The 57,671-nt window shown below is 41.4% G+C and carries 55 protein-coding genes and 1 CRISPR repeat array (1 of these 56 running past the window's edge); of the genes, 8 read left to right on the forward strand and 47 right to left on the reverse strand.

Annotated features, from left to right (window positions below; genetic code table 11):
- Window positions 1-1,250 precede the first annotated feature (1,250 nt).
- Window positions 1,251-2,336, forward strand: coding sequence for a M24 family metallopeptidase (locus AC4HAO_RS07720; RefSeq protein ID WP_491092632.1), 1,086 nt, complete (start codon window positions 1,251-1,253; stop codon window positions 2,334-2,336).
- Window positions 2,337-2,441: 105 nt separating this feature from the next.
- On the opposite strand, the gene AC4HAO_RS07725 is transcribed toward AC4HAO_RS07720, so the two are convergent.
- Window positions 2,442-3,983 (reverse strand): ClC family H(+)/Cl(-) exchange transporter, encoded by a 1,542-nt coding sequence (locus AC4HAO_RS07725; RefSeq protein ID WP_491135028.1) that lies wholly within the window; start codon window positions 3,981-3,983, stop codon window positions 2,442-2,444.
- Window positions 3,984-4,474: 491 nt separating this feature from the next.
- On the opposite strand from AC4HAO_RS07725, the gene AC4HAO_RS07730 reads away from it, so the two are divergent.
- Both AC4HAO_RS07730 and gloA read left to right on the forward strand, forming a co-directional pair.
- Window positions 4,475-5,152: an NAD(P)H-dependent oxidoreductase gene (locus AC4HAO_RS07730; protein WP_491135029.1), complete on the forward strand. Its 678-nt coding sequence runs from the start codon at window positions 4,475-4,477 to the stop codon at window positions 5,150-5,152.
- 93 nt (window positions 5,153-5,245) lie between these two features.
- A complete protein-coding gene (gene gloA / locus AC4HAO_RS07735) occupies window positions 5,246-5,638 on the forward strand; it encodes a lactoylglutathione lyase (protein WP_491135030.1) in 393 nt (130 codons plus the stop codon).
- 304 nt (window positions 5,639-5,942) lie between these two features.
- Here the strand turns inward: gloA and AC4HAO_RS07740 are convergent, their stop codons facing one another.
- The 3 genes from AC4HAO_RS07740 to AC4HAO_RS07750 form a co-directional block, all read right to left on the reverse strand.
- The gene (locus AC4HAO_RS07740; protein ID WP_491135031.1) at window positions 5,943-6,860 is read right to left on the reverse strand and encodes a hypothetical protein; all 918 of its coding nucleotides are present in this window, start codon (window positions 6,858-6,860) and stop codon (window positions 5,943-5,945) included.
- 99 nt (window positions 6,861-6,959) lie between these two features.
- Window positions 6,960-8,432, reverse strand: a complete 1,473-nt coding sequence (locus AC4HAO_RS07745; protein WP_491135032.1) for a glycoside hydrolase family 1 protein — start codon at window positions 8,430-8,432, stop codon at window positions 6,960-6,962.
- 370 nt (window positions 8,433-8,802) lie between these two features.
- Window positions 8,803-10,662: a glucose PTS transporter subunit IIA gene (locus tag AC4HAO_RS07750; protein ID WP_491092637.1), complete on the reverse strand. Its 1,860-nt coding sequence runs from the start codon at window positions 10,660-10,662 to the stop codon at window positions 8,803-8,805.
- Between the two features lie 170 nt (window positions 10,663-10,832).
- On the opposite strand from AC4HAO_RS07750, the gene AC4HAO_RS07755 reads away from it, so the two are divergent.
- Window positions 10,833-11,585 carry a MurR/RpiR family transcriptional regulator gene (locus AC4HAO_RS07755; protein WP_491092638.1) on the forward strand — a complete coding sequence of 251 codons (753 nt, stop codon included), beginning with the start codon at window positions 10,833-10,835 and terminating at the stop codon, window positions 11,583-11,585.
- Between the two features lie 102 nt (window positions 11,586-11,687).
- Here AC4HAO_RS07755 and AC4HAO_RS07760 read toward each other — a convergent pair whose 3' ends face one another.
- The 13 genes from AC4HAO_RS07760 to ybeY all read right to left on the reverse strand — a co-directional run bounded on the left by AC4HAO_RS07760 (window position 11,688) and on the right by ybeY (window position 22,336).
- On the reverse strand, window positions 11,688-12,434 hold the full coding sequence (locus AC4HAO_RS07760) for a hypothetical protein (RefSeq protein WP_491092639.1): 747 nt from the start codon (window positions 12,432-12,434) through the stop codon (window positions 11,688-11,690).
- Between the two features lie 27 nt (window positions 12,435-12,461).
- Window positions 12,462-12,929 (reverse strand): SsrA-binding protein SmpB, encoded by a 468-nt coding sequence (gene smpB / locus AC4HAO_RS07765; RefSeq protein ID WP_491092640.1) that lies wholly within the window; start codon window positions 12,927-12,929, stop codon window positions 12,462-12,464.
- Window positions 12,930-12,991: 62 nt separating this feature from the next.
- A complete protein-coding gene (gene rnr, locus AC4HAO_RS07770) occupies window positions 12,992-15,406 on the reverse strand; it encodes a ribonuclease R (RefSeq protein WP_491092641.1) in 2,415 nt (804 codons plus the stop codon).
- 82 nt (window positions 15,407-15,488) lie between these two features.
- Entirely contained in the window at window positions 15,489-15,725 is a 237-nt protein-coding gene (gene secG, locus AC4HAO_RS07775) for a preprotein translocase subunit SecG (RefSeq protein ID WP_447451651.1), read from the reverse strand.
- Window positions 15,726-15,770: 45 nt separating this feature from the next.
- A complete protein-coding gene (gene rpmG / locus AC4HAO_RS07780; RefSeq protein ID WP_447451652.1) occupies window positions 15,771-15,917 on the reverse strand; it encodes a 50S ribosomal protein L33 in 147 nt (48 codons plus the stop codon).
- Window positions 15,917-17,107: a multidrug efflux MFS transporter gene (locus AC4HAO_RS07785; protein ID WP_491092698.1), complete on the reverse strand. Its 1,191-nt coding sequence runs from the start codon at window positions 17,105-17,107 to the stop codon at window positions 15,917-15,919. Before AC4HAO_RS07785 ends, rpmG begins: the two co-directional genes overlap by 1 nt.
- Before the next feature lie 136 nt (window positions 17,108-17,243).
- Window positions 17,244-17,831, reverse strand: coding sequence for a dephospho-CoA kinase (gene coaE / locus AC4HAO_RS07790; RefSeq protein WP_491092642.1), 588 nt, complete (start codon window positions 17,829-17,831; stop codon window positions 17,244-17,246).
- On the reverse strand, window positions 17,828-18,649 hold the full coding sequence (gene mutM, locus AC4HAO_RS07795) for a DNA-formamidopyrimidine glycosylase (protein ID WP_491135033.1): 822 nt from the start codon (window positions 18,647-18,649) through the stop codon (window positions 17,828-17,830). Before mutM ends, coaE begins: the two co-directional genes overlap by 4 nt.
- Before the next feature lie 167 nt (window positions 18,650-18,816).
- Window positions 18,817-19,341, reverse strand: coding sequence for a DinB family protein (locus AC4HAO_RS07800; protein WP_491135034.1), 525 nt, complete (start codon window positions 19,339-19,341; stop codon window positions 18,817-18,819).
- 63 nt (window positions 19,342-19,404) lie between these two features.
- Window positions 19,405-20,190 (reverse strand): alpha/beta fold hydrolase, encoded by a 786-nt coding sequence (locus tag AC4HAO_RS07805; RefSeq protein ID WP_491135035.1) that lies wholly within the window; start codon window positions 20,188-20,190, stop codon window positions 19,405-19,407.
- Between the two features lie 194 nt (window positions 20,191-20,384).
- Entirely contained in the window at window positions 20,385-21,281 is an 897-nt protein-coding gene (gene era / locus AC4HAO_RS07810) for a GTPase Era (RefSeq protein ID WP_491135036.1), read from the reverse strand.
- A gap of 172 nt (window positions 21,282-21,453) precedes the next feature.
- The gene (gene dagK, locus AC4HAO_RS07815) at window positions 21,454-21,858 is read right to left on the reverse strand and encodes a diacylglycerol kinase (protein ID WP_491092648.1); all 405 of its coding nucleotides are present in this window, start codon (window positions 21,856-21,858) and stop codon (window positions 21,454-21,456) included.
- Window positions 21,839-22,336: an rRNA maturation RNase YbeY gene (gene ybeY, locus AC4HAO_RS07820; RefSeq protein WP_491135037.1), complete on the reverse strand. Its 498-nt coding sequence runs from the start codon at window positions 22,334-22,336 to the stop codon at window positions 21,839-21,841. Before ybeY ends, dagK begins: the two co-directional genes overlap by 20 nt.
- 160 nt (window positions 22,337-22,496) lie before the next feature.
- Here ybeY and AC4HAO_RS07825 point away from each other — a divergent pair, with 160 nt between their 5' ends.
- Window positions 22,497-23,264 (forward strand): formate/nitrite transporter family protein, encoded by a 768-nt coding sequence (locus AC4HAO_RS07825; protein ID WP_447451660.1) that lies wholly within the window; start codon window positions 22,497-22,499, stop codon window positions 23,262-23,264.
- A 96-nt stretch (window positions 23,265-23,360) separates the two neighbouring features.
- Here AC4HAO_RS07825 and AC4HAO_RS07830 read toward each other — a convergent pair whose 3' ends face one another.
- The 30 genes from AC4HAO_RS07830 to AC4HAO_RS07975 all read right to left on the reverse strand — a co-directional run bounded on the left by AC4HAO_RS07830 (window position 23,361) and on the right by AC4HAO_RS07975 (window position 54,131).
- The gene (locus tag AC4HAO_RS07830; protein WP_491135038.1) at window positions 23,361-24,320 is read right to left on the reverse strand and encodes a PhoH family protein; all 960 of its coding nucleotides are present in this window, start codon (window positions 24,318-24,320) and stop codon (window positions 23,361-23,363) included.
- A 126-nt stretch (window positions 24,321-24,446) separates the two neighbouring features.
- Window positions 24,447-25,733 carry a type III-A CRISPR-associated CARF protein Csm6 gene (csm6, locus tag AC4HAO_RS07835; RefSeq protein ID WP_491135039.1) on the reverse strand — a complete coding sequence of 429 codons (1,287 nt, stop codon included), beginning with the start codon at window positions 25,731-25,733 and terminating at the stop codon, window positions 24,447-24,449.
- An 11-nt stretch (window positions 25,734-25,744) separates the two neighbouring features.
- Complete coding sequence (csm6, locus tag AC4HAO_RS07840) at window positions 25,745-26,899, reverse strand: type III-A CRISPR-associated CARF protein Csm6 (RefSeq protein ID WP_491135040.1); 1,155 nt, start codon at window positions 26,897-26,899, stop codon at window positions 25,745-25,747.
- A complete protein-coding gene (gene csm5 / locus AC4HAO_RS07845; RefSeq protein ID WP_491135041.1) occupies window positions 26,900-27,940 on the reverse strand; it encodes a type III-A CRISPR-associated RAMP protein Csm5 in 1,041 nt (346 codons plus the stop codon).
- A gap of 2 nt (window positions 27,941-27,942) precedes the next feature.
- Window positions 27,943-28,845, reverse strand: coding sequence for a type III-A CRISPR-associated RAMP protein Csm4 (gene csm4 / locus AC4HAO_RS07850; protein WP_491135042.1), 903 nt, complete (start codon window positions 28,843-28,845; stop codon window positions 27,943-27,945).
- Between the two features lies 1 nt (window position 28,846).
- Complete coding sequence (csm3, locus tag AC4HAO_RS07855) at window positions 28,847-29,512, reverse strand: type III-A CRISPR-associated RAMP protein Csm3 (RefSeq protein WP_491135043.1); 666 nt, start codon at window positions 29,510-29,512, stop codon at window positions 28,847-28,849.
- Window positions 29,512-29,916 carry a type III-A CRISPR-associated protein Csm2 gene (gene csm2 / locus AC4HAO_RS07860; RefSeq protein WP_491135044.1) on the reverse strand — a complete coding sequence of 135 codons (405 nt, stop codon included), beginning with the start codon at window positions 29,914-29,916 and terminating at the stop codon, window positions 29,512-29,514. The genes csm3 and csm2 overlap by 1 nt, the downstream gene beginning before the upstream one ends.
- Before the next feature lies 1 nt (window position 29,917).
- Complete coding sequence (gene cas10, locus AC4HAO_RS07865; protein ID WP_491135046.1) at window positions 29,918-32,212, reverse strand: type III-A CRISPR-associated protein Cas10/Csm1; 2,295 nt, start codon at window positions 32,210-32,212, stop codon at window positions 29,918-29,920.
- The gene (gene cas6, locus AC4HAO_RS07870; protein ID WP_491135047.1) at window positions 32,193-32,927 is read right to left on the reverse strand and encodes a CRISPR-associated endoribonuclease Cas6; all 735 of its coding nucleotides are present in this window, start codon (window positions 32,925-32,927) and stop codon (window positions 32,193-32,195) included. Before cas6 ends, cas10 begins: the two co-directional genes overlap by 20 nt.
- 499 nt (window positions 32,928-33,426) lie before the next feature.
- Window positions 33,427-34,109: a CRISPR direct-repeat array (repeat unit 36 nt; unit sequence GTTTCCGTCCCCTCTCGAGGAACAGGGTTTTCTAAC).
- Window positions 34,110-34,207: 98 nt separating this feature from the next.
- Window positions 34,208-34,537 carry a CRISPR-associated endonuclease Cas2 gene (cas2, locus tag AC4HAO_RS07875; protein ID WP_491135048.1) on the reverse strand — a complete coding sequence of 110 codons (330 nt, stop codon included), beginning with the start codon at window positions 34,535-34,537 and terminating at the stop codon, window positions 34,208-34,210.
- Between the two features lie 2 nt (window positions 34,538-34,539).
- Window positions 34,540-35,541 (reverse strand): CRISPR-associated endonuclease Cas1, encoded by a 1,002-nt coding sequence (gene cas1 / locus AC4HAO_RS07880; protein ID WP_165329382.1) that lies wholly within the window; start codon window positions 35,539-35,541, stop codon window positions 34,540-34,542.
- Window positions 35,542-35,745: 204 nt separating this feature from the next.
- Window positions 35,746-35,961: a YozE family protein gene (locus AC4HAO_RS07885; protein ID WP_491135068.1), complete on the reverse strand. Its 216-nt coding sequence runs from the start codon at window positions 35,959-35,961 to the stop codon at window positions 35,746-35,748.
- Complete coding sequence (gene msrA / locus AC4HAO_RS07890; protein ID WP_491135049.1) at window positions 35,958-36,467, reverse strand: peptide-methionine (S)-S-oxide reductase MsrA; 510 nt, start codon at window positions 36,465-36,467, stop codon at window positions 35,958-35,960. Before msrA ends, AC4HAO_RS07885 begins: the two co-directional genes overlap by 4 nt.
- Window positions 36,468-36,572: 105 nt before the next feature.
- Window positions 36,573-37,304, reverse strand: a complete 732-nt coding sequence (locus AC4HAO_RS07895; protein WP_491135069.1) for a tyrosine-protein kinase — start codon at window positions 37,302-37,304, stop codon at window positions 36,573-36,575.
- An 8-nt stretch (window positions 37,305-37,312) separates the two neighbouring features.
- Window positions 37,313-37,996 (reverse strand): Wzz/FepE/Etk N-terminal domain-containing protein, encoded by a 684-nt coding sequence (locus AC4HAO_RS07900; protein ID WP_491092667.1) that lies wholly within the window; start codon window positions 37,994-37,996, stop codon window positions 37,313-37,315.
- Window positions 37,997-38,006: 10 nt separating this feature from the next.
- The gene (gene cps4B, locus AC4HAO_RS07905; protein ID WP_491135050.1) at window positions 38,007-38,738 is read right to left on the reverse strand and encodes a capsular polysaccharide biosynthesis protein Cps4B; all 732 of its coding nucleotides are present in this window, start codon (window positions 38,736-38,738) and stop codon (window positions 38,007-38,009) included.
- Between the two features lies 1 nt (window position 38,739).
- Complete coding sequence (gene cpsA, locus AC4HAO_RS07910) at window positions 38,740-40,200, reverse strand: LCP family glycopolymer transferase CpsA (protein ID WP_491135051.1); 1,461 nt, start codon at window positions 40,198-40,200, stop codon at window positions 38,740-38,742.
- A 192-nt stretch (window positions 40,201-40,392) separates the two neighbouring features.
- Window positions 40,393-40,866, reverse strand: a complete 474-nt coding sequence (locus AC4HAO_RS07915; RefSeq protein ID WP_491135052.1) for a hypothetical protein — start codon at window positions 40,864-40,866, stop codon at window positions 40,393-40,395.
- Between the two features lie 289 nt (window positions 40,867-41,155).
- On the reverse strand, window positions 41,156-41,866 hold the full coding sequence (locus AC4HAO_RS07920) for an ABC transporter ATP-binding protein (protein WP_491092672.1): 711 nt from the start codon (window positions 41,864-41,866) through the stop codon (window positions 41,156-41,158).
- Entirely contained in the window at window positions 41,866-42,630 is a 765-nt protein-coding gene (locus AC4HAO_RS07925; protein WP_447451670.1) for an ABC transporter ATP-binding protein, read from the reverse strand. Before AC4HAO_RS07925 ends, AC4HAO_RS07920 begins: the two co-directional genes overlap by 1 nt.
- Window positions 42,630-43,583 (reverse strand): branched-chain amino acid ABC transporter permease, encoded by a 954-nt coding sequence (locus AC4HAO_RS07930; protein ID WP_491135053.1) that lies wholly within the window; start codon window positions 43,581-43,583, stop codon window positions 42,630-42,632. The genes AC4HAO_RS07925 and AC4HAO_RS07930 overlap by 1 nt, the downstream gene beginning before the upstream one ends.
- A 3-nt stretch (window positions 43,584-43,586) precedes the next feature.
- Window positions 43,587-44,471: a branched-chain amino acid ABC transporter permease gene (locus AC4HAO_RS07935; protein WP_447451672.1), complete on the reverse strand. Its 885-nt coding sequence runs from the start codon at window positions 44,469-44,471 to the stop codon at window positions 43,587-43,589.
- A gap of 55 nt (window positions 44,472-44,526) precedes the next feature.
- Window positions 44,527-45,714, reverse strand: coding sequence for an ABC transporter substrate-binding protein (locus AC4HAO_RS07940; RefSeq protein ID WP_447451673.1), 1,188 nt, complete (start codon window positions 45,712-45,714; stop codon window positions 44,527-44,529).
- A 451-nt stretch (window positions 45,715-46,165) separates the two neighbouring features.
- Window positions 46,166-46,474: a DUF2129 domain-containing protein gene (locus AC4HAO_RS07945; protein ID WP_447451674.1), complete on the reverse strand. Its 309-nt coding sequence runs from the start codon at window positions 46,472-46,474 to the stop codon at window positions 46,166-46,168.
- Window positions 46,475-46,478: 4 nt separating this feature from the next.
- Window positions 46,479-46,922, reverse strand: a complete 444-nt coding sequence (locus tag AC4HAO_RS07950; protein WP_491135054.1) for a YlbF/YmcA family competence regulator — start codon at window positions 46,920-46,922, stop codon at window positions 46,479-46,481.
- 459 nt (window positions 46,923-47,381) lie between these two features.
- Complete coding sequence (locus tag AC4HAO_RS07955; RefSeq protein WP_447451676.1) at window positions 47,382-47,972, reverse strand: ATP-dependent Clp protease proteolytic subunit; 591 nt, start codon at window positions 47,970-47,972, stop codon at window positions 47,382-47,384.
- Between the two features lie 330 nt (window positions 47,973-48,302).
- Window positions 48,303-48,932, reverse strand: coding sequence for a uracil phosphoribosyltransferase (gene upp / locus AC4HAO_RS07960; protein WP_447451677.1), 630 nt, complete (start codon window positions 48,930-48,932; stop codon window positions 48,303-48,305).
- Between the two features lie 965 nt (window positions 48,933-49,897).
- Complete coding sequence (locus AC4HAO_RS07965) at window positions 49,898-51,073, reverse strand: MalY/PatB family protein (RefSeq protein ID WP_491092677.1); 1,176 nt, start codon at window positions 51,071-51,073, stop codon at window positions 49,898-49,900.
- Window positions 51,074-51,091: 18 nt separating this feature from the next.
- A complete protein-coding gene (locus AC4HAO_RS07970; RefSeq protein ID WP_491135055.1) occupies window positions 51,092-52,186 on the reverse strand; it encodes a cystathionine gamma-synthase in 1,095 nt (364 codons plus the stop codon).
- Between the two features lie 313 nt (window positions 52,187-52,499).
- Window positions 52,500-54,131, reverse strand: a complete 1,632-nt coding sequence (locus tag AC4HAO_RS07975; RefSeq protein WP_491092678.1) for a putative polysaccharide biosynthesis protein — start codon at window positions 54,129-54,131, stop codon at window positions 52,500-52,502.
- Window positions 54,132-54,220: 89 nt separating this feature from the next.
- Here AC4HAO_RS07975 and AC4HAO_RS07980 point away from each other — a divergent pair, with 89 nt between their 5' ends.
- The 3 genes from AC4HAO_RS07980 to AC4HAO_RS07990 form a co-directional block, all read left to right on the forward strand.
- The gene (locus AC4HAO_RS07980; RefSeq protein ID WP_491135056.1) at window positions 54,221-55,666 is read left to right on the forward strand and encodes a UDP-N-acetylmuramoyl-L-alanyl-D-glutamate--L-lysine ligase; all 1,446 of its coding nucleotides are present in this window, start codon (window positions 54,221-54,223) and stop codon (window positions 55,664-55,666) included.
- Window positions 55,667-56,316: 650 nt separating this feature from the next.
- Window positions 56,317-57,102 carry an ABC transporter ATP-binding protein gene (locus AC4HAO_RS07985; protein ID WP_491092680.1) on the forward strand — a complete coding sequence of 262 codons (786 nt, stop codon included), beginning with the start codon at window positions 56,317-56,319 and terminating at the stop codon, window positions 57,100-57,102.
- A gap of 437 nt (window positions 57,103-57,539) precedes the next feature.
- Window positions 57,540-57,671: the 5' portion of an ABC transporter substrate-binding protein gene (locus AC4HAO_RS07990; RefSeq protein ID WP_491092681.1), read on the forward strand. It continues 798 nt past the right edge of the window; 132 of the gene's 930 nt are visible here — the first part of the coding sequence; the start codon lies at window positions 57,540-57,542; the stop codon falls past the right edge of the window.

The raw sequence follows: 57,671 nt of genomic DNA on the forward strand, positions 1-57,671 counted from the left end.
AAGATACTAAGCCGTTAAGCGACTCAAAGAAATTTAGGGAGCCTGACGAAGAATCGCTGAAGATTCTAGGAAAGCGAGTCTAATTTCACAGAGTCGTAGGCGAGTTCAATTACCAAGATACTAAGCCGTTAAGCGACTCAAAGAAATTTAGAGAGCCTGACGAAGAATCGCTGAAGATTCTAGGAAAGCGAGTCTAATTTTACAGAGTCGTAGGCGAGTTCAATTACCAAGATACTAAGCCGTTAAGCGACTCAAAGAAATTTAGGGAGCCTGACGAAGAATCGCTGAAGATTCTAGGAAAGCGAGTCTAATTTCACAGAGTCGTAGGCGAGTTCAATTTACAAGATACTAAGCCGTTAAGCACTCCAAAGGAATTTAGGAAATGGAGTGACGATTCATTAAGAATCGAGCGACATTTATCTAATTCCACAGGAGTGTAGGCGAGTTCAATTTACAAGATACTAAGGGCGCCCGTGGACACAGCTAAAATAGAAGATTTGACGCAGAGTCCAAAAGACTCTAGGAGAAGCTATCTTTTTAGCCAAGTCTACAGCCCGTGTTCAATTATTAAGATACTAAGGGTCGGTTCGCTTGGCGAAAATTTCCGACAGGAAAATAGGGGAGCGACGCCGTGTGCTTGACACACAAGGAGTCCCTTCTTTTTCCCGAGGAAATTAGACCCGGGTTCAATTGACAAAGTATCGCTAAGACCTTAGGTCTTGCTCTACTACACAAACTACCATGGTAGTTTGCTATGCCAATTACTAACTTCGAACCTTCGGTACGATCGACCGTAGGTTCGAAGGGTCGCAATTCTCAAGATACGGCAGAGGCTTGTTATCTAAGCGCTTCGCACTTGATACCAAACGCCAATCACTAGAGTGAATTGGCTACCTCTCCCACTAACTTCGTTTGGTTAGTAAAATCGACTAACCAAACGTCGTGTCCCTAAGGGCGTCAAAAGCGACTGGAATTTTAGGAGGTCAACATCATTTGCTTACAAACAAGGCGACCCCCATCTAAATTCTGGGCTTTTGGGCCATATCCGACTACTTTTCCCTCTTTGTTTTCGAAAAGTAGTGTAACATTTTCATTTTTTGAAAACGCTTCAATATAGTTCTATTCTAACACAAAATTTTGACTCAGCGTCAGAGAAATTGTCACCTGTGATAAAATTTTTGAAAGGCTTGCATTTTAGTAGATTTTTTGAAAGAATAAAGACAGTTATTATCATGAAAAGAGGTTTTGCCATGTCAAAATTGACTCACATCCGTAACTATCTGGTTCAGAACCAGTCCCGATTGGCTATTATTTCCGATCCTGTTACAGTCAAGTATCTCACTGGGTTTGAGTGTGATCCCCATGAACGCCAGCTATTTCTCTTCATTTACAGCGATCAGGAGCCTATTTTATTCCTACCAGAATTAGAAGTAGCTAGGGCTCGTCAAACTGTTAAGTTTGAGGTAATAGGTTATAACGATGCTGAAAATCCTTGGCAGAAAATCCGTCTCAGCCTGCCTAGAATTGATTCGAATATCATTTATATTGAATTTGATCACCTTAACGTCACTAAATTCAATGGTCTACAATCAGTCTTTCTAGGACGTTTTGACAATATCACACCCTTGATTCAGGAAATGCGTCTGATCAAATCACCAGAAGAGCTCAATAAACTTCTGGTGGCTGGTGTCTACGCTGACTATGCTGTCAAGGTTGGATTTGATAATATTCGTGCTGGTCGAACCGAGATGGATTTGGTAGCCCAAATCGAGTATGAACTCAAAAAAAAGGGCATCCGTCAGATGAGTTTTGATACTCTTGTCCTAACCGGAAATAATGCCGCCAACCCTCATGGTATCTCTGGTACTAACCGTATTCAAAATGATGCGCTCCTACTCTTTGACTTAGGAGTCGTTTGTGAAGGATATACCTCCGATATCTCGCGGACGGTGGCTATCGGCCGCCCCGATCAATTCAAGGAAGATATTTATAAGATCTGTCTAGAAGCTCAACTGACTGCTCAAGAGGTGATCAAGCCAGGCGTCACCGCTGGCGAAGTAGACGCTGCTGCTCGCAGGGTGATTGAAAAAGCCGGTTACGGTGATTATTTTAACCATCGTCTCGGACATGGCCTTGGAATAGAGGTGCACGAATACCCATCTATTATGGCAGGAAGCGACTTAGTTCTCCAAGAAGGCATGTGCTTCTCGGTTGAACCAGGTATTTACATCCCAGGTCGAGTCGGTGTCCGTATTGAAGATTGCGGCAGTGTGGGCAAGGATGGCTTCCAACCCTTTACTCAAACACCTAAAAAACTGCAATATTTTGATTTATAAAGAGTTTGGGACAGGCACAGTGATAGAGAAGCTATTACTACGCCTGTCCCACTTTTTTTAATTCCCCTCAAGGCTTGCTTAGAACACCACCTCTGTAATTTTTTTCTAGTCCAGCAAGAGGTGCCTGATTTGATCAATCTTGTCTTCAGGTAGAACAATGTTAATCGCGTTTCCCAAAATAAGTTTGGTACTGCCCGAAACAATATGGCTCTTACCATTTTCACGCTGACTGGTGATCAGAACATCCTTAGGCAGCTCCAGTTGATAAACCGCTTTGCCGGCTATCTTCGACGAAACCGGCAGCTCTATCCATGTCAGAGGACTATCGTCAGCGTCAGGCTGCTTCCCTTCAAAAAGTTTTTCCAGCATGGCTTCATAGACCGGAGCCCCACCCAGCATATCCATAACAATATAGGCTACTAAGGTCACTGTCCCCAAAGCCATCAGATGGCGCAAATCTCCAACCATCTCACAGACCAAAATCATGGCTGTCAAAGGAGCCTTGGATATAGCACCAAAATAGGCACTCATTCCTAGAATGATAATAAGAGGGAATTCACTGGGAGTGATCCAGTCCAATTCAAGAAAAATACGGCCAAAGAAGGCTCCTAGACAGGCTCCCAGGGTTAAAATGGGCAAAAAGATTCCGCCCGGCAAGCCAGAGCCATAACTCATCATGCTGTAGAAAAAGCGCAGAACAAAGAGGACAAGAAAGATAAGAATTGGTGCCTGCATGGTTGAAAGGGAACGAACCAAGGCATTTCCCCCGCCTAGCAGCCAAGGGGCAAAATACCCCAGAGGCAGAATCAGAACGAAGGCGACAAGGCTGTAATAGTGGGACTTGAGGTGCAACCATTTTCCTAAAGCAGCATAGTAGTCAGCCATTTTCAAAATGACCTTTTCATAATGATAGGCCAGAAATCCTAGGAAGAATCCTAACAGGATAAAGAGTCCATAAGAGGATAAACGGGGTAAAGGAAGTTGACTAGGCATGGCCAGCACCGGTGTTTGACCAAAGACTCGCAGGGAGATTAAATTGGCTGTTAGACTGGCTGAAAGAGCGGTGATCCACACCCGACTAGAAAAGTGGTGGTAAACTTCTTCCACTACGAATAGGAGTCCCGCAATCGGCGCATTAAAAGCAGCTGAGACTCCCGCTGCGGCACCGCTAGCGATCAGGGTACGTTCCTCCAGCTTACTAAGGTTAAGGTAGCGAGCAATCCCCTTACCGCTGACAGCTCCCACCTGAATGCTTGGGCCTTCGCGCCCCAGCATTAAACCGCTGGAAATCCCCAGTACTCCTGCCAAAAACTTCTTCCAAAGAACTGACCACCATTGTTGACTCATCAAGCCTTTAAGCTCGGCTTCAACTTGCGGAATTCCCGACCCTTTAATATCTGGTTCAGTGACTATAAGGCGGCCAATTATATAGCTATAGATGAGATAAATAGACAGTATAACTATTAAAATCCAAGGCAGCTGATGCGACAAACGATAAGCCCTTTGAAACTGACCAAACAAAAGGCCAATAAGATACCGAAAAGCGCTGACCATAAAGCCGGAAAAAAGGCCGACTAGTAGGCCTCGAAAAACAGAAATTAAAATGGAACTGGATAAGTAACCAAATTCTTTCCGCTGATTTTGCATATGATCCTCTCTTTCACTAATCTAACCTGTTGTTTAAGAAGCACAGGTCTTTTCCTTACGATCTCGAATCTATCTTGTACTGGTAAGTAACGACATTGGGACAGCAACTACTCTAGCTGAGAATCCAAATGATTTTATTTCCTGTGTCTACTGCCAGTATTACCAGAAAAAGCAAGACTTACTATTTTTATCTTACCATATTATTCTTAAATATTAGCGCAGATTTTAAGAAAATGATATGATGAAGATGCTAAATTGAACTCGGCTGAAACGCATCAGGACAGAAGAGCTACCTGTTTGAGCTTTTGTTTTTAACAAAATAGGATTGTTTCTGGAATAATAAGTGTTTTGGAAATCAGAATTTTCAACCGAATGCCAAGATTTGATTTCTTTGCAGTTCTCAGTGTCAGCTGCTGTGACGTTTATCCGCCGGTTTTCTACTTTAGTTTGCCGTTGACAGGCTGAATATCTTTATAAAGATGGAGGTCAATATGACAAAAGAAAATATCAAGGAGCAAATTCGTCAGGCCTTTGATCACCGTGTCGCTGTTCGCATCTATAATGAAGACGAAATTTCCCATGAAGATATGGAAACTATTCTTGATACAGCTTGGCTTAGTCCTTCTTCTGTTGGCTTGGAAGGATGGCGTTTTGTTGTCTTAGATAGAACCCACATTGCTGATCTAGCTCCTAAACTCAAGGAAGTCGCTTGGGGAGCAGCTCCCCAGCTTGATACCGCCAGTCATTTTGTTTTGCTCCTAGCTGAAAAAAATGCTCGCTATGATAGTCAAATCATGAAGCAAAGTCTTATCCGCCGTGGATTTACTGAAAAAACAGACTTGGAGTCAAGGTTGGAACGCTACCGCTCTTTCCAAGAGCAAGATATGAAGATAGCTGACAATCCGCGTGCTCTCTTTGATTGGACAGCCAAACAAACCTATATTGCCTTGGGAAATATGATGACTGCTGCATCACTAATGGGAATTGATTCCTGTCCCATCGAGGGATTTAACTACGATGACGTCAATACTATTCTAGCGCAAGAAGACATTATTGATCCTAGCAAAGAAGGGATTGCCAGCATGGTTTCCTTTGGCTACCGCCTCAAAGATCCCAAGCATCCGCGTTCACGTAAGCCTCGTCAAGAGGTCATTACTTGGCTGGACTAGTATTTATAATTAATTATTACAGAAAGGAAATAAATGGACAGCTACAAACTTACCAGCTGCTGTAAGTTTGATTTGTTCTTGGTGTTATGACTTATGAAATTTATGCATACCTGCGTTCGCGTCAAAGATTTGGAGACCTCGCTTGCTTTTTATCAAGAAGCTCTAGGATTTAGGGAAGTCCGTCGCAATGATTTCCCTGAGTATGAATTTACGCTTGTTTATATGGCTTTGGATGATGATCCAGACTATGAGTTAGAGCTCACCTACAACTACGGTCATGGTGACTATGACCTTGGTGATGGCTACGGTCATATTGCTGTTGGTGTCGAGGATTTAGATGCTACTCATCAAGCTCATGAGAAGGCTGGCTATACCATCACCGACATCAAGGGACTCCCAAATAAACCTAAGATGTACTACTTCATTACTGACCCTGACGGGTATAAGATTGAAGTCATCGATTTACAAAAGTTTAATAGCAAATAAAAGTTTAAAACTAGGGTAAATAATCCCCCAGGACTGGATACTAAAATTTCCAGCTATGGGGGATTTTTCTGTCTAGAATTTACCATATAAGTGCAATAAAAAAACTCATAAAATTTCCAGTAAAATAGACTTGATAAACCATTTTAGCTGAAAAAATTTTATGAGCTACCATCATTCTACCGTGGAGGGGCAGGCCCTCTCTTGGCAATGATTATTTAATTTTGACTCTTTATTTAACTCTTAGCCACCGTCACTCCAACAAAATCAAAGACTGCCTTATTCCTTGAGATTCGCAAAAACTGCTCTATGATCCTTTTTGTTGCTTTAAAATACGATTAAGTTCTTGAGAAACTCGGTTGTTCTCATAAGGAACACAGTCCTGAACCCAGTTCCACCAAAAATAGCCTCCGACATAGTGCTCAGTATAAGCTGGCTGGCGGTAATAATGCCGCATCATAGCTGTTTTGCTGGCTGTTGTAGCTGAATCGGCTGTATTGCCGCATTCTCCCATACCTACTTTAGATTGTGGAAATTTGTCTTGAAACTCCTGAAAGACAGACTTCCAGTCTGGCCGATAGCCCTTGTTATCATCTTCATAATAAGAAATAAAACTAAAGTCCAGTCCTTGTTTTAATTTTTGAGGGACATGATGATCGATCCAAGCCATCATATCACGGTCTTTAGGATTTTCATAATAGAAAGTCACTGCTATTTGCTGGTCGGCTTCTTTAACGACTTCGTACGCAGCCTCGACCTTGTTCATAATGAGCTTTGGGCGCTGTTTAATCCAGTCCGTTCCATTAACTTCATTGCCCACTTCCCAAATCGTTGTGTAGTCGGCGAGATAGTCCAGAGATTCTTGAAAGCGCTGGCGGTAAGAAGCAACATCAGGATAAGCCTTCATATCATAGGAGTCAACAGGCTGAGCCATGATATCAGCTACTGGCGCGATCTTTTTGAAGAGGGGAACATAATCCTTGGGATCTTTTTCTTTGGACATCACAATTCGGACGGTCGGCCGCACAGGCATAGCTTCCAGAGCCTTGACAATCTCTTTGGTAGAAACCTCACCTTCCCAAGTATCATCAACGGTCACACCATAAATTTGGGGTTCTTCACTTGCACTTTTGGGGTGCAAAATTAGAACCAGCATACCTAAAACAATTACTAGGCTGAGGAAGAAAGCGATCCATCTTGAAGATTTTTTATGCTTTATGGCCATTTTTGTCCTCCCGCTGCGTGCACAAAGTTTCTTACTTGAAATGATTTCCTCACTGTGAGCAACTCTCAAAGAGAAAGCATATAGTAAGCCGACTGGTACTTAGATTTCAGCTAACTTGGCACCATTAGAGGCAATGATTGCTTTTATCCATTGGTAAGACTTTTTAGGGGTGCGTTTGAGGCTACCACGACCCTTGTCATCCATATCCACATAGATAAAGCCGTAACGTTTCTTCATTTCACCAGTGGATAAGGAAACGAGGTCGATCGGTGCCCACATCGTATAGCCAAGGCAGTCGACACCGTCAATATTAATGGCATCAGCCATATTTTGCAGATGATCGCGCAGATAGTCGATACGGTAGTCATCTTCGACATAGCCGTCTTCATCAGCCTGATCGATAGCTCCCATACCATTTTCTACAATAAAGAGCGGTTTTTGAATACGATCAAAAATCTCATTCATGACATGCCGAAGGCCAAGAGGATCAACAGCCCAGCCCCAAGGTGTTTCCTTAAGATAGGGATTGCTAGATCCGCCTACATTGAACCAATCATCACCTGCCTGAGTCGTGTTCGAACGATAATAACTAAAAGAGATAAAATCCAACTGACCGTCACGCAAAATCGCCTCATCACCGTCTTCAATTTGGATCTCATCAACTCCATGACGCTCCCAAAGGGATTTGCTATATTTAGGATAGTATCCACGCCCCATAATATCGATAAAATACCAATTTTCACGGCGTTCTTGCAGACGGTGAAAGACATCTTCAGGTTTACAAGTGGCAGGATAAAGTTCACTCATGGCATACATGGCGCCAAATTGACTGTCTGGCATCAAATCGTGACCCAATCTAACAGCTTTAGCACTGGCCACAAACATGTGGTGAGCCGCTTGATAGCGATCCTGTCCAGTTGAGTTTCTGGTACCGCAAGGACCAAAACCTCGGACTGCATTAATTTCATTAAAAGTCAGCCAATAGCGACAGCGGTCGCCATAATGCTCAAATAAAGTTTGACAATATTTAAGATAGGCATCAATAACATAGCGAGAGGACCAGCCATCGTATTTCAGTGCTAGGTTCATCGGCATTTCATCATGACAGATTGTAATCAGGGGTTCCATACCATATTTTGCCATCTCATTAATAACATCATTATAAAAGGCAAGCCCTTCTTCATTTGGCTCTGCTTCTTCTCCCGTCGGATAAATACGGCTCCAACAAATTGAAAAACGAAAAACATTAAAGCCCATTCCTGCCATCAATTTAATATCTTCTTTATAATGATGGTAGAAATCAACAGCCTTGTGACTCGGATAATATTCATCATCTAGAAAAATAGGTTCTGCTTCCTGAGGAATAGGATCTGCGTAAAAGAAAGATGAACGTGGTGTAATAATAGAACCATCAGGCATACTCATGGTATGGTGACGGGGTGACTCCAAAGAACCATCCGTTTCAAAATCATGAGAAAGAAGCCCTCGTCCTCCTTCTCCAAAGCCGCCTTCATACTGAAAATCAGCGGTTGCACCTCCCCATAAGAAACCTTGAGGTAATTGATAAGACATAGTCTCCTCCTTATATTGAGATACTAAGGGCGTCCGCGGATCAAGCAAAAATAGGAGGTTCGACGAAGACGCTGGCGTCTAGGAAGAAACTATCTTTTTTGCACAAGCCGCAGCCCGGGTTCAATTACTAAGATACGGCAGAGGCTTGTTATCTAAGTGCTCCGCACTTGATACCAAACGCCAATCACTAGAGTGAATTGGCTACCTCTTCCACTAACTTCGTTTGGTTAGTAAAATCGACTAACCAAACGTCGTGTCGCTAAGGGCCGATTCGCTTGGCGAAAATTTCCGATAGGAAAATAGGGGAGCGACGCTGTGTGCTTGACACACAAGAAGCTCCTTCTTTTTCCCGAGGAAATTAGGCCCGGGTTCAATTCAACCGTTCTCCTTGTTTAACCTTACCTTGGGTTTTGAGGGTGATATCCTTACCATTTGCATTAGCGATAACCAACATCGTTGTTGTATCATAACCCTCTTGAGCAATCGCTTCACGGTCAATTTTAACCACTGGCTGGCCAGCACGGACGGTTTCTCCAGCTTGGGTTAAAACATCGAAGCCCTGCCCTTTTAATTCAACCGTATTGATACCAATGTGGACTAAAATTTCTACACCATCGGGTCGTCTTACCCCGAAGGCATGTCCGGTTGGAAATACTGTAGTTAGTTCACCATTGACTGGAGAAGTGATAAAGTCACTCTCAAGTTGAAAGGCAAGACCGTCCCCCATCATTTTTTGCGCAAAGACTTCATCGTTAACCTTTTCAAGAGGGAGCAATTCGGCATCGGCTATTGCTACTACAGCATCGTCTGGGATCACTTTTTGTACAGGTTCTGTAATAGTCTGACTGCTGCTTTTTTCATCAACGTCAACTCCCATAAAGAAGGTCACAAGAGCGGCAACAGCAATGGCTGTTATAATTCCGACAAAGGCTGCCATAGCAGTATTGGCAAAGATTGGCAAAGCTAGGACATTGGAGTAGCCCATTTCAAAAGCGCGAGCCCCTAAAAGACTGGCAACAAAACCACCGGCAAAACCACCAGCCATAACGCCGTACATGGGCCTTTTATATTTGAGGTTCACACCGTAAATAGCTGGTTCTGTCACACCGGCGACAATACAGCCAATTGCTATTGAAATAAACTCACTACGTTTTACCTTGTCTTTAGTTCGTCCGATAACACCAAGGACAGCACCGCCTTCCGCCATATTATGCATAAGGAAGGCTGGGCGAAGCATAGCATCGTAGCCCGGATTAGAAAGCAATTGGGGCATGAACGGTGTGATGGCTGTATGCATCCCTGCCATAACCATCCAAGGTAAAACTGCTGCAAGAAGTCCTACAGCTAGAGGACCTACGGTACTGTCTAGAAACATGAAGACTGCTGCAATACCTTGTCCGACAATGTTGCCAAGAGGCCCTAGGACAAGATAGCCGAGACTACCTGCTATGAAAATTGTCCCCATACCAACAAAGATAGCTTTAAAAATATTAGGGATAATCTTATTTAAATATTTTTCAGCGTAATAGGCAACAATTGCAATCAGCAGGGCCGGCAGCATGGATGTGCCATATGACAGCAAGCGAACATCGATTCCAAAGAGATCAATTGGCTTTCCTGCTGTCACCAAAGTCGTAAAATTCGTATGTAATAAAGCTGCCGCCGACACCATAGCATAAATAGGTGTCCCACCCAGTTTTGTAGCTGCACCGTAGGCTACAAAAATAGGCATAAAGTAAAAGGGAGCATCCCCGATGGCTGACAGCAGCAAATACGTTGAAGAGGTTTCAAAGTCTTTACTGATAAAGGTCGTTATCAAAATTAAGGCAACTTTCAACATACCACCTGCGATTAAGGCAGGAATCATCGGGGTGACAGAACTGGATATAAAGCCGATAATCTTATTTGGTGCATTCTTCCAAGTCCAGCCTTCTTTATTTCCTAAATCCCCATCCAAATTCTCATCAACGACACCGCCAGATTTAATATCATAGGTCCTCATGATAGCATCGTAGACTGGAACTAGGTGCTGCCCTAAAATCACCATATACTGACCACCAGCGTAAACCGTACCGATAACCCCTTCTAATTGCTCTAAGGCTCCCTTATTGACCTTAGAGACGTCCTTTAAATTAAAACGCAATCGCGTCATACAATGAGATAAGACGGTTATATTATCTACATCTCCAACATTTTTTACAATGTTGTCTGCTAACTGTTGATAGTCCATAAGAGCCTCCCTCTAACTTTTGATAATTTTATCACAGGATGAAATTATTTTTAACAAGTTGATTTTATCCTTTTTTGAAAGCGTTGTCAATCTTGTTTGAATAAAAGTCAAGACTTTTGACAATTGCTTTGAAACTCAGTAAAATGAAAACTACAGGAGTCTTTATTAACATGAATTTTTTAGAACAAATCGAACAGCATAGCTCAGATTTTTCCAAGACTGAACAAAAGGTTTATCACTATATTATGAATCATATTGATACTCTGGAAACGTATACCATTACTAAAATTGCTGATCTTTCACATACTTCTACTGCAGCGGTACAACGATTTTGCCAAACACTGGGCTACAGAGGATTCAAAGACTTTCGTTATGATGCCATAGATTATCTCCACCACCATCACCGCAAGGAATCCCTTGATCCTCTGGATGATATGACCGATAATTATATTAGTTTGGCTAGACAATTTAAAAATGTTGATCGGAATAATATTACCCAGCTTATTCAGGCCATTTTAAACGGTCAAAGGGTTCATATTTTCGGTATCTACTACTCATCCCTGCCCGCTAGATTTTTACACATGGGGCTTCAAGATTTGAGGATCCCCAGTTATTTTGCTGGTGATTTAAACAGCGGAGCCCATCTGACCAATATTATACGCGAAGAGGATACCCTGATCATGTTCTCACTGTCAGGAGATATGGGCAACTACAGGGCTTCTCTAGCTGCATTGCAGCATAACATGCCTCAAAACTCTTACCTTGTTACCATCAATAAAGGTTCTCAGATTGATAAGTATTTCAGACATACTATTGTCTTGCCCGGCAGCTCCATTAACAGGCAATCTATCATTGACCCCCAATCTATTTCTTCTATCTTTGTCGAAATCTTGCTGAACCTCATTCATCAGGAAATGCGATAACTTAGGTATAATATTGCAAAATGTCTTGTTATAAAAATAATAAACCTCCTGTTCTAATGTGAATAGGAGGTTTATTATTTATACTGTCTTAAAATACAAAAGTTATTTCTTAATTTCTTCTGAGGAAATTTTCCTTTCAATGTATTTTATACTTCCTGAAAATATTTCTGAAAACCAAGGTGGTAAATTAAAAAGTCTATATCCTAAATACATCGTATGCGAAAGTAATTCAATATCGAAAACTACATTAAAAGTTAGTTTATCACTATACCACAATGATCTATAAACAAAAATCCAAAAAGAATTACCAGCAAACGTAGGATCAACAGAATTAATATGGCTAGCTGTTATATTCGTCCAAAAATCATTACCATAGTAAAGCAGCATTACACATAAAAATAATGGAAACCATTTTGCCCATAAATATTTCACAGAATAAAATAATAACCGCAAACTCCCAATAGTAAGCCTTCTAAGTAACTTCGAATCAAACATAAAATCGAGATAATCATTTAATCTTAATGATCTATTTCTTTTTAATGAGATCTTCTCTAGCAATCCATAAACACATACTAATACGCTATAAACACTTAGAGATGCTATATAAGGTAGTACTAAATAGAAAGCTAAATTAATATAATACTTATTTATAAATTCTATTAAGTTACCAATCGGAGTAAGGTAGTAATTTCCAGAGAATAATGGTTTTAATTGGAAGCTTTCCAGTAATTTAGGATTAAATCTAAAACATAATATGACTAAAAATATAACAGCTCTATCAAGCCAATCGTTATCAATCAGCTTTCTTACACATATCTCATATAGCTCCGAAAAAAATTTATCTACCAAATTAACACCTCTAAGTTAATAATTTTTCTACCGGCTATTAAAATTTTTCATCTGGCGTTTGACATCCCGTTCTTGGTCCCGACGTTTAATGGACTCACGTTTATCGTAATCGTGCTTCCCTTTGGCTAGACCGATGAGTACCTTAGCAAAACCCCGCTTGATATAGACCTTGAGAGGAATCAGCGTCATACCAGTTCCTTTAAGCTCATTTGCCAAGCGGCTAATCTCACGTTTTTTAAGGAGGAGCTTACGAGTGCGCTCAGGATCCTGATTCCAGATATTGCCTTGTTCAAAGGGAGCAATGTGGACATTGACTAACCAAGCCTGACCATCTTTTATCTGAGCATAGCCGTCCTTGAGCTGGATGCGAGAAGCTCGGACAGATTTGATTTCGGTTCCAGTCAGAACTACACCAGCTTCGACGGTATCAACGATGGTATAATCATGCCGGGCTTTTTTATTTTGAGCCAAGGGCTTATTGTTATCTTTAACCATGCAATCACAAACCTCCTAGATATCTTTTTGAGAACGCAACTCTTCCTAAAGAGCATTATCGATCATCTTCTTTTTTTGCGGCGACCGCGCTCACGCCCTTTATTATCGTTATGAGGACGGTTCTGATTTTTTCGCTTATCTGGCTTTTTAGAGGACTTACGGCGGTTATCATAGGAACCCTTATCTTTTCGAGACTCTGTTTTACCATCGCTTCGGTGATTATTATCACCTTCTCGGCGCCGTCGCTTCCCACTATCATCGCGACGTTTGCGGCGGAATTCACGGTTTTTCCCCTCACGAGCCTTACGTGCCTCATGATCCACTTTTTCAATAATATCAAAGTCACTGGCTAAATATTCAAAATCAATATCGCCTGTCTCTTTATCGGCTCTGATCAAGCGTACACGGATAGGCTGACCAACGCGAAAGACCTTACCAGTACGTTCCCCTTGCAGGGTCATGGTGCGTTCGTGGTAATTATAGAACTCTGGCAGCGTCGTTATATGTACCAACCCTTCAATAGTGTTAGGCAGCTCAACAAAGAGCCCAAACTTAACCACGCTGGCAACGAGAGCGTCGAATTCTTCGCCGACATGTTCTTCCATATATTCAGCCTTCTTCATAGCTTCAACCGTTCGTTCAGCCTCAATAGCCCGACGCTCCAAGGCAGACGATGATGCCGCTAAGTCTGGGATAACTTCTTCAAAATGCTCTTTCTTTTCCTGTGTCAAGTTCCCGTATTCTCGTACCATACGGTGGACCAAGAGGTCAGGATAACGACGGATAGGACTGGTAAAATGGGTATAGTATTCTGCTGCAAGTCCGTAGTGTCCGTGATTATGCTCAGAGTAGCGGGCCTGCTGCATGGAACGCAGTAACATCATAGCCATAACCTCATGACCTGGTTGGCCTTCAATTTTGGCCATAAATTCCTGCAGAGCCTTCTGACCGAGACTATTAGCTGTGCCGTAGATAGGCACTCCAAAAAGGGAGGCGTAATCCATGAACTTCTGCAACTTCTCTGCCTTGGGTTGTTCATGAATCCGGTAGATAAATGGCAGCTGCTGCTTGGCAAAATGTTCAGCTACGCACTCATTAGCGGCCAGCATAAAGGACTCAATCATACGCTCTGCAATCCCGCGATCTCGGACAACAATATCAAGAGGCCTTCCTTTATCACTGACCAAAATACGAGGTTCGGCAGTATCAAAATTAAGGGCTCCGCGACGTTCTCGCATTTCTTCTAAAATCTTATGTAGCTCAGCCATATGGCTGACTGATTCCATAATCGGCTTGAACTGGTCTATGACCTCTTGATTGCCTGCTAACATCTCATTAACATCGCTATAAGTCATTCGGAAAGTTGTTTTAATCACTGTCTGGGTGATAGTATGATCAACTACACGCCCCTGCGGCGTTATTTCCATAATAGCCGACTGAGTCAACCGGTCAAGATTGGGGTTGAGGGAGCAAATACCATTAGACAGGCGCTCAGGAAGCATTGGTACCACGCGGTCCGTTACATAGACAGAGGTTCCTCGGGCAATTGCCTCGCGATCAAGAGCAGATCCTTCTGTCACATAATAGGAGACATCAGCGATATGCACCCCCAACTCAAAATTACCATTATCCAGCTTTTTGATATGGACAGCATCATCCAAGTCCTTAGCATCCTTACCATCAATAGTAAAGGTGATTTCGTCACGCAGATCCAAACGTCCTGCCATATCGCTTTCCGATGGGGCTTCAGGGATAGCTCCAGCTTCAGCCATGACATCTTCTGGAAAGTCAGAGACGATATCCATAGACTCCAAGACCTCAAGCACATCGATACCGACATCTCCCTTATGACCAACAATATCGCGGACATGAGCGACAAAATAATCGTGATGACGGGTAGGATATTTATCAATATCAACCTTGACAATCTCTGTACCGTCAAGCGCTAGTGGTTCCTTTTTAATATAGATTTTTTGGGTAATCTTTTGGTTTTTTGATCTGATATAACCAGCATATTTGGGACGTTCATCATCAAGGATAAAGGTTCCTACTACGGTTTTGAGGGAGCGTTCGACAACATCGACAACACGAGCTTCAGCAGCAGTACCTTTAAGACGATCGGCTGGTTTTTTTATGACAACCTCGACGGTATCCCCATCGATTGCATGACCAACATCATTGCGGCCGATGAACATGTCCTCTTCCTCGTCACTAACATGCAGAAAGCCAAAACCATTCTTATTGGCACGAAAAATACCTTGAACGGTAATGTCATGTTTTTGCTTGCTCGTCGTATCCTTGCGCAAGGAGATAAAACCATCTTGATTAAAGCGCAGCTTTCTGTTACTTTCCAGTTTGGAGATGGTTTTTATGAGTTTAGGGAACTTCTCAGCTCCCGACATATCTAAGTCAGCGGCTAAGTCATTGACGCTAGACTTGCCCCTTTCTCGCAGGTAATTAATAATTTTTTCTTCCATTACTACTCTTTCTTTTTATGGTCCTATTTGTGAAGGATTCCTATAAAAAAGGAGCCAGACCATGTCTCGCTCACTTTCGTCATTACTTACTTGATAAAATCGCAAGCACAAGGGCATCCAACAACCACAAGAAAGTTAAAATACCCGTAAAGCGTTCCATGAAAGCCTCAAAGCCACGTGCTTTGGTTCGTTCAAACAAGGCCTCCGAACCACTGTTATCAAATACGTTGCTGCTTGGATTTTTCTGCGGTTGCATAAATATAGCAATAATCAAAACCACAGACATCACTAGCAAGGCTGTCAGTAAGATGTTATACATGTTCATTCCTCCACTATTGTCCTAAGTAGTTTATCATAAATACCCTTAAGATTCAAGATGGAGGGTTACTTTTCGCTCCTTGGGGCAATATTTAGGTACCTGAATTTTATCAGGATGACTGGTCTTATTTTTACTGGTCAGATAATTTTGACTGCCGCAGGAGCTGCATTTTAAATTGATTTTTACGCGCACTAGATTTCCTTAACTTTCAAATAATGTCTAAAGTTGATAAAACTCCAAGAGAAATTGACAAAGACAATCAGACTGGTCACGTAAAAGACCCACTGATAACCAAGCCCAGCAGCTACACTGGAACCGACAAAGGGACCGATAACCTGACCGATATTGGTAAACATCTGATTGTAACTGAAAATCCGAGAGATGCCTTCCTTGGGAGTAATTTTAGTCAGCAAAGAATTAACACTGGGCATCAGAGCACCTGTTCCAAAGCCATATAAAAAACGGAGCAGACCCAGCTGTAAGGGAGTCTTAGCATGGGCGAAGGACAGATACATACAAAAACTGTAAAAGAGAGCCAAAAGAAGCAGACGGTGATTACCGATTTTATCACCGACTTTCCCTAGGAAGGAACTAGATAGCATGCTGGAGAAGCCCATACTGGAGACAATTAGTCCCGACACAAACATCAGATTTTCTGTCTGCCCTAGGTGTCGGATGTAAAGGGTTAAAATAGGAGCGATCGATTGGGCCGATATTTGAATAATCATGCTCGTTACAAAAAGACCTAGCATCACCTGACGGTCTTTAATTTGTTTAAATAGCTCTTTAGTAGCTAGTTCATGTGCTTTCTTAACAGGTATAAAGTTTTCCCTGATAAGAAAAATAGTCAATAGATTAAGTATTAAGAGCAGACCACCGACCAGCAAAAAAAGGTTCCTAATGCCCAGCCAGTCTGCGAAATAACCGCCCAATAAAGGACCAATTAAAGTTCCGGCTGTTACACCTGTTGCCAGAGTTCCCAAAGCTGTTCCTAACTTATCCTTGGGAGCTTGACTGGCAATCAGGGCGGTCGAATTAGGAACATAGCCCGCAAACATACCGTTTAAAAGCCTAAACATTAAGAGCCAGAACACATTGGGAACAAAGGCCAAGCCCCCCATAGTAAAAGCCATGACCAAGCTAGCACGGATCATCATGGGCTTGCGACCATAGCGATCTGCTAAGCTGCCCCAGATAGGAGCAACCAAGGCTGAGGCGAGGGCTGACAGTGAAACTGAAAGGCCTGCATAGAGCTCAACCATTCCTTGCTTGGCTCCCAACTCTTCCACAAAGAGGGACATAAAAGGCATAACAAGTGAAAAGCTTGCCCCAGTAAGAAAATTACCGAACCAAGCTACCCTTAGATTCTGCCGCCAATTAATTGTACTGACACCTTGATTATTTATAAGTCATCATCTTCTTTCTTAGAACTTCGATATGTATTATACCATATCTAGAGCATAAAAATAGCCCACGTGACCTTAAATTTCAGGCCTGATGTTCGAGGTCCCCATGGAGCTATAATTCAGCCAAAAGATGGTGAATTTGTGTGTGGGTATCAGTCAGACTGCCATTGTTGTCAATCACTCGGTCAGCTAAGCCAATCTTTTTCGACAGAGGAAGTTGGGCAGCAATCCGCTTAGCAGCCTCATCAAGACTGTAGTGATTGCGTGCCATCAATCGCTCTAACTGTTTGTCCTCATCAACATAAACCAGCCAGATTTCATCAAACCAGTCTTGATAGTCCAACTCATAAAGGAGCGGAATATCCATGAAAAAGACAGACTCTTTGTCAGCTAAAACCTCACGCCTACGGGCCAATTCTTCACGGATAATTTGATTTTGCAGTTTGGCAGACTTTTCCTGATTTTCCTTAGTTGAAAAAATCAGCTGAGCCAATTTGGCTCTGTCCAGTTGACCATCGGCCGCCACAATGTCTGTTCCAAAAGCAAAAATAAGAGCCTGATAGAGCTTGCCCCCCTTGTTTTGCAGGTCATGCACGACCTGATCCGCATCAATCACCTGATAACCGGCTCGGCGAATCTGTTCAACAACCGTTGACTTGCCAGAGGCAATACCGCCTGTAATTCCAATGATCTTGCTCATCGCTTTTGACAGGACGGACAAAAATGCGTCCCGCGTCCTCCTACTTTGATTTTCTGAATCTCTGTTCCACAACGCGGACAGGGTTCACCTGTTCGGCCGTAAACTTGTAGATACTCTTGCATGGTGCCATCTTCACCTAAAGCGTTACGATAGGTTCGAATGGTCGATCCGCCTTTTTCAATTCCTAACTGTAAAATACGAATGGTTTCGTCATGGACTCGCTTGATTTCAGCTTTCTTAAGACTATTTGCTGGACGTTCTGGATGAACCCTAGCCGCCCACAGCACTTCATCAGCATAGATATTACCTAAACCTGCAACCAGCTTTTGTTCTAAAAGCGAAGGTTTAATAGATTTATGAGAAGATAAGACAGCTCGCTCAAAGGGCGCCAGCTTAAAGTCCTTTTTGTTTGGCTCAGGCCCTAATTTCTTTTGTTTAAAATAAGCATTTTCAGCCGATTTTGCCAGCAGTTCAAATGTTCCAAACTTGCGGACATCCTGATACACCAAGGTTGAGCCATCACTCAGCTCAAAAAACGCATGAAAGTGCTTATCATCGGGCACCTGCTCGGGAAAAAGCAGATACTTGCCTTCCATACGCAGATGCGAGATTAACACCTGAGCGCCTAAATCAAAAATGAGATATTTACCACGGCGGCGCATAGAGTGAACCGTCTGCCCCATCAAGTCCAGCTTGAAGCTGTCAAAATCCGTCTTAACCATCTTGGGTACACGTACATCTACTGCTACAATCTTCTTGCCGACAATCAGACCTTCCAAACCGTGCCTGACGGTCTCAACCTCCGGTAATTCGGGCATATCTAAAACATCAGGAACAGCCAGAAAAACTAATAGAAACAAGGACAAGACAGAGAAATTTGCTTTTCTATGCCTCTTACTTTTTTCATCAGCTTTTCCTTTTGGATTCTAAACTGCCCCTTCCTTTCTTTCATCAAATTTTTATACATTTTGGCTTTTTTAATAGCTTAATCTGTCAAGCCCAGCAAGCGCCTAGCATAGATAACCTGACCTGAATGCATGGCAGCATCATCAATGATCGACACCAGACGGGCACCGCGAGTGACCGCAGGTGTCCAAGAATCATCCACAATGTCATCAAGAGCGGCTTCATCAAGCGAGTTGAGGTAATCTTTAGTGAGCTTAGCAGCTGCTTCCAGATATCCCAGCGCAATACTCAGATCATCCACTTGGACTTTTTGAGCTTCCTCCAAAGAATGCCGCCAGTCCTGAGTATCATCAGGTAAATCCAAGTGAAACTGTTCCTTCCAGCCCTGACTAAACCAGATAGGTTCCCTGCCTGCCAAGTCAGAAATCTGTAAGTCCATCTCACGCGCAGTATGCCAAGCCAACCAAGTCATGGATTTAATTTGACCTGAAACTTCTGCAGCTGGGAAGCGATTGGCCTCTTCAACTGTCACTCCTTCAAACAAACGCTCAAACCGTTCCTGTGCGCGTTCCACGCTTTCTGCTAACATATCCAAATAAGTCATCGTTTTACCTCCTTATGGCAAAAGCCAGGCTCTCCCCAGCTTTAAACCTTATTTTACATCTTCTTAATCATCGAACCGCCTCAATTGATTGGGAAAGGCAGCTCCCTGTAAAAAATACTGCACGAGCTGAATGTGGGTGGTCACATCACTAAACAGCCAAGCATGACCTTTGTCGGGATAATAAGCACACTCGCTGGCTGGATTTTTATTTGCCAGCAATTGGTGCGATTCATGTATCGAACCCGACTCCTTTCCGCCTGAAACGAAAAAGACAGGATTGGTAACTTTCAAGTTTAATCTTAAGAGATTAGCTTGGGACATAGCACGGCGAAAGGAGCGTTTTGAAGCCTGCTGTAAATCTGCAACAAAGGGTCGATATTCTTCTTCAGGAACACCATCTTTTGCCATCATGCTGCTCATGAGTTTGGCGAGTAACTTTGTATTTTTAAGCAGTGACATAACATAGACACCAGCAATGACCTTACGATAACCTTTTATTGGTTGATGGCTAGAACCGTCAACAATCGCCTGACCAACTAAGTCAGCCTCTTTCTCCAGTAGTTTCAAAATAAGACTGGCTCCCAGTGATAGCCCGACAAGATGAGGCTTTCCGTGAGCTTTCGCCTTGATAATGCTGGCAATCATTTCCGTAACATCGTCGAAAGTTGTCCATTCGATATCACGACTATTGCCATGCCCGGGCAAGTCAATGGCGATACAGTGGAAATCATTTTTTAGTGCTGCTATGTGATGCTGCCACATCTTACTGCTGGAACCCGAAGCGTGCAAAAGGATTATCGTTTGTTTCTGTTCTTGCCCTGTCTCTTCGATAAATAAGTTAGCTGTCATTGGTCTGTCCTCTCACTAAGCCCAACTTGGACTAAGAGTCTATCTGTACCTCGCTTCCCCATTTCTGGGCTCGGGTTAAAAAGGTCCACTGGACCTCACCCTCTTATTTTCAGGCGATGACCTAAAACAGTCCACTTGGCCATACCTCGCTTTCCAATTTCTAGGCTCGGGTTAAAAAGGTCCACCGGACCTTTTTAATACTCTTTCTTATTATAGCCAAAGTCTGCCAAGTCCAACTTCTTATCGCGCCAGTTTTTCTTGACCTTGACCCAGGTCTCAAGGAAAACCTTGTCCCCTAGCATGAGTTCGATGTCACGGCGTGCCATCTTGCCGATTTTCTTAAGCATAGCACCTTGCTTACCGATGATAATGCCTTTTTGACTGTCGCGTTCGACCATGATGGTCGCGCGGATATGCACCTTGTCTGTTTCTTCGTCGCGCTTCATGGATTCAATCACTACAGCCACGGAGTGCGGAACTTCCTGCTCGGTCAATTTGAGAATTTTCTCACGAATCATTTCAGAGACCAAGAAGCGCTCTGGATGGTCTGTGATTTGATCTTCAGGGAAATACTGAAATCCTTCTTCCAGATTATCCTTGAGAATAGCCATCAGGGTCTCGACATTGTTGCCTTGAAGAGCAGAAATCGGAACAATTTCCTTGAAGTCCATCTGACTACGGAAATCATCAATCTGCTCTAAAAGTTGGTCAGGGTGAACCTTGTCAATCTTATTGATGACCAAAATGACTGGAATCTTAGCTGCCTTAAGGCGCTCCATAATCATATTATCGCCTTTGCCACGCTCCTCATCGGCTGGAACCATGAAAAGGACGGTCTCAACCTCGCGCAGGGTTGAGTAGGCTGACTCCACCATAAAATCACCTAGAGCCGTCTTGGGTTTATGGATACCTGGCGTATCGATAAAGACAATCTGCTCTTCTGGTGTCGTATAGATACCCATAATTTTATTGCGTGTTGTCTGCGCTTTATCGCTCATAATGGCGATTTTCTGTCCCATAACATGATTGAGAAATGTTGATTTCCCAACATTAGGACGGCCTAAAATAGCCACAAAACCTGATTTAAACATAAGATACAAAAAACGTTAAGCAAGAGATAAAAATAATGACTGGCAGAGCAAATGCTTGTTACACAGTCCCTCTTTTTACATAGCTTTAGTCCGTGTTCATTTCAAAACACAAACCCGTCCATTCCTTTCTACTCTAAAAGATAGCTCCATTCGCTCAAGTACAGCAATTGACTTAATGAAAGAGCATGGCCCAAATTTTTGGCACAAAGATAATGAGGCCAGTTATAACCGCATACCCCGAAATAACCAGTACGGCACCGGCAGCCATATCCTTGGCGTTCTTGGCCAACATCGAAAAGTGATAATTACTAGCCAAATCGACGACATTTTCAATTGCCGAGTTAATAATCTCGAAAGTAATCACCAAGAATATAGCCAGCGATAAGAACAACCATTCCACAGCCGTAATATGGAAAATAACACCAGCTAAAACAGCCAGAATAGCTGATATCCCATGTTTGCGCATGTTACGCTCTTCTTTGAAAGCTGTAAAGATACCGGTCAGGGCAAATTCTAAACTAGAGGTTAGCGTTCGATTTTTCCATTTTTTAGGTGAATTAGTCTCGCGTAAGTCCATAGGCTTCTAAAATCTCTTCCTGTAAAGTGAACATCTCTTTTTCTTCTGCCGGAGTATAGTGATCATAGCCATTAATGTGCAGAAAACCATGAACAGCCAGAAACCCCATTTCACGCTGAAAACTATGACCATAGCTTTCGGCCTGCTCGTGTGCCTTATCGACAGAGATAAAGAGCTCGCCAATGTAAGCATCATAATCGGCCATCATCTCTGTTAATTCAGGGTTTTCAGCCAGATCTTCACCAGAAAAAATAATGGGGGCTTCCGGCTTATACTCTAGACTGACCACATCAGTTGGGCGATCCATGCCGCGATATTCTAGATTAATTTGGTGTATCGTCTCATTATCAACAAAAGTGACAGCCATTTCTTTAGTTTCCTGGCCTAGCTTTTTAGCAGCAAACTCGAGCATTTCTTTAATCTGACTGAGCATCTCTTGTGAGACCTGCTTAGTCTCATCTTTTATTTTAATATACATAGGTCTTCCAATCTAATTGTCACCTCTATTATAGCATAAAAGCCTAGGCTCCGGATAAAACAAGAGAAAGGGCCTAGCTGAAGGAATAATTTTTTGAAAGCCTTTTCAAAAACTAATCTCTTATGTTAAAATAACCCTATCACTATCCATGGAGGCTATCATGTCATTTTCTGAAAAAGTTAAAACAGCTTGTCAGACTAAAGTCCAGCTGATCGATCAGAGTTTTTCTCGTTATGCACTAAAATCGCTTTTTGCTGGCGCATTTTTGACGCTCAGTACAGGTGTCGGTGGTATTGCAGCTGATGTCGTTAATCAGATTCATCCAAACCTAGGGCGCTTTATCTTTCCCTTTATATTTAGCTTTGGCCTTGTTTATATTCTCTTTTTAAATGCCGAATTGGTTACTTCTAATATGATGTATTTAACTGCGGGAGCTTACTATCGCTTCATTTCAGTCAAAAAGGTTTTCAAAATTCTTATCGTCTGCACTATCTTTAATTTAATTGGAGCCGCTCTGATCGCCGCTCTATTTAACCAAAGTTTTGCTTACAGCCTCGTCAATGACAAAAGTTTTCTGGTCAATACTGTCCAGGTCAAACTGGCTAAGACATCCGCACAGATTTTCTTTGACAGTATTATTGCTAATATTTTTGTCAATATTGCCATCCTTTCTTATCTTTTAGTCAAAGATGAGACGGCCAAGATTACTCTGATTATTTCAGCCATCTTTATGTTTGTCTTTATGAATGCAGAACACTTGGTGGCTAATTTTTCATCCTTCTTCCTGATGGGTTTCACCTCTGTTCATCTTGACGGCTATACTCTTACCAATGTGCTGCGCCACTGGTTCATATCCTTTGTCGGTAACTGGATTGGCGGAGGCCTGCTCATCGGTGCTGCTTATGCTTTTCTCAATCCCAAAAACTAGACCGATCTTCATAAAGTTAAAAGAGTGGGAAGTTAGTTCTTTAGCAACTAACTTCCCACTCTTTTTGTAGTTATATGGCTTAAAAGCTCTCCTAAATTACTCAGCCTCTTGCTCATAAGCATTGATAATTTCAGCAACCACAGGGTGTCTGACCACATCCTTGGCAGACAGGTAAACAAAGTCAATCTGCTTAATAGTTTTGAGTTTCTCCATAGCATCGAGCAGACCAGAAGGGCTATTCCTAGGCAGGTCAATCTGACTGACATCGCCATTGACAATCATCTTAGAGTTAAAACCTAGACGTGTCAGGAACATCTTCATCTGCATAATGGTTGTATTTTGAGCCTCATCCAGGATAACAAAGGCATCATCCAGAGTCCGCCCCCGCATATAGGCCAGAGGGGCAATCTCAATGATCTCGCGCTCCATAAGACGTGTGGTCTGGTCCTTGCCCAAAATCTGGTAGAGGGCATCATAGACTGGTCGCAGATAAGGATCCACCTTTTCCTTGAGGTCACCTGGCAGGAAGCCCAGACTTTCGCCAGCTTCAACAGCTGGACGCGTTAGGATAATGCGCTTGACTTGACCGCGTTTAAGAGCTGTCACCGCTAAGGTAACAGCCAGAAAGGTTTTCCCAGTTCCTGCTGGACCGATACCAAAGACGACATCGTGATTCTTGACACTATCCACATAAACCTTTTGCCCCAGAGTTTTGACACGGATTGGCTTTCCGTAATTATCTTTGATAATTTCCTCTTCATAGAGGGCGACGAATTGGTCAATCGTTCCGCCTTGAGCCATGCTCAGGGCAGTGACAACATCAGAAGTATTGATCAGCATGCCTCGGTCCACTAAGACTAAGAGAGCCTCAATGGTCAAGCGGGCAATCTCCAAAGATTCCTCATCATCGCTGAGAATCTGCACCACTTCAGTTCTGGCATGGATAACCACGCCTGCATTTTCTTCAATCAATTTCAGATGACGCTCATTGCTACCGAAAAGAGCCATCAAATCATCGGGATGTTTTAAATTAATATCAACAGAATAGTCCTGCAAATAGGCTGCCTCTTTCTTTGCTTACTAGTGGTCTCATTATATCGTATTTGTCCAAAAAAAGCACGGTCAAATATACCTGCGCTAAAGTGGTGATTGTTTGATTTTTAGTAGTTAATCTATTGATATTTAATTTAATAACTGGAATAGATACTTATTTTTTTCTTCAAAATAGTCAAAGGAGTTTTCATTAATGCTATAAATACTGATAACAAGCTGCTTCAAGTTTGTCAGTAACTCTTTTAGTTTTTTATTATTCACTAGCTGACGATCTATTTCAGACAGACCATGGGCAATCTTATTTCTCATGGCATTCAAGACTAAAATCGGTTTGACCAGCCTTGTCAATTGGTTATCTTTTTCTAAACAGTCAATAATATTAATGAAGGAATGAATATTTAAAGTTGAGCGAGTATCATAGGGTTTGTTATCATCATAATTTTCGCCCATTCGTGCTTTAAAATCATCGCTGATATAATTATTAACCGTTTCAGCCAGAGGATGATTCTCATTAATTTTTGGTAATCCGTCTTCTATCAGAATGAGACCGGAATAATTGGAATCAATATAGTCCTGAAGAACAAATTCTGCCAATGATTTAGATTTAATCAAGACATCAGCGATCAAACCACGCCTATTTATAATATCAATCAACAGAAAAAAATTGAGCACTTTCCTTTGTTTTTCTGTTGCTTCTGCATCTTCTAGTAAGTCCGGTAAGATTTTTTGATATTTAAAAGAATCCATCAGCTTTTCTGTCTGAGAAAGAAGTTTTGCACGTTTTGAGTATGAAATAAGCTTTTTATTTTCCTTTTGAAGCAACAATTCGTAGGCACCTTGGTAATCATAATGATTGATCAATTCTCTTAAGTTGCGTTTGATTAACGATTGACTGAACTTCTCGGCATCTTCTTCAATAATACGTTTTTCAGCATCTTGGCAAGCATCTTTATTGTCCGAAATTAACAGTTCTATATCTTTTTGATCATCTGGATTATTCCGATTGGACCCCTTTTGCGGTGTTGGTACTTGAATAGCCCTTACATTTAGATTATTAATCTTATTAATTGTGAACATTGCTGACGTCACTTGCGCTGTCGCACTTGATAAGTTGAGCAAGAACTCATCGTCCTCGTTAATATGCTTATTAATAATCTCTAGTAGCTGTTCATACATTCTATCAAAACGAAAAACATCATTATCTGCTAAAATTTTAGAATCCACGACTATTTCAGGATGATAATCCGGTATAGAAAGAATGGCTTTTTCAATTCGTTCCCTCTTATGAATCATCCCTTCACTATAAATCAAGATAATTCTTTCAGGTCTATAATGTCTTGCAATATGCAATAAAGGGCCGTCATGATTGCCTCTTATCGGATCGGTATCTCCAACTGCCGAAATTAATACCTTCATCTTATATCCCCTTATAATAATGCTAAACAACTTTGGTTGAAATCATCATAAAATTGAGACATCTGGTTTGTGATGGCTGTGTTTCCAATAATCAATATCTTCACATTTTTGACTGCCTGTCCCAAATATTTAATGGCTTCAGAATCAAGTTGATCAAGGCTGTGGGCTATTGTATTTCTCGAATCGTTTAATGATATCATTGGCCCTATCAACTTCTGAATTGCCCACATTTTATGATTTTTCAATAATCTATTGTAATCAAATAGATTCAGATATTTCTTATCTTCAGAATCACAATAATCAGTAATGGCATTCGGAGATTCTTTTGTAATCAGGTAGTCTAACAGATACTCCGTCAAGCTTTTGATACGAATCAGACTTTCAGACAGATTGCCTCGCTTCTTTTGCAAGTCTATTAGTAGATAGCTATTTAAGATTTTCTTTTCCTCATTGTTTATTTTTTTCTTTTGAATTCCCTTTGGAAGTCCTTGCTTATTATGTGATTCGACAATATCCTTTAGCTTATCTCTTAGTAATTTCGACTGAGGAAATTCGGCCTCTTGCTCCAACATATCTAAGGCAGCCTTATAATCATAATGACTAATTAGATTTCTGAGGTTTCGCTTTAAGAGTGCTAAACTAAACTTTTCAGCTTTGTCCTCAACCGTTCGGTCTTCATAATCAGCTATATTATCAAAATTGTATTCAATCAAATCATGAATATCTTCTTTATTGGCATGGGGAATGCCTTCATTTGAGCCATCAGCTGGACTTGCTACTTGAACAGCTGTGACATTCATATCATTCAAGCGATTGGCAATGAAAAAGGCTGCTTTAACCTGAGGAGTAGCACTAGATAGATTAAGAATGAGCTCGCTATCCTTGTCCAAATAAGTCTGGATAATAGAAGTCACCTTATCATACATAATATCAAACTGAAAAATCAATTGATCAGGAATAATTTCACCATGAGTGATGATTTCAGGATGGTATTGTGGAATTGACTGAATAGCCAATTCCATCTTGTCTTTTTTTGCGATGGTCCTCTCTGAATAAATGATGACAATTTTATCAGGTCGGTATTTCCTTGCAATATGCAATAAAGGGCCGTCATGAAAATCTCTGATTGGATCAGTATCCCCTGTTGCTGAAATTAAAACTCTCATCTAAATCTCCTTTATCGTAAAGTATGTTTTTCCCATCTCGTACAGAGAGTCCTGATTTTTAATTAATTTCTTATCCTCATTAAACTGAGGTACCTTCGTTAACTTGACAACACCTTTACCAACCATTTTGGTTGCTTTCATCCTTGCATATCGCCTTTGAACGATTCCATCAGCCTGACTCATAATTGTCTTAGTCCATACACCACTACCAGCACCTAAATAAATTGGATACTGGATATTATCTTGGATATATTCTTTTTTTGACTGTTCGTCTAAGAAGAATGACTGGTACTCTTTATAAAATTGATTCGCACAAACTGTTAATTTTGAAATCAGCTTATAAGCCTGTTCTGAAGTCGTTGTAATCGTAAATTGCAAACAAGTAAATGGTCTTATAGATTCACGATACAGGGGTAAAGCAATTACCTTATCCTTATCCCTTCTATAATCCCATTTCTGAACGATGATAAGGTTGTCATTTTCTAAAGGTTGGCTGTCACTGACTCTAATGTCATGGAAAATATCATTTAAGGCTTGACCTTTTTGGGGTCCCCAAGGAATAGCTTTTTTATATTCCTTAGGTTTACGTCCTCTTCTATCCACAAAATCCTTGTTTTTCCATTCGGTATTCATCAAAATCGTACGAATGGCACCTTTTAAAGAAGAACCCGGGACGTAGGGCTGGCCTAAGCCATCTCTGATAAATTTAGAAATATCATTTAAACTTCCACGCGTTGATTCGGTTTTCTCAAATCCCGTTTCTTCGAGGACATAGCCGCCAAAGTTTCTCATTTGAATATCATTTTGATATAGAAAAGCATTTAATCGTTTTTTCTTGTTTTTTGGCTCAATTAAAAATCGTTCGTATTTTTCAGCTAAACCTAGTCTTATCATTTCCTGATAAAACTGACCCATATCTGGAAAATAGTAGCTTTTATTTTCATAAATAAACTCTCGAGATGTATATTTTTCCCCGCTGCCAATATGGATTGGAGCCAGTGCTACAACATCCATTTGAAACTGTCTGTAAGAATGTTTCATACTTAATCCTCCAATCGGTAAAATAAGGGCTTGGCATAATTCCACACTGGATGAGGAAAGTCATCTGGTCTAACATCAACAATCTGACCCGTAAAGGTTTGTTGGAAGGTGGAGCCAGATTTAAACTTATATAAGTCCTGTTTTCTGAAGTTTTCTGCTAAAGCTTGACTGAAAGCAAAACCACTTGATTTTTGCAGCAGATATTTTGCTCCTATCATGGCATTTTCTAATTCATCATCAAGAGGCAAACTGGTCGTCAATGTCATCACTAATCCTTGATGATTACTGGTCAACCTAGCTTCCAATTTACTAGGAAGATCCAAAATCCTTAAATCAAAACGGCCGTAGCCGCTGGTACGCTTACCGCCTAACCCCGAAAACTGCAGAGAAGCCATCAAATCATCAAACAATTCAGATTGACTGGCGATGACATATAAAGAAACGCCTTCCTCCTTTGGTACGGAAACCCCAACCTGATAAAGAGCTCCATCTACATGAGGCCTATTTTTGGTTACAATAAACTGTTCTGAATGTTTGTCACTGTCAATGACATCGCCTTCTAAAAATTTTGCTAATAACTCATATTGCATGAAATCGAGTTTCTTAGTTTTTTTAGCTTCTTGACGCAAGGTGATGGCATCTTTGGTTTGGTCAAACTTCTCGTATGAAGGAAAACCGATTGGCTTTGGCAAAAAGGGGACTGAATGATATGGAAAGGCATCTGTCATAGCAAAAGTATCTGACTGAGCCAGTTCCATCCACTCATCTAAGCGATTGGATTTCTTTGCTTCTAAAACCAGAGCTGAGAAAAGTCGATCAGCAGAAAAAGTCATCTCTAAAAATTCAAGACTGCCACTGCCAAAATGAACTGAATCAAATTGTAATTGATAAAGTTTATAGGTCATCTCAGACCTCCTCACCTAATAGAGCATTGATTGCTGCTGCATCGTAATCCCCGTATACCGTTTCTGCTTTTAAATCCTTAAAGGCAACCTTGCCATAACCACGGCTGCCAGAACCACCGAGATAATCCATTTCAAGCAAACGAATACCATCTCGTAAAATAGCCATATCATCTGAAACTTGGTCAATACTTTTATCTGTAATCTCATAAATCACTTCAAAACCAAACTCGCTGGTACGAATAGCCCGTTCAATCTGGCGTGGAGTTGCTTCTGCTGTAATACGGTCAATCGTATTTTCAAATTTCACTTCTGTATAGCTGTGAACACCTTTAGCATCTAACTCCTCTTTATTGGTCAAAAAAGCATCACGAAAGACCAAGCGACCAAGCTTATAGTCGGCATTTTTACTATTGCCAAATAGGCGGCTAATCTCATCGCTGTCATTTCCTAAATCACTGCTCGTATTGTGATTATAATCTGTCTTAGAGAGAAGGGCACGGATTTTTCCCTTGAGACTGGATCCCGGAATAATTGGCAAATGAGTCACAGGGTCTTTAATAACAGGAGAATCAACAGCTCCGATGGCTGCATAAGCGCTGCTTCCGCCAATGTGTAAACCGCTCTCCAAAAGTAGATTAGCAGAAATTTTTACCTTTGCATATGTCATTAATCTTTACCTCCATAAAACTTAAAGTAGGCCACCAAGGCTTCCATGTAGCGACAAAAACGCTGCAAACTCGCAGTATCTTTAACCTCTTTTAAAATGTCCAAAATTTGGGCCCTTTCAACCAGCTCTTTGACCGGAAAAAAATCATTTCTACCTTTCTTAACTGAATTGCGACCTGATTGATAAACAAACTGCACTCTGAGATAGGCAAATTTATCATTCAGTTCTTCAAATGCCTTGACATTGCTTTCATCATAGAGACTGCTTGTCAAAGACAAAAGATTTCTGATTTGGCTAGTTGTTAAATAATAAATTGGTTCTCCATTTTTATCTGACTTTTTAGAAAGTCCCTTAATCACTCTTTCAGCTTTGTCAACATAGTTCTCATCTGTTAAAATCGCCATGCTATTTTTCCTTTCTTGTTTCGTAGATATAAAGTGTTAGTGCTAATTCCGCTTCTTTCTTAACCTGTTTACTGCCAGTAGCCCACTCGAAGAATTGCGCTTTAAATTGTTTAAAGGCTTCTTTATTCTCCTTTTTCGTGGCATCTTCCATACGAGAAAGATAATAAGCCAGTCGGGCAATATCCATTTTTTCTTGACTTTTTACCAATTCTAAGAGGCGGTAGACAAAGCCATGGCCCCTTTCATCTTGTTGATTAAAGAATTTGCGAATAAAAGCTAATTTACTTTCATAGATATCATTGATAAACTGATCAAACTGAAAAACAAAGTGCGAATCAAACAAGGCTATACTGTCCTTATCGTGATTTGGATTATCTTTGGCAGCTTCTTCTAAGTCCCCACTAACTCTAGCCATCAGGCTTACAGGCGTTTTATCAGTAAACAAACCAAGACCAGCTGATAAGGTTAATTTGCCATTGGTCCATTGGATGAATTGCTGCCTCAGCTCAATGGTGAAATCAATAATATCTTGCCATGTTCCAATCGCAAAAACATCATCACCACCAGCATAGATGATAGAAAGTTTTTTATCCTGAGCAAACTGATTGATGTAAACTTTGAAGAATTGGGTCATACTCCGTGAAAAGGTCGCTGTCCGTGAGAAGGTATTGAATTTTCCATGATCTTGATAGGAGAAACCGGCCATAAAGCCGGCACCCAGATTATCAACATCCAAGCGGACAACCGCTAGACGTTTGATCCCTGCTTGCTCTTCATTGGACAATTCATATTGTGAAGATAGAAGGGCATAGTCACTGATGTCTGTAAAAGCATAATCTCCAACAAAAATATGAGTTGCCAAAACTTGCCCTGTCTGAAAATCATTTTTGCTATATACCCTGCCGTCAATTCCCGTTTTCACTTTTTCCTCATCAGCAGCGGTCAAGTAGGCATTCGGTCCGATAGGAAGGCCAACCGGCCTAGCTGAAATGACAAAATGGGTTTGACCGATTTTTTTAGCAAATTGACGGAGTTCATCACAAACGGGACACAAGAATTGATCATTTGCTTCTCTCAGATTGCCCACAGCATGACAAATCGCACATTCTCTGCCTTCTTTTTTCCCGCCTCTATTTAAAACTAATAAGGTTTGCCAATCATAACGTGACAATTTTTTATCGGAAATTTGACGGCTGGCGCTTTGATAAATGGCACGATAAGACTGGGCTGAATGACTGCCGCTCATAATGTCTGCCGCCGCAAATTCGCTCCAGCCAAAGGCCACATAGAGCCTTGTTTGAAAATGCCCTGTTAAAAATTGGTTAAAAGATTTTTCAAAATTTGCCACGATCGCTTTCGTCTTGTCTGTATTTGGCAAAACAAAGTAGGCATGGCCGCCGCCCACATACATGAGATTGGCCCGTGTCAGCTCTAGCTCTGTCAGCAAGCTGTCAACGATATGCTCACTCATGAAATCAAGATAAAGACTGCGTGCTTTTAACTGCTTCAAAGCACCCTTAGTCGCAATATTATAAATGAAATTCTGAATTCCAGATAAGTCAAAACTTACGAGTAAAAAGGCCTTCTCTTGATAAAATTCCTTGCTCTGTAGGAACAAGTCCTGCTTAAAATTACTGCGTCCTGACGCACCCAGATAATCATAAATTGCCGCCCCAAAACCAGCTGTTAATTTGCTGTGCTCATAGAGTGAAATATCCGCCAATTCTTTTGTATTAGTCGAAGCAGGTACAAAAGATAAAGTAGCTTCCATCAGATTTAAAGCAGAATCAATATAATCTTCATCAAAAGACATGACCTGAATGGTTGATTCAATGCGATTTAAAATCCCGGCATAAGCTCCCTTTGAAAATTTACTATTTTCCGGTCTTGGCATGTTCGGCCTATCTTTGACATTGAGCTCTTTAGGCTGGAAATAGCGCTCTGTTCTTGTTTGCCCAAAAGTATTAAAAATATCCGCTTGATTGGTGTAAGTATCCCAGATTGTTTGCGCAATTTGCCCATCTGCCTCCTCTTGGCTCTCTCGTCTGTCAATGCCAGATGCAATATTATCTGCTATATAGGTAATATAGGCGAGATTGTCAGGCTCTAAATCTGACTGATAGTTGGCCATGTGATAACGGATTTGCTGGGAAATCGCTTTGTTATCGGAAAAACGCTCAAACCAGTCAGCACCAACAATCGCGTGCTTTCGATGCTCACCTGTCGCTCTCTGTACCACTTTACCAATATCGTGGAGTAAACCGCCATAAAATAAATCAATTTTTTCTTTCTTCAATACGAACACCTCCCATTCCCATGCTGGTTTTAACGCCGACACCCGAGAATTCGCCAAAAGTCAGGAGCATTTTGACAAAGGCTTTCAAGGTCGAAGCACCATAAAGCTTTATTGTTATCCTTCCTTGAAAGGCCGGTATTTTGCTCTTATGGACAGAATAATAATGTGTCTGCAGCTGATAACTGGTAATCTTAGCATGCTCTGCCAGATAATCCAGTAAGGACTCATCAAAAGTATTCAAATCGGGATAAAGTCGGCTATACTTCTGCATCAGACTTTGAAAAATAAAGCGTACTGTAGGAAAAATACTGTACTCTCCCTTTGATTTAAAACTCGTCGGCGTTATAAATCTAATGGAAAAGGTGGGTTGATCACAATCCTCGTTGAACAAATGAATGAGCTGCTCGGACGATAATGATTTTATTTCTACCTTTTCAACCATAATCAAATGCTCATAAGAGTCTAACTGAATGTTATCCAAGCTTGTTAAAAAGTTTTGCAAGGCTTCACACATCTCATCTGTCAAAAGATTAATGTACCAAATTTGATGCTCATTTCTCGAAAGCACTAATGATGAATAGGGATTCGTTTCCTGCTGATGAAGGAAGGCTGCATCTTCCTGTGGTAGATGGCTGAGGAGAAAGCCCTGAAACTTGAGAGCTAACTCATTAGCCGTTAATTTTGTTTTCTTAAAATATATTGCTATTTGTTTCATTTTCGTACCTAAAAAGCGCCCTTCTGCATGAAAAGTATTTTTCACCAGAGAAGAGGCGCCCTTTTTCTTATTTAATTACCTGCATTTTACAACATTTTCCAATGAATTTCAAGCACTTATACATATTTTTTGAATAAACTTAAACAATTTTGTCCCCTCTCGAGGAACAGGGGTGTCTAACAATATTGTAAATCATTGAAGTAGCTAGAGACGAATGTTTCCGTCCCCTCCCGAGGAGTAGGGTTTTCTAACCTAAGGGCGTTTTTTCTATTGGCGGACAAGCGACTAGTTTTCGTCCCCTCTCGAGGAATAGGGGTTGCTAACTGTAGGACTAGTAACCATCGCTGGAATTGCACTAGGGTTTCCGTCCCCTCCCGAGGAATAAGGTTTCCTAACAAATGTAAAATACCCTAAAGAAGTTTATTATGCGTTTCCGCTCCCTTGCGAAGAATAGGGGTGTCTAACTTTTGATTTAGATATTAAAAACAGAAATCTCAAGGTTTTCGTCCCCTCCCGAGGATTAGGGGTGCCTAACAGACTATGATTTTGTCAAAGCAGAAATTGAAGCATGTTTCCGTCCCCTCTCGAGGAATAGGGTTTTCTAACATGGGAACCTGATGCCCCTTGGGATGATGGCCGTGGGGTTTTCGTCCCCTCTCGAGGAATAGGGTTTTCTAACAATCTTTAGTTAATCCTAAAGTACAAGCTGAAGGAGGTTTTCGTCCCCTCGCGAGGAACAGGGGTGTCTAACGCTAAACCTCAAATCTATGTACACTGGCCTGAAGTGTTTTCGTCCCCTCTCGAGGAACAGGGTTTTCTAACTGTATCACCTACTTTGATTGCACCCAAACCAACTTGAGTTTTCGTCCCCTCTCGAGGAACAGGGTTTTCTAACAGAAAGATAAAATCTCTGTAGGTCTTGTAGCAGGACGGTTTCCGTCCCCTCTCGAGGAACAGGGTTTTCTAACGATGAAATGGCTATGCTAAAGAAGCAAGGGCGCGTGTTTCCGTCCCCTCTCGAGGAACAGGGTTTTCTAACTTAAAGCACAATTTCCATTACTCAACGATGATGAGTTTCCGTCCCCTCTCGAGGAACAGGGTTTTCTAACAACCTTAACACAACAAGACTAAACAGAAAGGACTCTTGTTTCCGTCCCCTCTCGAGGAACAGGGTTTTCTAACAGCACATTTTGTGGACATAAAGCCCTAGTGCTACTATATCTAGTTAGATATAACTTAGCCCTTTTTATCAGTCTATCATTTTTTATACCAGAACTCAATTATAGAAGGATTTGTCTCGCCTTTTCATTCGCATGATGATCGGTGTCAAAAAGGATCCTTTCGTTTTCCCTTACCTTATAAACCCGTATACGATCCCCTTCTGTCTCTTGGTAATAATCGTCTAATAGCGTTAAAAGTTTAGTGTAGGAAGCCTTGCTAATTTTAATCTCGAAACAAGATTTTTGAACTCTGGTGCCAAAGGATTCAAGTAAATGTGATAATTTAAGCCTCCTTTTACTGCTGACAATATCATAAATGACAAGACAGTACACAACCTTTGGTTGGGCAAATTCTCTCTCATCATCACTTAAATTGAAAAATAACCCCATTCCTATTCTCCTGTAAAACTGACCAAATAAACAGAAGGATCTTCTTCTGCAAACGCTCGAATTAGCGAGTCGATCTGCATTTCGACCATATAGATAAAAGAATACCTCTTCTTATCACCCTCAATGTAAGAATGAATTTCCAGCATTCGAGACGATAACGCCGTCAGAAAAAGTCTTTGCGCTTCTCTTGTCAAAAACAGTCCTTCTTCCGTCTTTGCAAAGCTATCCTGCCCAATACTGCCATTGCCTAGCATGGTCATCACCAAGTCATCTACGATCACTGGACGCCATTCTTCCATTAAATCACTTGCTAAGGAAGCATGGTGTCCATAATTCTCATGAATCATTGCAAATCCTTGACTCAAGCCAGCCTTGCGTACCATGCCAATCATAAAACTATAAAGAATGCTATAGCCAAAATTAAGCAAGCTGTTAAAACAGTCCATAGCTGGACGCCGTGTCCGACCTGAAAAAGCAAAGGGCTCAGGAACTAGTAGTCCTAAAAAGTAGAAATAAGACTTGGCACACTTACCTTCATAACCCATCATTTCGTGGATACTTTCAGCTAGTGAAATCTGCTTTAAAGCTCTTGAAAATCGCTGATAATCCTCTTCATCAAGCAGGTTCTCCTGATCAAATGCCTTCAGTAGATTCATTTGGTTTTGGACCTTTGAAGATAGCATCCTCCTAGCCATATTTGTCCTAAAAGGAATATTAAAATGAGCCTTTGCTTGCTGTTCCTGCTTGGTAAAATTTTCTTCCCGCCCAGAGTCTACTGTTGCGATGTATCTACCATTATCAGTAAAAAAATGCGTATTGATTTTCTTTAATGATAGCTTTTTTAATAATTGGGTGGTTAACTGCGATTGGCCAAATATTAAGACATTTTCAATTTCGTCCAGTCCGATCTCTTCGACAATCTCCCTGCTATCATTTCTGACAATCATTCTGCCTTCACATAAGGACAATTTTAAAGCCGAATCTTGAATATAAATATCACTCATTGTTTCATTACCCCCAGGTATTATTTTTGGCAAAGGAGAATATTCTATCACATCTATTATCTTTGTCAATAAAAAAACAACTATAAATTTAATAGTTGTTCGTAATCATACGTCAAATTTAATGACAAGAAAAGACGCTTCTAAATACTGGTTAAGTAGAGGTCACAAATAGGTTTGTCTTTACTTTCTCCTTTATAGTAAAGCCTAATGGGCCAAATAATCTTCCCAAATCTTATCAAAATCGCCTAGGTTAAAGCTAAAGCTAGCCTGGTCTTCTAGATAGCGGCTGACCTCCTCGAAATTATCCGTATGCTTGGGAAAGGTCGTATCTTTAAAGACCAGATCAGCCAGCAGAGCTGCTGGTTCATGGGATTTAGGATTTCTTTGTGTCATCAGCCAGGTGTAAAAGGACTTTCTCATTGCCAATGTTCCTCCAAAAAGTGATGCCGTAGACGGCTGGACTGGGCATAGCGCTCGGGATTTTTCTTGTAAAACTCCTGATGGTAGTCCTCAGCTAGATAAAAAGTCTGGGCTGGCTCAATACTAGTGACGATTGGAGCCTCAAAGCGTCCAGAAGCAGCTAGATTGGCCTTAGATTTTTCAGCGATAGCTTTTTGTTCGTCCGTCGTATAAAAGATAACCGGCCGGTAATTATCTCCGCGGTCTTCAAACTGACCAAAAGCATCCGTCGGATCGGTCTGGGCCCAGTAAAGTTCCACTAGTTCCTCATAGGAAACTTGGTTCTCATCGAAGATAATTTCGACTGCTTCTGTATGGCCTGTTGTATGGGAACAAACCTCCTCATAGGTCGGATTTTCGACATGACCCCCAGTGTAGCCAGAACGAACTGATAATATTCCCTCTTGCTCTTCAAAGGGCTGAACCATACACCAAAAACAACCGCCGGCAAAAATAGCACGTTCCATAATGATGTCCTCTCTTTCGATTGCAAATACCTTGTCCATATTATAGCAAAAACCTTTGAGACTGGCAGGTTTAGGCTATTAAAAAACCGGTCTAATGACCAGTTCTTATTTAGCTCTTCTGCTGTGGTGAGAGCTAGATTGCGGCTTCTTTCTAGCTCTATCACCATAATCGCCATAGCTGCCGTAACTACCGTAGTTTTCTGTTCTTTCATCAACCTTATTGAGAATAACACCCAGAAACTGTGCGCCACTCTTTTCCATCTGCTCGATAGCCTTCTTAGCAAATCGAGCATGGATAAGGCCTGCTTCGGTAATCAAAACCGATGCATCAGACTCCTGAGCTATAATAGCCGCATCAACTACTCGACCAATTGGCGGCGTATCGATCAGAACATAATCATAGTGCTCTCTGACCGCCCCAATCATACGCTTAAAATTATCACTCTGAAGCAGAGCAGTCGGATTAGGAGGAACCTGTCCCGCAGGAATAAGGGAAAGATTGTCAACACTGGTACGACTGATAACAGCCTGCAGGTCTGCATAGCCCGTTAAGAAATCGGTTAATCCCTTGACTGAACCGTCCGGTTTAAAGGTACCCATCATGACTGAGTTGCGGGTATCAGCATCAATCAGTAAGGTCTTGAAGCCTGCACGCGCAAAAGATACCGCTAAACTTGCAGTCGTTGTAGACTTACCTTCTTGCGGCTGCACCGAGGTCAGTGCAATAACCTTGATATGACTGCCGCTAAATTGGATATTAGCACGGATGGAATTATAATATTCCTCTGCCGTATTGATCAGTTTTTCTTTTTGTTTTGCTAACTCTAAGTAACCCATCATTCCTCCTACTGCTCAACTGCTGGAACCACCCCAAGCAAGGTACGATCCAAGGCTTTTTCCACATCTTCACTGGTCTTAATCCGATCATCCAAAGCTTCAAAGATAATCAAGGTTACGACCGTGAGGAAACCTCCTGCTAAGATACCGAGAATTAGATTGCGTTTGATATTAGGAGAGCTCGGCGCTGTGGGAACTTTGGCTGTTTCGGCAATCGTCACATCCTCGACCTTAGTCACATCCTTAATCTTCTGGATAGCAACATCACGGATAGCATTAGCTAAGCGGCTAGCTTCTTGAGCATTTCTATCTTTAACCGAAATAGTAATCAGACGCGTATCTGTTGGTACATCAACTACAATACGGTTCCCCAGTTCCTCTGGCGTGATATCCAATTTTTGCTTGTCAACAACTTCATCCAAAACATCCTGTGATTGGATAATTTCTTTATAGTCATTAACCAAATCAGTTCCGGCTTGAATGTCCTGATAGTTGATGGAATTACTATTGTTATGCACCACATAAATACGTGTGGATGAAGTGTATTCCTTGGGGAGAATGAAAGCACTCACAAATAAAGTGACAAAGCCAAGAAGCAGGGAAACAAAAATGATCAAAAACTTTCGGTTCCACAGTTTCTTAAGTAGGGCGAACACATCAATTTCAAATGATGCATTTTCTGCTGAATTCATAGGTACTCCTTTATACATACTCATGGCCAAGCAACTGAGCCATGTTGTTTTTGAATAGGGCTTGCGCCTTGTCCTGCCCATAAGCCTTGAGGACTGCTTGATAGGCCTGAGCCATAAAAGGCGGACGCTTATCTAGATTATGCATATCACTGGCAATGCAAGAAACTAAATCTTGCTCTAAAAAGTAACGACCCCGCCTTTTAAAGATTTTTTCCGAATCAGAAAACCACCTTGGCTTAAGGACATGGTTGCTGTTCACTTGGGTATAACAGCCCATATTGAGCAGCTCCTGAACCCTAGCCGGCTTATTTTCTAAGGCATTATAGCGTTCAATATGCGCAACGATCGGAGTAATCCCTAATAAGAGCAGTTTCGTTAGAGCTTGGTGGAGGTCTCGCCAAGGCGTTGCCATACTAAACTCAATCAGGGCATACCGGCTTTCAGCCATAGTAGGCACAAGACCTGCCTCCAATTTTTGCCTCAGATCTTCTGTATAGTAGAGCTCACCTCCGTAGAGCAAGTTTAAGTCAGCAAAGCGCTCCTTAGCTGACTCTTTGACCTGCTGGAAATTAGCCCACAGAGTCTCTTCAGGTGTTTCAAACATTCCTTTGCGGCGATGGGAGGTAGCCACAATCGTCCTAACTCCCTGCTGATAGCTCTCAGCAATTAGGGCTAGACTTTCTTCCAAGGTCGCAGGACCGTCATCCACATCAAAAATAATATGCGAATGAATATCAATCACCCTATTTTCCTCCTAACACGTCCTCAATTTGCTGGCTAGCGTCAGATACACTAGTATCATCCAGCTGCATCATATAAAGTGAGGCTCCCGGCATCGCGTAAGATGGCAATTCTCCCGTTGAACCTGTACCTGTAACGGCTTGTGAGCTTACTGTGAATTTTTTACCTGAAGACAGCTGCGTATTAGCAATGGTCATTACATCTTCTAATGGCATATTAGTTTGGATAGAGTCTTGTAGGTTATTAGCAATCGATGAAATCTTACTGATAGATTTGCTCGAGGCTAGCTTGTTGATAATTGCCGAGATAACTTTTTCCTGGTTTTTACCGCGGTCATTATCCCCATTTTCAAGACTGTAGCGTTCACGCACAAAAGCTAAAGCTCCTTGCGAATCCAAATGGACATTACCCACTTCAAAGGTATAGTCTTTATTAGTGTGAGCCGTGAAAGCTTGATCATTATAAACATCAATACCACCCAAAAGATCAACAAGCTTTAAGAAAGATGTAAAGTTGAGACGGGCATAGTAATCAATGTCTACATTATAGAGATTCTGCAGGGTCTTCATAGAGGTTTCAACACCGTAGAGACCAGCATGGGTCAGCTTATCCTTTTGATTTTGGCCGCCATCAGGAATAGCAACGTAGGCATCACGCGGGGTAGTTGTCAAAAGCACCTTGTGGGTCTTTAAGTTGACCGTCATGATAATATTAACATCAGAACGAGAGACTGAGTTGATAGAACCATAAGTATCAATACCTGAAATATAGATATTAAAGGCATCAGCTTTTGACCTTTTCTTAGATTTGATAGTGGTAGCTGTCTGAATTTTATATTTATAGAGGACTTTGACCTTACTATGGTAATCCTTATCCTGATTTTCTATCAGATTGGCATAGGCACTGTTTAAAATAATGGCCTGAGTCGATCCTGAGGTCAGATTGTTATAGGCCTGAACGTAAGAATCTACATGGTTAACTCTTAGGCTCTTAGAGGTATCTGATTTAAATTGCTTAATGAACTCATTAATATTGGTTCCATCAGCCTGAGTCGGCGCTTCAACAGTGTCAATTTCCTTGACACTGTTAGCTGGGCTATCCTTGGGCACCACTACCTGCATTTCAACTTCTGAATATTTGGTAGAGTTGTTGAGATTGCCAAAGAAACCCACTGTCGAATTAAATCCTAAGAAAGTTACCGTCGATAGGGTCGTAAAAATCACCAAGAGAAAGCTGGTGCTTAGTTTGAACTTATTTTTTAGTATCAAAAAGCCAGACAGGAATAAAACCGTTAACAGCACTAGGGTTATGATAATATTCAAGTAACGGAAGGCTAGAAAATGATACTTAAACATAGTGTGAACTGTCACCGAAGAAACGGCTAGGTAGATCACAAATAATAAAATATTGATGAAATAATGCGTACTAAAGGTTTTGATCTTTGAACGGCTGCGTCTGGCCATAGTGTCATCTCCAACTATAATGTATTTCTTGACCTATTATACCTGAATTTCCTGCCAAGTCCAAGGAAATTTAACTTCTTTTTAACACCTCTGTCATATTCTTCGAGATACCTCTCTTAGGAAATCTCTTGATATAATAGGGTTTTATAGCCAAAAATTACAAAAAAATGTCAAAAATAATTCTAATTTAAATTATTGAGCCACACTCGATGACAGACCACCACCCTGACTGATAGTGTCTAACTGAGTCTGCAGCTCGGTCTTTTCAGACTGGCTCTGCACTTTATCGATAGCTGCTTGAGCTTCTTGGATACTATCAGCGGTTCGGCTAGCATCCGCGGCATCAATCGCCATCTGGGCTAGAATCACATTCAGACGATCCTGATAGTCTGATTTTTTAGTCTTATCATCTAGCCGGTCAATCTCTTTTTGAACATCGTCAGCGGCCTCTCGGCTTGGGTTCGCCTCTAGATCATCCAAATCAGCTTCCAATGAGTTTGAAGATTTAGAAGACGAGGATGATGAAGTCACATGAGTTGGGGCCACTTCAACATCGTCAGGTTTGACAGTATAAACACGTTTAGCCAGTAAATAAAGACCAAAAATCATTACCATTAAGACTAAACTCATTAGAAGATAGAGGGTTTCACTTTTTTTAAATGTCATGGTTGTTTTTTTCCTTTAAGTATACTCGAATTTCATTATAGCCTATTTTCCCAATTATTCAAGCTATTTTACAATATAAAGAAACTAAAAGAGAGTCCTCTTATATTGCGATGCAACTCTTTTCTACCAGACGAAAAACTACATGCAAAAAGAGCCAAATCAACCTAGGCAACATAGCAAGGTCAACACTGTATGATTTATATTTTCAAAATGCATGAAAACATAAGATAATCCCCAACTTAACAGTTGAGGATTATCTTATGTTTTGCAGAAACCAGCTCTCGGCAACTTAGCCCCCAAGATAGGCCTTGCGCACTTCATCAGAAGCCAGCAGCTCTTGGCCTGTGCCTGACAGAACGATCTTACCTGTCTCCAGCACATAACCCCGATCAGCAATAGAGAGAGCTTTGTTGGCGTTCTGTTCAATCAATAGAACCGTTGTTCCTTGCTTTTGAATATCTTGGATAATATCAAAGATCTCCTGGATGAAGATTGGGGCCAATCCCATCGACGGCTCATCGAGTAACAAGAGTTTGGGCTGACTCATAAGTGCACGTCCCATAGCCAACATCTGCTGTTCACCACCTGAGAGGGTAGCTGCATCTTGATTTTTTCGCTCTTCTAAACGCGGAAACCGATCAAAGATTTTCTTTAGATTGGATTGGTTCGCATCCTTGTTATTCTTGAGAAAAGCCCCCATTTCTAGGTTTTCTAAAACGGTCAGACCCGGAAAAACATGACGGCCTTCGGGAACCTGAGCCAATCCATCCGCTACAATCTTACGCGCAGCTACTTTTTGGATCTCGTTGTCCAGATAAGAAACGGTTCCTTGGCTGGGACGGACAAGGCCCGAAATTGTCCTGAGGATAGATGTCTTACCTGCACCATTGGCACCGATAAGGGTCACAACTTCCCCCTCATTGACTTCAAAGCTAACATCCTTTACTGCTTCAATGGCACCGTAACTGACTGAGAGGTTTTCAATTTTCAACATAGACACTAGGCTTCACCTCCAAGATAGGCTTCAATAACACGCTTGTTAGACTTGATTTCATCTGGTGTACCATGCGCAATGAGACGGCCGTATTCCAATACATAGATACGTTCAGTAACATCCATCACTAAATTCATATCATGTTCGATGAGGATGATAGTGATTCCAAATTCTTCCTTAATTTTACGAATCAGAGCTGTTAATTCCGCTGTTTCTTGCGGGTTCATGCCGGCAGCAGGCTCGTCTAAGAAGAGAATTTTAGGTTCTGTAGCTAGAGCACGAACGATTTCCAAACGGCGCTGCTGTCCATAAGGAAGATTTTTAGCTAAAGTATCGGCATTATCAGCCAAATCAAAGATCGCCAGCAGGTCTAACGCTTTCTGCTTAATGTCCTTCTCACTTTGATAGTATTTTGGCAGACGCAAGACAGAGGCCAAGATATGAGCGCTGTGACGATTAGCAAAGCCGATCAAAACATTTTCTAAAACAGTCATATCCTTAAAAAGACGGATATTTTGGAAGGTCCGTGACAGACCCAGCGAAGCAATTTTATGCGGGGTCTTACCATTGATGAGGGTGCCATCAAGCGTTACCGTACCTTCGCTGGGAACATAAACCCCCGTCAAAAGGTTAAAGAGAGTGGTCTTACCTGCACCGTTAGGACCAATGAGGCCGACTAACTCCCCTTCATTGAGCTCGAGGGAAACATCACCAACCGCAGTCAGGCCGCCGAAATTTTTTGTTAAATTTTTTACATCAAGAAGTGCCATCAGTTGTTGCCCTCCTTATCCTTTTTAAAGAAACGTGACAGCGTTAATTCCTTAGTTCCTAAGAGACCGCTCGGACGGAAAATCATTACCAAAATAAGAGCAATAGAGTAGATGATCATCCGCAGCTCTGATACATTTTGTAGGAACATATTCAGGATACCTAAAACAACTCCTGCGATGATTGTTCCTGTGATAGAACCCAAACCACCCAGAACGGCAACAATGAGGTAATCGATTGATTTCATCAATTGGAAATCTTTGGGGACGATGGTACCGATATAGCTGACATAGAGGGATCCAGCAATAGCTGAGATGACCGCACCGATTGCAAAGATTAGCACTTTTCTATTAGTAACATTAACACCCATAGCCTCTGCTGCGATTTCATCCTCGCGCAGGGTGATAATCTGACGTCCCATTGATGAGCGCAGAAGGTTTAAGACAAGAATGGTAATGACAGCTACAAAGAGAAAGATGACTTGCCAAGTCGTATAAGGCAAAATACCTGTCAGACCGGCAGCACCGTTTGTCAAAGTTCCGCCGTTGATGATTAAAATACGGATAATTTCCGCCATACCTAAGGTCGCAATGGCCAGATAGTCCCCTTTTAAGCGTAGGGTAGGCAAACCAAAAACAATAGCGACTACAGCTGCAATAACAGCGCCTACTAGGATAGACCAATAAAAGGCCGCATAAGTAGGATAGTAGGTCGTAATAATTGCTGAGGAGTAAGCACCGATAGCCATGAAACCAGCTTGTCCTAAAGTTAATTGGCCTGAAAATCCTAAGACTAGATTAGTTCCTAGTCCCATCAAGATACTGATGCCAATTCCCATTAAGATTTGAATGTAATAGAGATTCAAAATACCGCTGCTGGCTAAAATTTGCAGAATAGCGTAGACAAGAGCAATCAGCGCAAGCCAGGTAAGATTTAATTTTAAATTCTGTTTCATGTCTTACACCTTCTCTTTCACATTTTTACCAAGGATACCAGCTGGGCGAACCAGAAGGATGATAATCAGTACAATATAGACGATGGCATCGCGGTAAGTCGACAGGTTGACTGCATTGGCCAAGGTTTCCAAAATCCCGATAACAAAACCACCCAAGGCAGCACCCGGAATAATCCCAATACCACCCAATACAGCGGCGACAAAAGCTTTAATTCCGGGGATCATCCCCATCAGAGGATCAATGGAATTGTAGTAGAGACCAATCAGAACACCTGCTGCACCAGCCCAAGCTGAACCAAGCGCAAAGGTAAAACTGATGGTTGAATTAACATTGATTCCCATCAGCTGGGCAGCATCACTGTCTACCGATACAGCTCTCATAGCTTTCCCCATTTTGGTTTTCTTAACAATTATTTGGAGAGCCACCATCAAGGCAATAGCCACAACCAAGATTAAGAGCTGGATATTGGTGACTGTCACTGGTCCTAAATCATAGTTATGTTTTTGAATAGCTTCTGGGAACGAACGCGGATTGGAGCCAACAAAGTAAACCATGGTGTACTCTAAGAGAAAGGACACCCCTATAGCTGTAATCAAGGCTGAAATTCGCGTGGAATTACGCAGAGGACGGTAGGCTAAGAATTCAATCAACATTCCTAACAGAGCCGTTATTACCATGGTAAAAACCAAGGCCAGCCAGAAGTTCATGTGAAGACCATTGATAGCATAGTAGCCGATAAAAGCCCCCATCATGAAGATATCTCCATGAGCAAAGTTAATCAATTTAATAATCCCATAAACCATGGTATAACCCAGGGCCAGTAAGGCATAGATACTTCCCAGAATAATACCATTAACTAGTTGTTGTGGGAGTTGTTCAAGTAACATAAAATACCAAACTTTCTAGTTTTATCCATCTAATACAAACGTTGTAGTGGCTCCGTTATTTTTTAACCGTTACAGCTTCAGCGGAGCTTTCTGTACCATTATCCAATTTCACCATAACGGCTGACTTAATTGGGTTGTGGTACTTATCAATTGTCATCTTACCGGTGACTCCTTCAAAATTTTTCAAGGCTGCCAGATTAGAAGCCAATTCGATAGAGTCATCTGCCCCCTTTGCTGCCGCTGCAATCATATAGACAGAATCATAGGCAAGGGCCGAAAACATATTGGGTTCTGAACCGTAGGTTTCTTTAAAGTTGCTAATAAAATCATTAGCTTTTCCGGACAAGGCAATCTTGGTAGAGTAACCTGATACGTAGTAGACATTCGTCGTATTCTTCTTACCTGCCAAGCTCACAAAGGTCTTATCACTGAAACCATCAGGACCAAGAATAGGTGCACTGATGCCCATATCACGCGCCTGTTTTGTAATCAAGCCTGTTTCAGTGTAGTAGCCAGGCATAACGATAGCATCATAGTCCAGATCTCTGATACTTGTCAGGGCTGACTGGAAGTCCGTATCTTTCGCCGCAAAAGTCTTAGTGGCAACAATATCACCCTTGTAAGTTTCTTTGAACTCATCTGCTATCCCTTTGGCATAGTCGCTGGAATTATCATAAAAAAGCACAACCTTTTTCGCCTGCAGGTTTTCCGATGCATACTGAGCTAGTACTTGCCCTTGGAAACTATCCCTAAAAGTGGTACGGAAAACAAACTGCTTTGTTTCTGTTTTTCCATTGAGATTATCAATGGTTAAATCATCCTGTGTCCCACTTGGGGAGAGAAGGGGAACTCCTGTTTTTTGAGCATTCAGCGAAGCTGCCGAAACCGCTCCAGATGTGGCAGGGCCAATAATGGCATTAACTTGACTTTGAACAGCTAGGTTCGTTGCCGATGTAGAAGCTTCAGCATTGTCAGACTTATTGTCCTTGGTCACTAATTCTAGCTTTTTGCCATCTACACCACCGGCTTTGTTAATTTCTTTAACAGCCAGCTTGATACCTTGATTTTCGGCCGATCCGTAAGCAGATACAGGACCTGTCAGCTCCATATCTACACCGATTTTAATGGTGTCGCCAATTTTTGTCCCAGCGGCATTGCTGGTAACATCAGGAGACTTACCGCAGGCTACTAATGTTACAGCAGCCAGCAGAAGCATACCAGTTGCGATAATCTTTTTATACATCAGATTATTTCTCCTTAATAAAGATACTTGACCCACCCAAATAGACCCAATGCAGCACACCGTTGTATAATGACTAAGGTAGCTAACTTTTCTTACGGTTGTATTCAGGTGGATTTAGATTGAAAAGCATAAAGGACGGTCATAATATTTGATCCCCTCCTAGCTTTAAAAGCCTACTGTATAGAATACAGAATTATCTGATAATTGTCAAGGAAATTCGCTCGTTAATCAGGATAAAAAGCGTCAAGAAAGGGGTTTCAGCATTATCACTAATTCGTAATAACATAAGACTTTTCTGAGACTGAGATAAAGGCACAAATATACCTATAATTGGTAAAAAGAAAAAGCTGGGTAAAATTGTACTAGCCTCAAGCGCTAGATCTTTGATCCAACACTAGAGATTAGCACAAAAACTACTTCCAGCAATTTTTAACAGACTGACAGAGTGAAACTAGAGTGTAGGAAGCGAACCAATATCCAGATCATCAGTTTCATCACCCACTTCTTCCTGATTGCGATACAAACTTCCGACAAAATCGCGATCAATATTATCTAAAGATGACAGGCGTACCTCCTTAACAAATCTTAACTTTTCTAAGGCCGCTATTGTCCCCTCAAGCTTTTGCGCATCACTGTAGAGATGCACATAGCGAAAACGCCTAGAGTGGTAAAGCATATCACCATAACGATTTAGCTTTCTGGCATCGCGATTGTAATAGAGATAGACGATAATCCCCTTACGTTCTTGCTTATTAAACATTTTCCTATCCCTTCTCTCGAATATTTTCTCCTCTACCGTGTCCATGCTGGCGCTTATGCGGTGCAAAGGGCAAACCTGTATCCACAAATATATCTGGCGAGACAGCTTGAGAAATTTGAGTCGTTAAATCGGCCAGAAGTTTTTGCAAGGCCACTTCAGCCAGTCTCAAATCTTGGACGCAAGGCGTCATATCTATCTGACGCTTCTGGGCCAAAACCTGACGCCTTAACTGGGCTACTTCCGGTCTAAAATTAACATAATTTTTCTGCTCCTCATAGCTCTCTTGCAAGTTTTGGAATTGGAGAATTTTTTCTTGCAAATCGCTGTCAGCAGCCAAAACTGCTTTGGCCGTACGATAGGTCTGCACTTGGGGGGTCTCTAAAATCGCTTTAACCAGCATGTCAATTTGGTGATCAATGGCTAACAAATCCTGATTGATTTTTAACATATCCCTATTATAACAAAAAGGAGAATGGAAAGAGCTCAAAAATTTTTAATTGGGTTCTCACCGCTCCCTGATTCCTGATTAATGACTTAAATCAATCTCTCCTTAAACGGTCTGCTCACTCTCGTGTTTTTAAAACTTCCACCTTTAACAGTCCCTTATATCTTTTAGCAAAAGGAAAGTCAGCTGCGCTAAAGGTTTATGAAAAAGTATGAAAGTAGGACAAAAATCAGTAAATCGTGGTAAAATCACGATTTTGATTTTCCTCGCTCTCTTATTTTAAGGCTCAGGCCTCTGCCACTTTCCTGTTTTTAGGTGGCAGGCTTTGGCAGTCTATCCCCAGACTGCCAAACTCCACTGGAGCATTTCAATCCCACCTCTGCGCTATTTGATAAATCTAGGGCAATTCAAAAGAGGCGGGACTTTTTGCCTCAGCCTCTTTCAACTATTATTCGCTAAATCTTATTTCAAGGCATTGTTTTCCATAATTTCATCGATAAAGCCATATTCGAGTGTCTCCTGAGCTGTCATCCAGTTATCACGCTCAGCATCCACGTGGACCTTCTCAAGCGATTGACCTGAATTATCTGCCAGAATTTGTTCCAGAGTTTGGCGCGTTTGCAAGAGGTGCTCAGCTGCAATAGCCATATCGGACTGTTGCGTTCCACCGCCAGTGCCGCCCATCGGCTGGTGAATCATGTATTCTGCATGCGGCAACATAAAGCGCTTGCCTTTGGCCCCGCTGGAAGCAATAATGGTTCCCATCGATGCAGCCATTCCCATAACGATTGTTTGGACATCTGATTTGATAAAATTCATAGTGTCTACAATAGCCAAGCCAGCTGATACAGAGCCACCAGGTGAATTCACATAGAGGTAAATATCTTTGGTACTATCTTGAGCGTCCAAGAACAGCAATTGGGCAATAACTGAATTCGCCATATTATCTTCAACCGGACCTGTCAGCATGACGATGCGGTCTTTCAAGAGGCGTGAATAAATATCGTAGGAACGCTCTCCACGACTAGTTTGTTCAATAACTACTGGAATCATAGTATTCTCCTTTGATCAAAATGTTAAGGACTCGACGGATAAAACTTGCTTAGCAAATATCAGTAATATCTGGCTGAAAAAACGTAAATCAACCAAAATACAGACTTCCTAAATCAGTTATCTCCCAGAGGAGCCGTGGCTGTAAGACCTGAGATCTTAGAGCTAGCTGCTCTTTTCTGAGGACGAATCCATGTTTCATTACTAAAACGTGACCTTATTATATCTATTTGGTCAAAAAAGGTCAAATAAAAAACTCACTTTTCACAATTTCATAAAAAAACAGTCCAGCAAACAGACTGTTAGACAAGATTGCCAAGTAAATCTGCGGACCTATTTGGTACCAAAGAGACGATCGCCAGCATCACCAAGCCCAGGTACAATGTAGCCGTTATCATTTAACTTTTCATCAAGGGCTGCCGTATAAATATCGATGTCGGGATGAGCTTCTTGAAGTGCTTTGACTCCTTCCGGTGCTGCGACTAGGCAGACAAATTTGATATTAGCTGCACCGCGTTTTTTAAGAGAGTCCACAGCCAAAATAGCTGAGCCTCCAGTTGCCAGCATAGGATCTACTAAGAAAATCTGCCGCTGATCAATATCCTCAGGCAGTTTGACCAAATACTCTACAGGCTGCAAAGTCTCTTCATCGCGATACATACCAATATGACCGACCTTGGCAGCTGGTACTAGACTTACAAGACCGTCAACCATACCAATACCTGCTCGAAGAATAGGAACAATGGCCAATTTTTTACCAGCTAACTGCTTTTGCACTGTCTTGGTCATTGGTGTTTGAATCTCTACATCTTCTAGCGGAAGGTCACGCGAAACCTCATATCCCATAAGCATAGCAATTTCATTGACCAATTCACGAAAGTTTTTCGTGGACGTATCTTCACGACGCAGAATTGAGAGTTTGTGTTGGATCAGTGGGTGTGAAATAACTTGAAATTTTCCCATAATACATTAGCTTACGAGAAGCTTACCTTCTTTCTAAGGGTATTTTCTTTATTATACCAAATAGGCCGAGATTTTAACGGGCATAACTGTTATTTCATTAGAAAAGATAGCGCTGGCTAATCACCTTTTAATCTATATCTATTCGATCCAAAGTTATCTCCCTAGGAAAACTAATCTAGTAAAAACAGAAACTAGGACAAAGCCTGCCACCCTAATTTGGGAAATACAACACTGCCAACAAATGCTCTAGTAAAAACACCTTTTTTTACTAAGGCAAAAGATAATAAGCAAATAAAGCAAGCAAAATCATTACACATATAAATGAAATAATAATGTTTTTACTGCGGTAAGAAATAAGTGCTAGTACACAAAGAGTAAGTAACACTAAGATTAACCGAATTATATGCATAAACCAACATCACCTTTTCTAAATTTGTACTGATATTTTTAAGTAAATTGAACAACCCACCTTTATACTTGGAATAGACCACTATTCACATTCTAAGTAAAGTGACATAACTGGTTTCCAATATAATAAAAATAACTCAATCGACAGCTAGAATCTATTAATTACCAGAAACCTCCATCTCCCCATCCCTCCTTAGCACCAATATAAGCACCCGATACTGTCGTCAAAGCGAGAGTCCTAAGAGCCAAGTAAGATCCTGCAACTGGAACTTTCCACAAAAATTGTGCTGGTCTGAAACCAGCTGTAAATCCTGTACCAGCTCCTAAAAATCCACCAGCAATTGCGCCCCAACAACGTCTGCAAGATAGTCAGTATCTACCACTTCACAATCGTTAAACGCTATTGAATTCAAACTTAATGTATTCATAAATATTCTCTTTCTTAAAAATTAGCGGGTGGTTTATTTGCCTCGCACCAAAGGACGCGAGACCGACTAAAAGTCACTAATAAAAGCACTTCCTTTCATACAATCGAAAGGGAGTGCTAGTCCTTTTTATCAGCTAAGTCGCTGTTTATTTGCAAAAGCTTTAGCTAATCGTTCACAGGCTTCCTGCAGGACTGATGTAGGAGTAGCAAGGTTGAGGCGGGCATGACCTACACCTTCCTTACCAAAGGTCGATCCGACATTGAGGATGAGCTTGGCTTCTTCTTTGATTTTTTTGTGAAGCTCCTCGTCTGATAGATTATAGGCTGAGAAATCCAGCCATACAAGGTAGGTGCCTTCTGGTTTCATGACCTTAATCTTAGTATGCTGCTCTAGATAGTTTGCTAGAAAATCGCTGTGCTTTTCCAGAAGCGCTTTTAATTCGGTCAGCCAAGGTTTGCCGTAACGAAAGGCAGCCTCTGTTGTTATCAAGCCGATAGTCGGGACTTCATGCTGATTATTAGCTAGTTGACGCTTCTTAAATTGAACTCGTAATTCCGGATTTTCAATGATCGCAAAGCTATTTTTAGTTCCGGCAACATTGAAGGTTTTTGTGGCACTGGAGAGAACCAGACTGAATTGACCAAAGTCACCGACAGTATTGATACTGTGATGTTTATGATTAAACAGGGCTAAATCCTGATGAATCTCATCTGAAATCAGAATAACTCCATGTTTCTGGCAGAGCTCTGCTACTTTTTGTAATTCCTTAGCTGTCCAGACCCGTCCTCCAGGATTATGAGGACTGCAAAAAACATAAAGTTTGACTTGATTTTCTACGATATCTTTTTCTAACTGACTAAAATCAAGTTCAAAATGACCATTTCTTTCCACCAAAGAATTTTCAATCAATCGGCGGTCGTTAAGTTTGACAGAGCGAGCAAAGGGAGGATAAACCGGTGTATTGATAAGAACTGCATCTTGTTCTCGAGTAAAAGCCTGAATGGCTACTGATATAGCAGGGACGACTCCCTCAATAAGAACAATGGCTTCCTTATCCACCTGATAGCCATGCTCTGCTTTTTCCCAATTTTGAATGGCCTCAACTACACCATCCCAAATATAGGGATAGCCGTAAACTCCAAAATCAGTATAGCGCTGAATAGCAGTTTGCATTTCTGGAAAGGCTAAGAAATCCATATCTGCCACCCAAAGAGGAAGCAAATCTTTATCTTCCTCCACTTCCTTCCATTTGACAGAGTGGTTACCAAGTCGGTTGGGTAGGGTTGTAAAATCGTAATGTGTCATGCAATCCTTCTTTCATACTTAGCCTTCTAAGGCTTGTTTTAAATCAGCTACTAGGTCATCTGCATCTTCAATACCTATCGAGAGGCGCAGCAAATCGTCAGTCAGGCCGTAAGAAGCCCGGACATCTGCTGGGATATCAGCGTGAGTCTGAGTCGCCGGATAGGTAATCAGACTTTCTACTCCACCCAAGCTTTCAGCAAAGGTAAAAACCTGCAATTGATTGATAAGGGATGGGATAGTATCTTTATTCACAACCTTAAAAGAAATCATCCCTCCCTTACCTGTAAAGAGAACTTCTTTAACTGCTGGAGATTGTTCTAAAAAGGCCACTACTTGTTTCGCATTAGCTGTGGAAGCTTCCATACGAAGCTTCAGTGTTTTTAAACCACGCATCAGCATATAACTGTCAAAAGGCGATAGGTTGGGACCGGTTGTATTGAGATTATAAAAAAGTTTGTCGTAATAATCTTGATTACTCGTAATAACTACCCCAGCTAAAACGTCATTGTGTCCAGCTAAATACTTGGTCGCCGAATGGACAACAATATCAGCTCCCAGAGTGATAGGAGTTTGATAAATTGGACTGTAGAAGGTATTATCCACGATAACAGCAGCCCCCTTCTCATGGGCTAGGTTAGCAATTTTCTCAATATTAAATTCAACCATCAGCGGATTGGTTGGGGTTTCAATATAGACAATATCGGTAGTATCTGTAATAGCTGCCAGCATTTCAGCCCCAGTATTGGCATAATCAAAAAAGAAACGGCCTTCCTTCTCCTTATCATTAAACCAGCGAAAGGAACCACCATATAAATCGCGTGCGGCCACCACATGACTGCCGACTGGAAAAATCTCAAAAGCCAAGACAATAGCACTCATTCCTGAACTTGTTGCAATCGCATAATCCGCCTGTTCAATAGCCGCTAAAGTTTGTTCCAGCGTTGCTCGGGTCGGATTTTTAGTGCGAGTATAATCAAAACCAGTCGATTGGCCAAATTCGGGATGCTGATACGTTGTTGAAAAATGGATTGGAGAAGCAAGCGCTCCTGTCTCCTTATCAGAATTAATTCCTGCATGTGCCAGCAAGGTCGCTAATTTATATTGTTCTGTCATCAATAGGCCTCCTTTTTGTTCTTTATTTTAGCACGAATTTTTCTCAAAATCTGGAACATGCCAATATTTATTATCGATAGGCTGTTATAAAAAAATGCTATAACAAAAAGGAAATGGTAGGTCATGGGCTTTCGCAGAAAGTCACTCCCTTCACTTCCTTATTTGTATTTATTCTTGATTGTACTGTTAATGTTAAGGCTGGCTGTAAACAAAGCCTACATAATCAGACTATTGCTTCACTTGGTAGGCAAAGATGTCGGTCAGGACTTAAAAAGGGGCTTAAGAGTTTGATAAAATTTATCCTAACCTAGGATTAGGATATTCTAAGCTTGCGCCGTAAACTATCAGCACGACTGCCAATAATACTGTCAATCTGGCGTGTCCGTAAGGAGAGATAGGCGTATACAGCCACCCCGAGACCACCGAGCAGCACTAGATAAACCAAGCTGGAGGTTCGTCCAGCCACCGGATAGAAATAATGTAGACCCAAATAGCCTAAGCTCACCACTATCCCCATCAAGGCTGTCATCCAAAAAATATTAATGAAGGCTCGTCTAATATCGGCGTGATCAAAATCTGTGACTTCCTGAATTTTGAAATACATAAAGACAATGGGAATCCAGAGAGCAAGTGCTGTAGATACCAGAGGGCCATAAGCACCAAAAACAAAGAGCATGGGAATTTGAAAGACCAGCTTAATCGCCATTCCCCAGAGAAAATATTCAATAGCCTTGCGGTTCTCAAAGAGAGCTTGCAGCATAGGAGCCATCAGAGAATAAAGCGCTAAGAGTAAGGTCTCTGCCATTACTCCAATAAAAAGATAGAGAGCATCTTTTTCGGGTAAGCCATAGAAAACGGTATAGATAGGCTTGGCTAAAATTAAGGAGCCGACAACAGCTGGAAAGGTGAAAATCCACAGCATCTGCAAATTATTAACGACGACCTTTCGCAGGCTTTCCTTGTCCTTTTGCACATAAGATTCTGTTAGAACAGGGATCCCTACACCACCGATGGAGGTCGCTACTGAAATTAAAATCATGTTGATTTTACTAGGATTGGAAGATAGATAGGCAAAAAGCTCATTGAGTTCCTTGCGGCTCAGATCTGTTATAACGGATAAGGTATTATTAAAGGTTCCTTGATCGATCAACTGCAAGGTTTGAATAGCTGACCCGGTGATAATAAAAGGAATAGCTTCCTTGAAAGTTTCCTTCAGCAGGGCTAGGGTATCAATCGTAATTTTTTGTGTCTGTTTGGCAAATATTTTTTTGAGCAGACCAGCCTTTTGCAAATAATATAGGAGAACGGCCATACTGGCAATCATACCAATAAAGGCAGCAAAGGTTGATTGACTGACAGCAGCTACATAATCTCCTGAACCCACCTGCATGATCATATAGGCAGTCAGCAACATCCAAATGACACGCACCAGCTGCTCAAACATCTGACTCATGGCATAAGGCTTAAAGTCACTGTAGCCTTGGAAAACTCCTCTGATAACACTCATTGCAGGAAACACTAGAACTGCAAACGAGAGACTGTGGATAACTGGTATCAGCTCTTTTCCTGAGCCAGAAAAAATCGCAAAAAGCGGCGAACCAAAGTACATAATCGCAGCAAAAACGAGGCCAACAATGAGCATGACCTTTAGGAAGCTCCGAATGAGATGGATAGAGTGGTCTTCCTTATCCATGGCATTATATTTGGCAATTTGCTTAGCCACAGCTACATTTATCCCCGTCGTAGACAGCAGGAGAAAGTAGGCATAAATATTGTAGCCCATACCATAGAGGGCGTTGGCCTGACTGGCGGATTGTCCCATCCAAGCATACCAAGGAATAATGTAGAGAGCTCCGAGGAGACGGCTAAGAGTATTGCCTGTTGTTGACCAGAAGGTTCCTCTGACCATCTTCTCATTTTGTGTTATTTTTTTTTCTTCTGACATACTGCCTCTTTCCAAAAATTCACTAGATTTTATTATAAACTTTTGCCTGTGACTTGTAAAACAGTAACTTTAAGTCTAAAATAGTAACCATGATTACAATGACACGTGTGCTTGAGATACTTAAGCAAGATAAAAATTTTAGAGATATTAGTCTGGATGGCCATTTTTATTATAGCTGGAAAGAGGTATCTTTCAGTAAATTGAGTTATGACAGCCGTGACGTTGATGACTCAACTCTCTTTTTTGTTAAGGGAGCAGCCTTTCGCAGAGAATTTCTGGAAAGTGCTGTTGCTGCTGGGCTGAAATTTTACGTTTCTGAGCAAGATTACGAGATGGGCATCCCTGCTATCCTAGTTAACGATATCAAACAAGCTATGAGTTTGATTGCTATGACGTTTTACGATAATCCCCAGAATAAGCTGCAATTGCTTGCCTTTACAGGTACTAAAGGGAAAACGACAGCAGCTTATTTTGCCTATAACATTTTAAAACAAAGCCAAAAGCCAGCTATGTTATCCACCATGAATACGACTTTAGATGGCGAAACCTTTTTTAAGTCAATCCTAACAACTCCTGAAAGCCTCGATCTCTTTAGAATGATGGCTAAAGCTGTGGATAATGGGCGTTCTCATCTGATTATGGAGGTTTCCAGTCAGGCCTTTTTAGTTAAGCGTGTTTATGGTTTAACCTTTGACGTTGGTGTTTTTCTCAATATCAGTCCTGATCACATCGGTCCCATTGAACATCCTAGTTTTGAAGATTATTTCTATCACAAGCGTCTGCTTATGGATAACAGCCGTGCTGCCATCGTTAATAGTGGTATGGAGCATTTTGAAATTGTCCGTGACCAAGTAGCAGACCTTCCTCACGATTTCTACGGTCAGGTATCAGACAATCAGATTGAAGAGGGACAGGCCTTTAGTTTTGCAGCAACTGGAAAATTGGCAGGTCATTACGATATTCAGCTGATCGGTGATTTCAATCAGGAAAATGCTCTCGCTGCTGGACTTGCCTGCTTGCGTTTGGGGGCTAGCCAACTGGACATACAGACTGGTATTGCACAAACGTCCGTTCCAGGACGCATGGAGGTCTTAACCCAAAATAATGGAGCTAAGGTTTTTGTCGATTACGCCCACAATGGCGATAGTCTGCACAAATTGCTCAGTGTTGTAACCCAACACCAGACTGGGGTAGCTGTTTTGATTCTTGGTGCTCCAGGTAATAAAGGTGAGAGCCGCCGTGCTGATTTTGGGGAGGTTATCAATCAATACCCCCAATTAAGGGTGATCTTAACGGCTGATGATCCCAATAAGGAAGATCCCTTAACTATCTCGCAGGAAATTGCCAGTTATATTAATCGCCCTGTTGATATTATTGTCGACAGAGAAGAGGCAATTGAAACTGCTCTTCAATTGACGCAAGGAGAAAAAGATGCTGTTATCATCGCAGGAAAAGGAGCGGACGCTTTTCAGATTGTTAATGGCCAACGAGCGGCTTATGATGGCGATCTGAGTGTTGCCAAGAAGTATCTCTAGGAACTGCTAATAATTATTAGTAAAACCTCTTATTTAGAATCATTACAAGGAGCCAAATCCCTTGGGGGACTTGGCTTTTGCCTTGTTTAAAAATATTCAATAATCTGTTCCAAATTAAAAATTCCTGTGTTATAATGTGAAAAGATTCCGAGGCCTGAGCTAGTCAATCTGGCGGCTTTGGAATCTAAAGATGCCGTTTTATTACCCGACATAGACAGCTCGCCAAGTGTGGCTGTCAAACTTCCGATACTTGCTTCAATAGGCTGTATCACTAAAGGCGAAAATGCATGTTTTGACCAAGCTAAGAGATAGAAAAGTGAAGAAAATCAAGTCTCCATCCACGGATTCTTATCCTACTCCCTTGGCTGAGCACGTTTACTTTAGGTTTCTCGCTAGGCCAAATGTATTTTGTCCTTGGTATCTTACTTAGTGGAATACGAACTAGAGACAGCTCTGTTTGGCCTCAAATTCTCATAATGTTTAACCTGATAGATCAATTTTTATTGCGATTTTTCATTGATACTTGTTGGATTTGTTTGCCAATTTTCTAGTTTCGTGAATTAATGTGGTTAGCTTTGTTAGCTTCATTTTTCCCTTTCAAAGGGCTAGGACCTTTGAAGTACTTTTTATATCTTTTGAAAGGAGGTTCTATGTCAAAGATTTGTGCAAACCAGATTCAGGTTGCCTACGATCACCAAGTTATTATTGATGACCTATCTCTAAGTCTTCCTGAAGGTGAAATTACCACCATTATTGGGGCTAATGGCTGCGGTAAGTCTACTTTACTCAAAGCCCTGACTCGAATTCAAGCTATTAAACAAGGGCAGATTTATCTAAATGGACAAGCCATTGCTAATCTATCAACTAAGGAAGTTGCCAAAAAGTTAGCACTTCTCCCGCAGGTTTTAGAGGCTACTCAGGGTATCTCTGTTTACGATTTGATTTCCTATGGTCGCTTTCCTCATCAAAAATATTTGGGTAGTTTGACTCAGGAAGATCGTAACAAGATTCACTGGGCTATGGAAGTTACTGGGGTGACCGAATTTGCCAAGGTTGATGTTGACAGTCTATCCGGCGGTCAGCGCCAGCGCGTCTGGATTGCTATGGCTCTCGCTCAAGATACTGATACTATCTTTTTGGATGAGCCGACTACCTATTTAGATATGAATCATCAGCTAGAAATTTTGGAATTGCTTCGAGATCTTAATCAAAAGGCTGGCAAGACGATTATCATGGTACTGCACGATCTCAATTTATCAGCCCGTTTTTCTGATCACCTTGTTGCTTTAAAGGATGGGGAAATTCGCTACGAAGGCCCTGTCGATCAGATTATGACCCCTGATATTTTAAAAGAGATCTTCAGAATTGAAGCATTGCTAGCTGAAGATCCTATCCATCACTGCCCTATTCTGCTGACTTACCAGCTGATAAAATAGATTGATTTCAATTGAGCATGAAGCTAATCGTTTCGGAAAAAACGACTCCCTTGTGTACAAGGACACGGCTCCTATATTTGTGATGCGCTGTCGTTCATCATCCTAAGTACAACCTTAAAAGGTCCCCAGACCTTATGAGTTTTTTTCCGTCAGAGATTTTCGCTATTACCAAGCGAATTGCTTCTATGTATCTTGATAATTGAACACGCCTACACTCCTGTGAAAAAAGACTCACCTGCTCAGAATCTTACTGATTCTTCAGCTGGTTCCCTATTTTTCCTTGGAGTGCTTAACGGCTTTGTATCTTAGTAATTGAACACGCCTACACTCCTGTGAAAAAGCTCCCCCTCCTAGAATCTTACTGATTCTTCGGCTGGTTCCCTATTTTTCCTTGGAGTGCTTAACGGCTTTGTATCTTGATAAAGAGGAGAAAACTTATGAAGAAAATTTTAACGGCCTTTTTGGCCGTACTGGCCGTCTTTGTTCTTGCGGCTTGCGGAAACCAAGCAAAAAATAAGGACAAAGAGGTTTCCGACAAACCTAAAATTGAAGGCTTTACCTACTACGGC

This window comes from Streptococcus sp. ELY_137, from assembly GCF_058314515.1.

Bases quoted from the DNA above. Each gene is read 5' to 3' on its own strand.
- msrA (WP_491135049.1), bottom strand. From the start codon at position 36,467: ATGGAACGTGCTATTTTTGCCGGCGGTTGTTTTTGGTGTATGGTTCAG.
- AC4HAO_RS07730 (WP_491135029.1), top strand. From the start codon at position 4,475: ATGACAAAAGAAAATATCAAGGAGCAAATTCGTCAGGCCTTTGATCAC.
- AC4HAO_RS07975 (WP_491092678.1), bottom strand. From the start codon at position 54,131: ATGTCAGAAGAAAAAAAAATAACACAAAATGAGAAGATGGTCAGAGGA.
- AC4HAO_RS07985 (WP_491092680.1), top strand. From the start codon at position 56,317: ATGTCAAAGATTTGTGCAAACCAGATTCAGGTTGCCTACGATCACCAA.
- dagK (WP_491092648.1), bottom strand. From the start codon at position 21,858: ATGGACTTACGCGAGACTAATTCACCTAAAAAATGGAAAAATCGAACG.
- AC4HAO_RS07720 (WP_491092632.1), top strand. From the start codon at position 1,251: ATGTCAAAATTGACTCACATCCGTAACTATCTGGTTCAGAACCAGTCC.
- coaE (WP_491092642.1), bottom strand. From the start codon at position 17,831: ATGAGCAAGATCATTGGAATTACAGGCGGTATTGCCTCTGGCAAGTCA.
- secG (WP_447451651.1), bottom strand. From the start codon at position 15,725: ATGTATAACATCTTACTGACAGCCTTGCTAGTGATGTCTGTGGTTTTG.
- smpB (WP_491092640.1), bottom strand. From the start codon at position 12,929: ATGGTTAAAGATAACAATAAGCCCTTGGCTCAAAATAAAAAAGCCCGG.
- AC4HAO_RS07965 (WP_491092677.1), bottom strand. From the start codon at position 51,073: ATGACACATTACGATTTTACAACCCTACCCAACCGACTTGGTAACCAC.
- cas1 (WP_165329382.1), bottom strand. From the start codon at position 35,541: ATGAGTGATATTTATATTCAAGATTCGGCTTTAAAATTGTCCTTATGT.
- AC4HAO_RS07915 (WP_491135052.1), bottom strand. From the start codon at position 40,866: ATGACATTTAAAAAAAGTGAAACCCTCTATCTTCTAATGAGTTTAGTC.
- AC4HAO_RS07895 (WP_491135069.1), bottom strand. From the start codon at position 37,304: ATGGGTTACTTAGAGTTAGCAAAACAAAAAGAAAAACTGATCAATACG.
- AC4HAO_RS07940 (WP_447451673.1), bottom strand. From the start codon at position 45,714: ATGTATAAAAAGATTATCGCAACTGGTATGCTTCTGCTGGCTGCTGTA.
- upp (WP_447451677.1), bottom strand. From the start codon at position 48,932: ATGGGAAAATTTCAAGTTATTTCACACCCACTGATCCAACACAAACTC.
- gloA (WP_491135030.1), top strand. From the start codon at position 5,246: ATGAAATTTATGCATACCTGCGTTCGCGTCAAAGATTTGGAGACCTCG.
- AC4HAO_RS07805 (WP_491135035.1), bottom strand. From the start codon at position 20,190: ATGACAGCTAACTTATTTATCGAAGAGACAGGGCAAGAACAGAAACAA.
- AC4HAO_RS07925 (WP_447451670.1), bottom strand. From the start codon at position 42,630: ATGGCACTTCTTGATGTAAAAAATTTAACAAAAAATTTCGGCGGCCTG.
- AC4HAO_RS07800 (WP_491135034.1), bottom strand. From the start codon at position 19,341: ATGACTTATTTGGATATGTTAGCAGAAAGCGTGGAACGCGCACAGGAA.
- AC4HAO_RS07935 (WP_447451672.1), bottom strand. From the start codon at position 44,471: ATGTTACTTGAACAACTCCCACAACAACTAGTTAATGGTATTATTCTG.
- cpsA (WP_491135051.1), bottom strand. From the start codon at position 40,200: ATGGCCAGACGCAGCCGTTCAAAGATCAAAACCTTTAGTACGCATTAT.
- AC4HAO_RS07755 (WP_491092638.1), top strand. From the start codon at position 10,833: ATGAATTTTTTAGAACAAATCGAACAGCATAGCTCAGATTTTTCCAAG.
- csm3 (WP_491135043.1), bottom strand. From the start codon at position 29,512: ATGACATATGCAAAGGTAAAAATTTCTGCTAATCTACTTTTGGAGAGC.
- AC4HAO_RS07900 (WP_491092667.1), bottom strand. From the start codon at position 37,996: ATGAATTCAGCAGAAAATGCATCATTTGAAATTGATGTGTTCGCCCTA.
- csm6 (WP_491135040.1), bottom strand. From the start codon at position 26,899: ATGAGAGTTTTAATTTCAGCAACAGGGGATACTGATCCAATCAGAGAT.
- AC4HAO_RS07745 (WP_491135032.1), bottom strand. From the start codon at position 8,432: ATGTCTTATCAATTACCTCAAGGTTTCTTATGGGGAGGTGCAACCGCT.
- AC4HAO_RS07955 (WP_447451676.1), bottom strand. From the start codon at position 47,972: ATGATTCCAGTAGTTATTGAACAAACTAGTCGTGGAGAGCGTTCCTAC.
- AC4HAO_RS07750 (WP_491092637.1), bottom strand. From the start codon at position 10,662: ATGGACTATCAACAGTTAGCAGACAACATTGTAAAAAATGTTGGAGAT.
- AC4HAO_RS07970 (WP_491135055.1), bottom strand. From the start codon at position 52,186: ATGACAGAACAATATAAATTAGCGACCTTGCTGGCACATGCAGGAATT.
- AC4HAO_RS07740 (WP_491135031.1), bottom strand. From the start codon at position 6,860: ATGGCCATAAAGCATAAAAAATCTTCAAGATGGATCGCTTTCTTCCTC.
- AC4HAO_RS07930 (WP_491135053.1), bottom strand. From the start codon at position 43,583: ATGAAACAGAATTTAAAATTAAATCTTACCTGGCTTGCGCTGATTGCT.
- AC4HAO_RS07980 (WP_491135056.1), top strand. From the start codon at position 54,221: ATGATTACAATGACACGTGTGCTTGAGATACTTAAGCAAGATAAAAAT.
- AC4HAO_RS07825 (WP_447451660.1), top strand. From the start codon at position 22,497: ATGTCATTTTCTGAAAAAGTTAAAACAGCTTGTCAGACTAAAGTCCAG.
- mutM (WP_491135033.1), bottom strand. From the start codon at position 18,649: ATGCCCGAATTACCGGAGGTTGAGACCGTCAGGCACGGTTTGGAAGGT.
- ybeY (WP_491135037.1), bottom strand. From the start codon at position 22,336: ATGTATATTAAAATAAAAGATGAGACTAAGCAGGTCTCACAAGAGATG.
- csm6 (WP_491135039.1), bottom strand. From the start codon at position 25,733: ATGAAGGTATTAATTTCGGCAGTTGGAGATACCGATCCGATAAGAGGC.
- AC4HAO_RS07945 (WP_447451674.1), bottom strand. From the start codon at position 46,474: ATGTTTAATAAGCAAGAACGTAAGGGGATTATCGTCTATCTCTATTAC.
- AC4HAO_RS07950 (WP_491135054.1), bottom strand. From the start codon at position 46,922: ATGTTAAAAATCAATCAGGATTTGTTAGCCATTGATCACCAAATTGAC.
- csm2 (WP_491135044.1), bottom strand. From the start codon at position 29,916: ATGGCGATTTTAACAGATGAGAACTATGTTGACAAAGCTGAAAGAGTG.
- csm4 (WP_491135042.1), bottom strand. From the start codon at position 28,845: ATGACCTATAAACTTTATCAATTACAATTTGATTCAGTTCATTTTGGC.
- AC4HAO_RS07885 (WP_491135068.1), bottom strand. From the start codon at position 35,961: ATGAGAAAGTCCTTTTACACCTGGCTGATGACACAAAGAAATCCTAAA.
- csm5 (WP_491135041.1), bottom strand. From the start codon at position 27,940: ATGAAACATTCTTACAGACAGTTTCAAATGGATGTTGTAGCACTGGCT.
- era (WP_491135036.1), bottom strand. From the start codon at position 21,281: ATGTTTAAATCAGGTTTTGTGGCTATTTTAGGCCGTCCTAATGTTGGG.
- rnr (WP_491092641.1), bottom strand. From the start codon at position 15,406: ATGGAAGAAAAAATTATTAATTACCTGCGAGAAAGGGGCAAGTCTAGC.
- cas2 (WP_491135048.1), bottom strand. From the start codon at position 34,537: ATGGGGTTATTTTTCAATTTAAGTGATGATGAGAGAGAATTTGCCCAA.
- cas6 (WP_491135047.1), bottom strand. From the start codon at position 32,927: ATGAAACAAATAGCAATATATTTTAAGAAAACAAAATTAACGGCTAAT.
- AC4HAO_RS07725 (WP_491135028.1), bottom strand. From the start codon at position 3,983: ATGCAAAATCAGCGGAAAGAATTTGGTTACTTATCCAGTTCCATTTTA.